We start from the raw sequence: 57,671 nt of genomic DNA on the forward strand, positions 1-57,671 counted from the left end.
ACAAGTTCCAAATCAGACATTTTGGGATTCCTGATTTTCTTGCTTGTTTCAATATGTTTGCAGGTTTTTGTCAATTGTTCTAAAATAATTTTGTAGTTTTGAATGAGATTGCTCATATATTTAATGACTTGGTAATCAATTAAATATACGATTTATTAATCAAATGGACAATCTTTTTCTTTTTTAATTCCTAAATGCACAACAGGTAAGAAATTAACATTTTATTATAGAAAATAATAGCGTATAAAACAAAAAAGCACCTCCAAATGAAGTGTTTTTTATTATCGGGTTACAAACATATAATACCGCATCAAAAGATCTAATTTCTTCCCTATCCAAAACCTGCCTTTATGGTTTTAAAGTTTGCTCGCCAAACCCTTTTTCCGCTTCATCTTCATGCTTCTGCCGAGAGAGATTCAAACTATCGTGTTTGATTTTCATGTGCACCACATCCTTCGGCAACCGCTCTTCCAAAGCCTGCATCTTATCTCGGGATTGGCAAGCCGTTCCCCCTAACAAAAGCCCTACCGTCCAAACCAATAGTTTCTTCATCCTTGAATTTAAAAATTGTCCTCTCAATAGCAAATTTGAAGCCATCCTTTCGCCACATTACCGAGTTTTTTAATAAATTTGGGTAATGAACCAGCAGATATTCGATTTAGCCGAACATACCAACCGAAGCCTCTTTCTCACGGGAAAAGCCGGAACGGGCAAAACCACCTTCCTCAACCATTTCGTTAAAAACACCCAAAAGAAACATCTGATTGTTGCCCCTACGGGAATTGCCGCCATCAACGCCGGCGGCGTAACCATCCACTCGATGTTCGGATTGCCGCTGCGTCCTTTTTTCCCCACCCTCGAACGTATCGACGGAAGCATGGGGAACAATATTGCCGACCTGATCCAGCATTTCAAATACCGAAAAGACAAGCTCAAACTGCTAAGGGAGGTCGAAATCCTCATCATTGATGAGGTGTCCATGCTCAGAGCCGACGTTTTAGACATGATGGACTTCGCCCTGCGCCACATCCGCCGGATCCCGGCACCGTTCGGTGGCGTACAGATGCTTTTCATTGGCGATCTTTACCAGCTTCCTCCCGTGGTAAGGGACGAAAACCTTCTTTCCAAATACTATGCTTCCCCGTTTTTTTTCAGCGCGAAAGCCCTCGAAAATCTGAGTTTGGTTACCATCGAACTAACCAAGGTTTACCGCCAAAAAGACGAGCATTTTTTAAGCATTCTTAACGCCATAAGGGACGGCGAACGAAACAAAATAGATTTTCAAAGCCTGAATTCCCGCTACATTCCCGACTTCGACCCCAAAGGCGAAGCCTACGTTTATCTGACCTCCCACAACCGCATGGCCGAAGAAATCAATCGGGAAAAACTAAACGAATTAGGCGGAAAGTCCTATTTCTATGAAGCCAAGATTTTCGGCGACTTCAAAGAAAACCAATACCCCAACGAAGCCACGCTGGAGCTAAAAGTCGGCAGCCAAGTCATGTTCATCCGAAACGACGCCAGCGGAGAAAAACGCTACTACAACGGAAAACTGGCCGAAGTCAGTTCTCTGAGTGAAGACCGAATCGGCGTAATCATCGAAGGGGAAGACCAAGAATACCTCCTAAAAACCGAAGCCTGGGAAAATAAAAAATACTCCCTCGCTCAAGACAAAACCGTTCAGGAAGAAGTTTTAGGCAGTTTCGAGCAATACCCTATCCGACTGGCTTGGGCCGTAACCATTCACAAAAGTCAAGGTCTGACTTTTGACCGCGTCATCATTGATGCCGGAAAATCCTTTGCCTCCGGTCAGGTCTACGTCGCCCTCTCCCGATGCCGAACGCTGGAAGGCATCGTCCTGAAATCGCCAATTACCCCCGAGGCAATCTTTAGCGACCGCCGCGTTTCGGGGTTCCAAAATGCCACCAACGCCAACGACCAAATCGACCAAATCCTAAATAGCGAAAAATACGATTACAGTATAGGGAAAGTCCTCAGCCGAACCGACTGCCGCTGGCTAAGCAACGAAATCGAACAATGGCACAAAGCCGCCAACGAAAGCAAGAAAACCGACCCGCTAAAAACCAAAGCCCTCTACTACAGCCTAAAAAGCGAAAGCGAAAACCTCGGTTCAGTTTTTGAAAAATTTGAAAAAGTCCTAAAACAAAAAACCAAAAAATTCGTCGAAGGCAAGGAAGACTGGACCGACATCGAACAAAAGTCCAAAGGCGCCGTCCTTTTCTTTTTCCAACAAGTTCACGAAAAGCTCTTCGACCCGCTGAAACAACACTACGCCGAAACCAAAGGCGTCAGCGGAATGAAAGCCTATAACGAACACGTCAAAACCCTCATCGACGACCTGCAAGACTATCTGAAAGGCCTTCAGGACGTCCGCCTGTTGGAAACCCCACTTTTTGACGAAAAAGAAAAAAAAGAAATCAGCGCCAAAGCCGTAAAAATCCCGACCCACCTCATCACTTGGAATCTTTTTTCCGAAGGAAAAACCCTGCCCGAAATCGCCAAAGAAAGAGGTTTGGTCCCCGCTACAATCATCGGCCATTTTTCAAAGTTCGCCGAAACCAAACAAATGACCGAAGAAGACCTAAAACGGCTGCTCCCCAAAGAAAAAATAAAAACGTTTGAAAACCAATTCCAAATCGAAACCTTCGACAGCCTCAACGACTGGAAAAAACATCTTCCCGACGATTTCGAATACGGCGAAATAAGACTGCTTAAAACCTTTTACGAAAACCGCTGAGTCCGAAGCCTCAACGAAACGCCCGCTCCAACTCCACACTCACGCCACGCATCTCCCCCTCCATCGGCGGAGCCGTCTTGGTGATTTTCACGCGCATATATTCCACCTCGGGAAAACGTTGGGAAACCGAAGCCATAATACGCCCGGCCACATGCTCCAACAGTTTAGAAGGCACACGCATCTGCTCGTGAATAATCGCATTGACCTCCGCATAGTTCACCGTGTCCGAAAGCGAATCACTCTGCGAAGCCTTCCACAAATCCGCATGGAGTTCCACGTCCAACAAATAATACGTCCCCGTCAAAGTCTCCTCCGGCAAAACCCCATGAAAAGCGTAAATCCAAAGCTCTTCCAGTAAAATTCTCGATTTCATTTTTCTCGTCTTTTATGATTTAATTTCTATTCCCTCTCCCAAAAAATCACTTTTCCATCGCCTTAGCCTCCTCCCAAAGTTCATCCATCACCTCCAAAGAAAGCGAAGACAAAGACCAATTTCGCTCCGAAGCCAAAGCCTCCATCCTTTGAAAACGGGAGATAAACTTATGATTGGTTTTCTCCAAAGCCGTATCGGGATTAAGCCCCGACAAACGAGCGTAATTCACCAAAGAAAAAAAGACGTCCCCCAACTCTTTTTCCTTCCGTTCCGCATCCGTCTCTGCCCGAAATTCCGCCAACTCTTCCTCCACCTTCTGCCAAGCGGCCTCAGCATCGGGAAATTCAAACCCAATCCCCCGAACCTTTTCCTGAATGCGAAGCGCCTTCACCAAACTGGGAGCCCCCTTGGAAATCCCAGAAAGCACCGAACGGTTGCCCTCCTTGAGTTTGAGTTTCTCCCAGTTTCGTTTAACCTCTTCCTCGCTGTCCGCTTGGACCTCCCCATAAATATGCGGATGACGAAACACCAGCTTATCATTCAAAGAACGGATCACCTCCGCCATGTCAAACGCCTGTTTTTCTGCCCCGATTTTCGCATAAAACACCAAATGAAGCAAAACATCCCCCAGTTCCTTTTTAATCTCCGGCAAATCCTCCTCCAGCAAAGCGTCCGACAATTCGTAAACCTCCTCCAAAGTAAGATGACGGAGCGATTGCAAAGTCTGCTTCCGATCCCATGGGCACCGCGCCCTCAAATCGTCCATAATATCCAGCAAACGGGAGAATGCCTCCAACGTTTCCGCTCGGTTTTCCATAATGTTCTTATTTTTAATCACACTCTATGCAAATGTAATATTTCTAAAAAAATAAACCCTGCCCCAAGGCAAGGTTTACATTAATTTTTAAATTCCAAAAGCACGCCTTAGCCTTGCTTTCTCTGCGTGGATTTTACCGTACTCTTAGCCGAAGCACTCGCTTTAGCCTTAGGCTGAGCCGGCTTCTCCGCTTTAGGCGCTGCCTTTTTGGTTGTTTTTTCAACCGCAACCTCCGCCTCCTGAGCTTCCGCTTCCGCCTTTACGAAACTCTCCGGGGTAATGTAGCCAGCCTTCTGCAAAATATTATACCACTGAGCCAATTTCTTAATGTCTGAAATGTACACCCGCTCGCGGTCATACGTCGGCAACGCTTTCTCCATAAAAGCCCGAAGCTCCTGCTCCGACGCTTTGTGCGAAATCGCCTCCTCGTACCCGTATTCCTTAGCAATTGCCTCGAAAACCTCGAACAAAGGAACTTCCTTGTCGAAAGTAAACATCGCAATATTGTCCAACAAACTCACTTGGGAAGAATTCCCAATGCTTACCTTCTTTTTGGTCGTCACATCTTCGATGATAAACCCGTTTCTCAGTTGCGAAACCAGTTTGAACAACCCCGGTTTTCCTGAAATCGAAATAATTTTTTCTAACTGCATAACTTGTCTTTTTAACGTCTGCCCCCAAGGCCAGATTTTGTTTTATCTATCTTATCAAATCTAATTCCAAAAAAGCGCTAACCCTATTTGGGAAATCTCATTTTATAATTCACATCCACCTCGCCCTTGGCAATCTTCTGAAGTTTTCCTTTTACCAATTTCTTCTTCAACGCCGAAAGATGATCCGTAAAAAGAATCCCCTCGATATGATCGTACTCGTGTTGGATAACGCGGGCACGAATATCGGAAAAAGTTTCGGTATGATGCACAAAATTTTCATCCCAATAATCCACCACGATGGTTTCCTTGCGCTTAACGTCCTCCCGAACCTCAGGAATCGAAAGACACCCCTCGTTAAATTTCCACTCCTCACCGCTCTGCTCCAAAATCCGAGCATTAATGAATACTTTTTTAAAGTCCTTCAACTCCTCCGCAACAGCCTCGTAGTCTTCGTCCTCCGCCAACGGACGGATGTCCACCACGAACAAACGGATGTCCAGCCCAATCTGAGGCGCCGCCAAACCTATCCCGTTCGCCCCGTACATGGTCTCGAACATATTATCTATCAACTCTTTCAAGCCCGGATAATCGGCATCGATCTCCCGGCCTACTTTTCGGAGAACAGGGTCCCCGAATGCCCGAATCGGTAATATCATCTATCGTATTTTATAATCCACCAGCCGCCCGCTAAAGCAAGCCCCGCTGTTTTTGTTCCAAATAACTCTGCAATATCAGTGTCGCACTAACCTTATCAATCAAGCCCTTGTCCTGCCTCGCCTTCTTTCCCTTTCCGCTCTGGCTGATAAAAAAAGAAGCCATCTTGGAGGTAAACCGCTCATCGTAACGGTGAACCGGCACCAAAGGAAAAACCGAACGAAAACGCTCGATAAACGTCAAAATAGACGCCTCCACCTCGGAAGCCTTCCCGCGCAAATCCACCGGAAGCCCCACAACCACTTCGTCCACCACATTCTGCGAAAAATACCGCTCCAAAAAAGGCATCAAACGCTCCGTCTCCACCGTATCGAGACCACTGGCCACAATCTGAAAATCGTCGGTAACAGCTAGCCCCGTCCGCTTTTTTCCGTAATCAATCGCCATGATTTGTCCCATAGGCTGCAAATTTAAGAATTTTAAACCATACCCAAAGGAAAACGGCCATCCCGAATGACCGAATGACCGCAAAATATTATTTTTCCCCGAAAAAAATTAAATTCTAACGCACCAAAGCCTTAAGGTAGGCCCCATAACCACTCTTTCCGTATTTCTCTGCCGATTTCAGAAGTTGTTCTTTATTGATGAAATCTTTTTTATAGGCAATTTCTTCAATGCAAGAAATTTTGAACCCTTGACGCTTTTCTAAAACCTTCACAAACTCCGAAGCCTCATGTAGAGAGTCAAATGTGCCTGTATCTAACCACGCGGTTCCTCGGCTCATTACCCCAACTTCCAACTCGCCTCTTTCTAAGTAAATTTTGTTGATGTCGGTAATTTCTAACTCGCCTCTCGGCGAAGGTTTTAGATTTTTAGCAAACTCTACCACCTGATTATCGTAGAAGTACAATCCCGGCACCGCATAATTCGATTTTGGATTTTCAGGTTTCTCCTCAATGGAAATCGCTTTGTTATCAGAGTCAAACTCTACCACTCCATATCTTTCTGGGTCAGAAACTTGATAAGCAAACACACAACCTCCTTTGATGCTAGTTTTACTTTCTAATAGTTGTGGCAAACCCGTACCATAAAAAATATTATCGCCTAATACCAACGCCACCGAATCGTCACCAATGAATTCCTCTCCTAAAATAAAGGCTTGTGCCAATCCGTCTGGACTGGGCTGTACTTTGTACTCTATTCGACAACCAATTTGCGAACCATCGCCCAAAAGTTTTTTAAACCCCTCTTGGTCGTGAGGCGTCGTAATAATCAAAATTTCCCGAATGCCCGCCAACAACAACGTGGAAAGCGGATAGTAAATCATCGGTTTATCATAAACAGGCATCAGCTGTTTGCTCACCGCAATAGTTAACGGGTAAAGCCTTGTACCTGAGCCTCCTGCAAGTATAATTCCTTTCATGGTTTTAATTTTTATACTGTGCTTTGTAATATTCTTGATAAGCGCCACTGGTGACATTCTCCAACCAGTCTTGATTATTCAAAAACCAGTCGATGGTCTTAGCCAGACCTTCTTCAAAAGTAACGCTTGGTTTCCAGCCTAAATCTTTATTGAGTTTCGTAGCATCTATCGCATAGCGTTTATCATGCCCAGGACGATCTTTCACAAAAGTGATTAACTTTTCGGAATATCCCTCTGGACGACCTAACTTGGCATCCATCTGTTTGATAAGTTCTTTGATTAAATCAATATTTTGCCACTCGTTCCAACCGCCAATATTGTAAGTTTCGCCTGTTTTAGCTTCGTGGAAAATTTGGAAAATCGCCTTTGCATGATCTATGACAAACAGCCAATCTCTTGTATATTTACCATCACCATAAATAGGTAGCGGTTTCTCGTTGATAATATTAGATATACAAAGTGGAATTAATTTTTCAGGAAAATGATTTGGACCGTAATTGTTAGAACAATTAGACACAATAAAAGGCATTCCGTAAGTGTTCCCATACGCTCTTACCAAATGGTCGGAAGCTGCTTTACTCGCCGAGTAAGGTGATTTCGGATCATAAGGTGTTTCTTCGGTGAAGAACCCCGTTTCGCCTAAAGCTCCATAGACCTCATCAGTAGAAACATGATAAAATAGGTTTTGCCTAGGCTCATCTGGGAAATTCCCGTGCGTATGCTCTGGATTAAGCGTCCAAAATTCACGGCAAAGATTTAATAAATTAGCCGTACCCATCACATTGGTATTGATGAAAGCGTTAGGGTCGGTAATACTTCTATCCACATGGCTCTCCGCCGCCAAATGCACCACCGCATCAGGCTGATGTTTTTCAAATACCTTTCTTAACTCTTCTACTTTGGTAATATCTGCCCTTTCAAAAGTGTAGTTGGGTTCGTTTTCAATATCTTTTAAATTCTCTAAATTCCCCGCATAAGTTAGGGCATCTAAATTGATTATTTTGGTATTAGGCAAGTTTTTTACAAACTCTCTTACCACATGAGAGCCAATAAAACCTGCTCCGCCTGTTATTATAATTGATTTCATCATTTATTTTTTAAAAATTCTTTTTAGAAAATGGCAACTGTACTTTATCTTTTTCGGAAAGAATAACATCTGTCTCATCCAACTTCCAATCTATCGCTAAATCCGCATCGTTCCAAAGGATTCCGCCTTCAGACTCCTTATTGTAAAAATTATCACATTTATAGGCAAAAACTGCCATTTCACTCAACACCGCAAAGCCGTGAGCAAAGCCTCTCGGCACATAAAACTGTAACTTATTTTCTGCCGTTAATTCCACTCCATACCATTTCCCAAACGAAGGCGAATCTTCCCTTAAATCCACCGCCACATCCCAAACTTTTCCTTCTAAGCAAGACACGAGTTTCGCTTGAGCATGCTCCCCTTTCTGCAGGTGCAACCCTCTAAGAACCCCATACGACGATTTAGAGATATTATCTTGAACGAAATGCCCGTTCATGCCTGTAAGTTCCTCAAATTTTTTCTCGTTAAATTTTTCGTAAAAGTAGCCTCTTTCATCTTCAAAAATGGCAGGCTCAATAATGTAACAGTCTTTTAATGGAGTTTCTCTAATTTTCATAGTTTATAATACCATACAAAAATAAAGTTTTTTACTTATTAAAAAAAATACCACAAGTTTTTAGTAATATTCTTATATCTTCCTTAAAAGATACTCTTTCTAAATACTCTAAATTTAGTTTGATTTTGTGCGGAAAAATAACCTCGTCGTTATATTTCAATGGATTCTCTTTTTGATTTAAAAGATACTCTTCGTTTCGGTATTCTAAACTGGCTTCCGATAAAAGCCCCGGTTTTAAAATCAATACTTTTCTATCCTCTCCCTTAAGACCATCATAATACCCCGGTACATCTGGACGAGGACCGATGAAACTCATCTCACCTTTCAAAATATTAAACAATTGGGGAAGCTCATCTAATTTGGTTTTTCTTAAAAAAGCACCAACCTTTGATATTTTACGAGAAATGGGATGAATGGTTTTAAACTTATATATCCTAAATAGCTTGCCATACTGCCCCACTCTATCCTGCACAAAAATCCCGAAAGAATTAGTATCTACGGATACCAATATTAACAAAAACAAAAGTAAAGGAAATATAACAACAATAATAACACCCGCTAAAATTATAGCGAGTGTATATTTTATTTTCAGATAGGTGTATGGTTCCCCTTTCATATACTCATTTTTATTTACCCACCGCACCCGCGTAAGGGATCGAGTGGATACCCCGAAGGGAAGATGCCGCGGAGCGAAGCGGAGCGGCAATGACCGAGGCGTATAAACGATAGCCCGACCCTAGCGGCTGGCAATAGCGTTGGAGAGGGATACGCCCTAACCTTTCAGTTTAGAAACCATTTCTGATATTCTCTGCCTATCCGCATCGGTTAAATTAGACCCCGAAGGCAAACATAGTCCGTTTTCAAACAACTGCTCCGCCACCCGACCACCGTAATATGGAGCCTCAGCAAAAACAGGTTGCAAATGCATTGGCTTCCATAATGGACGAGATTCGATATTATCTTCCAAAAATTTCAAGCGTAAATCCTCTCTGGAAAAACCAGCCTTTTGAGCATCAATCACCACTGCTGACAGCCAATGGTTGGAAAAACAATCTTCCGATGGCTCAGTGAGCACCTCTACACCTTCCATATTTTTGAACAAATCGATATAAAACTGATGATTGGCTCTTCGTTGAGAAATCCTTTCATCTAAAACTTCCATTTGTCCACACCCTATTCCTGCACAAATGTTGCTCATTCTATAGTTATAACCAATCTCCGAATGCTGGTAATGTGGCGCGTTATCTCTCGCCTGAGTAGATAAAAACACCGCTTTTTCTTTCTGTGCAGAGGTCTGACAGAGCAAGGCTCCACCTCCTGAAGTCGTAATAATTTTATTACCATTGAAACTCAAAATACTCATTTCCCCGAAAGTACCGCATTTCTGTCCTTTATAGCTGCTTCCTAAAGCCTCTGCCGCATCTTCAATGATGGGAATTTCATATTTAGAAGCAACTGCCATCAGTTCATTCATTTTTGCCGGCATTCCGTAAAGGTGGACCACAATAATGGCTTTCGGCTTTTTACCTTTAGACAGTCTATCTTTGATGGCTTCTTCCAAAGCCACAGGACACATATTCCAAGTTTCTTTTTCGCTATCCACAAACACAGGTGTTGCCCCTTGATAAGCAATCGGATTCGCCGATGCCGAAAAAGTCATGCTCTGACAAATGACCTCATCTCCCATTTTAACTCCTAAAATAATCAAAGCCAAATGCAAAGCAGCGGTGCCTGTATTTAATGCAACAGGAAAAATGTTTTCCCCAAGCCATACCCTCAATTTATCCTCAAACAGCTCTATATTTTGCCCCAAAGTAGAGACATAATTTTCCTGAAATGCCTTTTCTACATAAAGCACTTCTGCCCCCGACATATGTGGTGAAGATAAAGAAAGTTTGGTTTTCATTTTATTTCACTCTATCCCCTTGACCTTTTCCTCCAACCGTAGCAAATATATAATAAAAATACCTACTCAATGTTAAAGTTTGATACATCTGAGCATCTAACTCTGCCAATTTTTTCGGAGTGGACATATCCACTTCGTTAATTTGAGCCAACCCCGTAATCCCAGGCAAAAAATCATACACACCTAATTTTTCGCGTTCTTCAATCAGTTCCGTTTGGTTAAATAAATTAGGTCTCGCTCCTACCAAACTCATATCGCCCTTAAGAACATTAAGCAGTTGTGGAAGCTCGTCCAGTTTGGTTTTCCTCAAAAACGCACCAAATTTCGTAATCGAAGCCTGACTGGCCAAATGCGAAGCCACTGACTTAGTATCCTTATGCATCGTACGAAATTTGTATAAATTAAAGGGCTTTTTATTTTTACCCACCCGCTCCTGCACAAATACAGGAGAACCCGTATCAAACAAACCAATCACATATAATAGCAAACCAATAGGCCACAAAAACAACAGCCCAAAAAACGATGCTAAAAAATCTATCAGCCTTATCATAAAATTCTATTTTTTATTTTGAAAACTCTTTATGGTTTTTATTAAGCCTTCTTCAGCCGTATAGGGCAGTTTTTCTATTCCCAAAGCCGATTTTATTTTTTGGTTGGAGACGATATAGCTTTCTGTAAGTTTTTTCAATCGTTCCGAGTTAAGGGGAAGTAATAACTTATCACCCATTTTAGCCACTTTTGTGATCACATTTGCTGACCAGTGCCATAATTTAGGCTTTTTCCCCAGTGTGTTAGAAATAATCGAAATCAATGCATTGGTTGATAAACTTTCATCATCCGAAACATTATAAATTCCTGAAGGTATTTCTTTGTTTTTAAGAAGCTCAAAAATCACAAAATTCAAATTATCAATCGATAAAAACGAGCGTTGATTTTCAAACGACGCCAAAAACCAAGGCACCCCTTTTTCTACAATTTTGTATAGCAAATTAAGGTTTCCCTTATTGCCCTCGCCGTGAATCATGCATGGACGAATGATAAACACTCGTTTTCCTTCGGGCAACTCTTTAGCTAACAGATATTCCTCTGCTAATAATTTTGACTTTCCGTAAGGCGTATACGGCCGGGGCACTTGTTTTTCCTCTAAAACGCCTTCAACTGTATCAGCCACAGCCTTCACGCTACTGAAATAAACAAAATCCTGAATATCCGATTTTAAAAACGCCTCAAACAAACGCTTGGTAAGCTCGGTATTAACCTCAAAGTATGCTTTTTCATCCGAAGTATTGTCCGTATCATGAGCTTTACCCGCAAGATGAACAACCGCATTAGCCGAGTGGTCCAACTTCCATTGAGGAGTCCGTAAAGATAATTTTATCACCTCTGTTCCGTTCGACTCAAAATATTTCGAGAGGTTTTGCCCTACAAATCCCGAAGCTCCTGTAATAATGGTTTTCATGCAACTAATAATTTAACTCCTTATGAATGATGTCCCAAAATTTTTTCTGTTCAAAATGCTCTCTTACAAAACGACGCCCTGCCTCCCCATGCTCTTTCCTTAAAGCCTCATTTTGAAAATAAATCTCGATTTTAGACCGAATATCCTCCGAATCGTTCTCCACATACATCCCCGTTACGCCTTCTTTTATAGATTCCAAACATCCCGTTGCTTTAGTCGTTATAATCGGTAATCCCATAGAAGACGCTTCCAATGTGACCGTCGGAAACCCCTCCCTATAAGAGGCCAAAACAAAAATATCCATTAATTTAAAGTATGGAGAGGCATCCAACACAAATCCCGTATTAACGATTTGAGGATGGTTCAATACCGCCGCTTTGGTATCTTCGGAAACCGAATCCTTCTCTTCAAAAGGCCCTACCAAGAGTAACTTGACCGAAGGATATTGCTTATACAAAGAAACAAACGCCTTTACCAATTCATTAATTCCCTTATCCCTAACCAATCTCCCTACATAACCAATAACAAAATCCCCCTCACAAAACCCATGTTTAGACCGCAAATTGTCCAAAAAAGACGGTTCAAAATGATTCGGATTAAATTTATTCTCCGTATCGATTCCATTACAAGTTCCCAGCCCCAAAATACGGTTTTTGGTCTCCGCATTCAACCCGTCTCTTTCGCTTATTTTTTTCACGCTCGGACTCACACAAATAACTTTGGTCGCCAACCGACCAGAAAGTCTGTCCAAGTTTTTCAACAAAACCCGCTTTAACCCCTTACTGGTTTCATAAATAATGCCATGACGAAAATAAACCCGATCTTTAACTCCCGCCAAAGACGCCGCAATCATCGAAACCAAACCTCCCTTAGGAGTGTGGCCTACCACTACCTCTATACCATGACGTTTTATAAAACGATAAATTTTAAAAACCGCCAATAAATCTTTTAACGGCGTTATGCTCCTTGTTACTTCCACTGCAAAAGGCGTATATTGAAGTTCCGAAGCCAATTCATAAAAATGCCGATCCGGAGAACATCCCAAATAATATTTATTGCCAGTCACAGAGCGTAAATATTTGAATTGGTCACCAAAAAAATGATTAATAACAAACGAAATTGTTACTATATGCAAAACTTTTTTATTCATCTTCTTTATACTTAACTTTATCTATTGACAACAATTTTTCCCTTACCAAAAGTATCTCCCACCATTCTTCACTCTCAAATTAAGTCTAAAACACCTTCAAAATAGATAGGCAAATTTACCAATAAAACTACAGAAAGTAAACTCTTCCTTTTGAAAGATAAAATGTACTATTTGTATTTTTTCTTTTCTAAACTTAACCATAGAAATAACATATTTAAAATGGGATTTTTTTGTATTACGGACATGGCATACATCTTAATTTCTCCTCTTAAAGGCCTCACCTCCCTCTCCAAAAGTAGAGGTAACATCAAAATTCTGACTAAGTGCCACTGTCCTTTCAATAATGCTACGATAGTGTTCTCCTTTAATCATTAATAAGAATTCTTATATTTTGACTACAAAAATACACTATAATTGTCATTGCAAATATGTAACTCAATAATTTGTAGTGTTCGTTCATTTTTTTAATAATATTCACATACATTAATATTGAGAAAAAAGCTAACCCATTAGTGATTCTATACAATACTGGATGATGATAAAACAAAATGCCAGTAAACAATCCTATCAAAACTATCTTATTCATATATTCTAACCTTGGATCATTCTCAACAAAAAAATAAGATATCACCGTCATAAGCATTAAAAGTAAGATAGTTCCACTCCCTCCTCCTTCTATTTTATTATACTTAGCTAATTGTTCCGGTAGATAATCATTTAGTATAGTCATTATTTCACTAGTAATATCCCAAAATAAAAATGGAACAGACAACAATAATAATTTATAATATACATTCTGTTCATTTACGTAGACCAAGCATAGAAAAATGGGTATAAACATCAAGCTTACCAAATGAAATAAGCTCCCTAGCACTAAAAAAAAACAACTCCACAAATATTTTTTATAAAAAACTGAAAATAAAGAAAATAAAACAAAAGAAATAGCAACAGCATCTCTAATCTGAGTAAAATCCCTCAGCAGATAAAAAAAACTCATATACATTAATAGTGCAAAAAATGGATATGCTGCATAACGATATAATAAATATGCCTTGGGAAGAATACTTAAAACCGCTATCACCAAGAGAAGTTCTCTAAAACCTATACCACAAAAAAGCTTATTTATCAATAAATAACCTACTTCTACTATTCTATGTGGACTACCTACTATGATTTGGATATAAGTATATTCACATATACCTTCATAATATTCATTATACATCAGTCCGTCCCTATCTATTCCTATCGGACGAAAACCTGTTAGAAGCACAATCAATATAACAACTGCAGAATAACACAAAAACGTTCCATGATTTTCTTTTTTTAAACCATCTAAAAAAATCTCTATGATAGACAACCCTACTAAAAATAAAATAATATGTATAAATATTTCCTTTATCATTTATATTACACTTGTAAATACGTATGGTATAAACTATCTATCATGTTACAAATATCATATTTTCTCGCTTTTATTTTTCCTTTATTAGAAATTTCAACATAGTAGTCAGGATTTTCCAAAGAAAGAATTTTTTCTTTTAAATCTTCTACATCTCCTTTTTCAAAAAGAAGTCCTCCATCTTCCACAACCTTGTTCAGCCCCTTTACATTAGAGGCTACTGTAGAAATACCACAAGCCATCGCCTCTGCAGCTGCTAATCCAAACCCTTCCCAATGAGAAGATAAAACCGCTATATCACACATTTTTATCAAAGAAATCACATCATTTCTTATCCCAAGCAAAAATACTCTTTTTTCTAACTGCTTATCCCTTATCAATTGTTCTATCTCTTGCCTTCTCTCTCCATCACCTACTAGTATTAGTTTATAATTTTCAGGAAGTTTTTTCAAACATTTTATCACCGTATCCTGGTCTTTTTCTCTACGGAATCCCGCTACTTTTATTAAAATTTTATCATACTGAGAAAAACCCAAATCTGTTTTTTTATAACTTTTTTCCTTTCCTATTTTATCAATATTAATTCCATTCTGAATTACTTTCAATTTACGATTTGGTATATTCAAACATCTTTTCAATTCACTTCTCACTCCCTCAGTAATACAAATAATCTTAGAATACTTATGATAAATGAACTGCTCTATCCATTTATATTTAGGATTTTGGAGCCTTCTATTACTTGTACTATGTTCTGTAAATATAAGTTTTGCTTTCGAAAATGAAATAAACTTTGCTAATACTACAAAGTATTGAGCTGGAAATAAATGTACATGAATAATGTCATATCTATTCACAAATGGAATTAGTTTGAAAATAAGCAATGGATTATACACACTTCCCTTTGATAAGAAATGTATTTTAATCGCAGGATTAGAAGCTAGTTCCTTATAAAAAGGAGTCTCACTACCATTTAACAATAATAATTCGACTTCCAAGTCTTTATTTTCACCTAGCAGAGGTAGTGTTTCTACTATCAGTTTTTCGGCTCCACCTGTGCTTAAACTATTAATAACATGCAGGATTTTCATTTACTTTTTAATTTTCACTCTTATATAGAAATTCAATAGTATCCCAAATGGAATAGCCAAAAGTACTAAAAGTGTGTGGTTAGACTTAAATATCCATTTAAAATCTTTCGCAAATATTGCTGAAGATACCAAGTGTATAGCATTTTTAAATCTTTCTCTGAAAGTATTTTCATAATTAATTCTACTAACTCTAGAAAACGCAAAACCATTAGGACTCTTCTGATACTGCCTCAAAATATTCATTGTAGAGCCATCCTGCTGATATTCCACAATGCAAAACACTTCATTAACAGGCATAAAATCGTAGTCTCTATTTATCATCAAATACAAGTAATCTAGAGGAACAAAACGCTCATTGGAGTAAAGCGGATATTTAGGATATCGCCTCACTATATCAGTTTTTAAAACCAATTTCTTATCTCCTCTTACCTCATAACTAGAATACAATTCATTAAGTTTCACACGAGTAAGCTCTCTAGGAATTTCAGTTCCTATCACACGAAGTGTATTTTTATCTGCATCTAATCCTACAATCCCCGCCAAATCACTTGGCATATGCCCTATATGAAACAAAATCCTTTCGATTGCATCATCTGGCATATAATCATCTGAATCAATGCATACATTATACTCCGTATAACAATTTTCATAGGCTGTATTATGAGCTCCATGCATACCTTGATTTTCTTGATATATATATACAATGTCAACCAATGAGTCTTCTTGCCACTTCCACACAAGATCTTTCGTATTATCGGTAGAACCATCGTCTACTATAAGCCAAATAAACGCTGTACATGTTTGTCTACATAAGCTTTCGTACAAACGAGGAAGTAAATACGCTCTATTATAGGTAGGCGTAAAAACAGTAATAACAGGTTTTTTCATCTCTCTTTTATGGGTCTTAAAATCATTTTTGCCACTAAATACATCCTAGAATTCCCTAATTTAAATCTATTCTTCAACACCAAGAAAATACGCTTTAACAAACTCTCTGAATGATAAATTTTCATATACTCTCCAAAAATATACTTTTGATGAGAGGTTAGTTTATCGTTATATTTTTCTACAAAAGATACAAAGGATTTATGATGTTTAGTATCTATTACAGGAAATTTTCTTTTCACTTTATTGGCAATCCCCGTATCTACATTAGCCGTAACCTTCCCCTCATGTTGTTGTCTATAAAGCATCAATTTATCTTGTAGGTATATTAACTTCCCAAAAGATAACACACCTAATGTTACCAAATAATCATGCATTACCATATAGTCATCGTAGTCTTGAATTAAATTACATAACGGTCTATTAAACATCATAGAACAACCTTGTAGCCCACCAGCAATAAAAAATAAATCTTTAAAATCTCTCAATATCGGAGAGGGAATGCTTCCTGTAACTCCCTTATCTGAAGTGTACAAATATCCTCCTGCAAATATTCCGCAAGGTTCTTTTTCCTCTTTCAATCTTTCATACATTACCTCTAACTTATTTTCCAACCAAATATCGTCTTGATCACAAAAAATCACATAATCTGCCGTAGCATATTTTAGTAAATGTAAAAAATTAGCCCCTGCTCCGCCACATTTTACACCATCTTCTATCAAGACAATCCTATTGTCTATCTTCTGAAACTCTTTAACAAGTTCAACAGTTTTATCTTGAGAGCCATCATCGTGAACAAGCAAACGCCAATCTGTATAGGTTTGTGCTAACAAAGAATAGAGCTGTTGTCTTATATATCTTTCCCCATTATAGGTTGCTAAAAGAATATCTATCATCTTCCTGTTTTTAAGAAATAAGGTGCTAATAAAAATATCATGTATTGTAAATATGTAGAAAAATTTTGATATATATACTCTCCAAAAAACTGTAACATCAAACTAGGTAATATTAAAGCATACAGTATTACTCCTATTGGATTTATTTTCAGTTTATATATCCCCACGAATATTACACCATAAGTAAATCCAAAAATACCCACTCCAATATTTCCAAAATCTTTAAAAAATGGATACATTACGGTATAAACATTAGTAGGCATAGGAACATACGCATAAGATAGAATCGTTTTTTCTACCCCATAATCCGCTCCCAAAGCATTAGCTACTGCATAGAAAAATCGGAAAGTATAGTTTCCTACATCTTCTGTCGGATAATATACTAGAGTATCAAAAGCAGGCATCCCTGCTAAAAGGTAAATTGCCAAAGTATCGGCTATCTCTATTGAACTTTCCTCGTGAAAACTTCTAAACATCGTAATCATGAGCATAATAGCAGCAAACGCTCCGACAAAATAAAAATAATGCTTCTTTTTTAAAACTTTTTTAAAATATAAAATCACAAAAATGCCTATGATAAGAGCTACTAAACTTGTTCGTGCCAATGTAATTATACCTAACAAAAATGCCAAAAACAATACTACATAATACTTAAATTTAGAAAGTTTTTCATAATAAAAAGTAAATAGCAGACATACTACATTAGTAAAATTAAACACATACCCTAACGCTCCCAACGAAAAAGAATCATCTTCATCTAACCCTGTATTTATTAGCCTTAGTCTCAAAAAAAACATCTCTGGTCCTACTTTAATAGCCTCCATTACCAATGTTATCAATGCCATAGGAGCAAATACCAATACTACATAATAGTACATATTAAATACCTTCTTATTATATAAATCTCCACTACCAAACTTCTTTTTATTCACAAATAGCAAGCCCCCCATAAAGAAAGAAAAAACCCAAATCAGTATTGCATATAAAAATTGCTCTTGCAAGGCATATAAAGGATGAGGTATTGCCCAGTATAAAAACAATAACCCCCCCCATAAAAAAGGGGTAATAAACAAAGGATTCAAAATTTTTCTGTCTAAAGCATACCCTAAAATAGATAGCAATAAAAAAACTATTGATAAAGCTATAACCTCCATTCTAAACAATTACTTTTTTAGCAAAAAACATCATCCCAAAAAATATCACCACTTCCACAGTCATCATTATCCCCACCGTACCCCATAGTTCATAATACTTTATACAAAATAAAGACACCGGAAGACTTAGCACGCCTACAATGATATAAATTCTAGAAAAAATCTTTTTTTCCCTCTCTCCACCTAAACCCAAAAGCCCAAGCTGCCCCACTATTCCCCCCAATGCAATAGGGAAAATCATCAACATAAATACCCTCAGCATTACGTCAATCCCTTTGTATTCGGCTAAAAAACAATCTATAATCTCCTCCTCCATAAGCAAAAACACACCATAAGCTACTGATAGTAAAATAAATGCTACTCCAAATATCAGCTTAAACAAACGCTTCGCTCGCTCCATATCCACCTTCTTCATCTGAGCTATTACAGGAAAACAAACTTGATTAATAGGAGCAAATATCCCAAAACATATTACTCTCGTAAGCTTCTCCATAGCCCCAAAAAGCCCAACATTATAGTTTGTAGAGAAAAAACCTAACATTATCGTAAGGCTATTCGTATAAAGACTGATAGTAGAGTTTGATAAAAAAATAGGAAATGCCTCCTGCATCTCTCTTCGATACACTTGTATCTCTCTGTTTATTTTCACACGAGAAAAATAATGTGGGTAATACTTATAGAGATACCCTAATGTTAAAAGACTTGCTAATACAAAAGATGATGATTGTATAAGAATAGCACTCTCATAATCGGTCTTCTCTTTTACAAATATGAAAATAAGAGGGTAAGTCAATAGCTTAGACAGAGCCGTTATCAACCCTAAATGCTTCATTTTATTCATCCCCTGAAACCACCACAAAGGAAAAAAAACATTCCCCAAAACCATTATATAAGACAAAATAATTCCCTCCGTATATATCCCTATTTTAGGGACAAGCACAATCAAAAAACTTACAGGTAATACAGAAATAAATGACAGAATCAACTTGATAAAAATAATATTCCAGTAAGTTTCTTTTACTAAAATATCATTATCAACATTTTCTGCAATTTTTTTAGTCACCGAAATATTAAACCCAAAATCAACAAACAAGATTATAAATTGAGAAAAAGCAAATACAAAACTATATACTCCAAAACTCTCTACCGACAAAGTTTTTAACAAATATGGAAGTATCAATATGGGCAAAAGCATATTAAACCCTTGTGCCATATACATATACATAGTATTTATAGCAATTCCTTTCAATTCTTTTTGCATAAACATCATTATAACTACTTAAAAAGTGTAATAAGAGCCCCGCCCGTACTTCTCGTATTTTTTACTTCTAAACCACATTCAACGAATTCCACCACCTCAGTACATCAAACACTAAGAATATTCCCGCTCATTTTTTATTTTAAAATTTAGTTTTTTGTCTATTTTTTAAGCCAATTCAAAAAACGTTCACACTTTAAGGAATACACTCTAAAGTTTACACGTTCGCATCCCTTCTCCACTTATTATTTATTATCTACTGAACTACTTTTACTTTGATAAATGAGAGCTTATTTTCATACAAGAGGCACTCATTTATATAAATCATAAAACCTATAATCCCCTAAAGAGTCTTATCAAGACTATATCAAAATAATATTCATAACTTATATTCTGTTTCTTTCAGTACTCCTTTAACATCGTAAACAATGGCTTTATCTTTCTTCAATCCTTCAATAGGCAAGTCCGAAAATGCTTTATGAGCCACCCCTAAAACAACCGCATCAAATGTTTTTTGGGGCATCTCTTTTGTACTTTCAATGCCGTATTCGCGTCTTACTTCCTGCGGATTTGCCCAAGGGTCATAAGTCGTTACTTTCACTCCGAAATCTTCAAGAGCTGCAATCACATCTACAATCTTGGTATTACGGACATCAGGACAATTTTCCTTAAAAGTAATGCCCAACATGAGTACTTCTGCATTATTTACGGGAATATCCTTTTTAATCATGGCCTTTACCACTTGCTCTGCCACATATTTTCCCATCGAGTCGTTTAAACGACGACCTGCCAAAATAATCTCTGGATGATAACCATATTCTTGGGCTTTTTGAGCTAAATAATACGGATCTACACCTATACAATGTCCACCTACTAAGCCTGGTTTAAATGGCAAGAAATTCCATTTTGTTCCAGCTGCTTCTAGAACAGCATGGGTATCAATATCCATAAGATTAAATATCTTTGCTAGTTCATTCACAAAAGCGATGTTGATATCTCTTTGAGAATTTTCAATCACTTTAGCCGCTTCCGCCACTTTGATTGTCGGAGCCAAATGCGTTCCGGCTGTGATTACCGATTTATAGAGCTCATCCACCATTTTCCCAATTTCCGGCGTAGAGCCCGACGTCACCTTTAAGACTTTCTCGATGGTATGTTCTTTATCGCCGGGATTTATTCTTTCCGGAGAATAGCCCACAAAAAAATCTTCATTGAATTTCAATCCTGAAACCCGTTCCAATACGGGAACACAATCTTCTTCCGTCGCCCCCGGATAAACCGTAGATTCATAAATCACAATATCCCCCTTCTTCAGAACCCGCCCCGCTGTTTCACTGGCTTTCAACAACAAATCGAGTACCGGTTTTTTACTTCGATCAATCGGCGTGGGCGTTGTGATGATATACACATTCGACGCTGCAATATCCTTTGGGTTGGAAGAACAATACAGCCCTTTTTCCTTTTGAAAAAAAGGATTCTTCTCGACTAAAACAGCCTTCAAAACCTCCTCTTGGACCTCCAGTGTATCGTCACAGCCTCGGTTTAATTTTTCAATTCTTCCAGGATTGATGTCATAGCCTACCACCGGATATTTGGTGGCAAATAATCGAGCCAGAGGCAACCCCACATAACCGAGTCCGATGACTGAAATCCTACAATCCATTCTGGTACTGAACCATTTTTAGCCTCTAAAACCTCTCTTTTAGCTTCTGAAACCACGTTTTTTCTTCCGCATGATAACCGTAACCGTATTTATTTCCATAGCCGAAGTAATTTTTACTCACGTCATTGAGGACAAATCCTACGTTTAGAATTTTGCCGGCATCGATATTTTTCTGCGCAAATTCCATCAGTGCTTTTTCCGTATATTTCGAACGGGCCACATAAACCGTTGCCTCTGCCAAATCCGAGATAAGGAAAGTATCGGTTACCAAAAGTAATGGCGCGGTATCAATAATGATATAATCGTAAATTGGTTTTAACTGGTCCAAAAGTTGCTCGTAGCGACCATTGGTCAGCAGTTCGGTAGGATTAGGCGGAATACTTCCCGAATATATCACATCCAAATGAGGGTTAAACGAACTCTGATGAACCACCTCTTTCGCTTCCATGGTGGCATCGTACAAAAATTCGGTAAGGCCCTTGAGTCCTTTCCGTGCGGTATTATACCGTTGCAACTGGGGATTACGAATATCCGACCCGATGATGATAACTTTCTTGCTCGGCGTAGCCAGCGTAAGTGCTAAGTTCACCGAAGTAAACGTTTTCCCTTCCCCTTTGACCGTAGAGGTTACAAAAACCACCTTTCCTTTCTCTTTCTTGGAAAGTATGAAATTCAAATTGGTAATCAGAATTCTAAAAGCTTCCGCCATAGGGGACAAATCATTGGGAAGGACAATATCGGACTGGCCTTTCTCAATTCGAGGCAACTCCGCCAATACGGGAACTTTAACCAATTTTTCCAAATCGTGCTTGGAGTTTATCTTGTTATTAAGCAGATCGGCCAAATAAATCAGGACGAAAGGAATCAAAAGCCCTAGAACCAACCCTGCCAAAAGAATAACCAGCCGCTTCGGAGCCACCGGATTTTTTCCCGAAAAAGCATAATCCACAACCCTGGCCTTATCCCCCGAAAGAGCTAGGGAAATTGCTGTTTCCTCCCTTTTCTGAAGCAACAAAAGATAAAGCTGTTCCTTAATCTGTTGCTGCCTTTCTATACCGCGGAAGAGTTTTTCCAAAGAGGGCAATTTGGCTATTTTACCGGAAACCTGATTCTGTTCTAACTGAAACTGTTGGCGCGCAAAGGAAAGCCCTTCCCTATTCTTGCGCAAACTCTGTAAAACCGAATTTCTAAGGTTGTTGATTTGGTTGGTAATGTCCACCACGGCAGGATGTTCTTTGGTAGCGGATTCCAAAAGGCGGTTACGCTCCATAACAAGACCGTTATAAGCCGTAATGTTCGCTAGTGCCTGAGGATTGGAAAGCCCCACATTGGAAGGTAACGCCTGATAAGAATCCGTCCTGGAAACGTGTCCTATAAGCGCATCGTTCAGTTCGATTTGGGCATCGATTTCAAGCTGCTTCGCGCGGGCATCGGCCGAACTTTCCAAACCAATCTTGGCTTCCGTCTGTATGTCTGCAATATTATTCTGAGCCTTGAAGTTTTCCTTCTTCGTTTCCACATCCCCCAATTCCTGTGAAACCACCGCAATCCTTTCGTCAATAAATTTAAGCGTTTGTTCCGACTGGGTGTTTTTATCCTTCACAGCATCCGCATTGTAAGCAACCACCAAAGCATTCAAAACGTCTTTCGCTTTATCCACCTGAGGATAGTTCATCGAAAGCCCGATGATAGTGGCATCCTTGTTCACCAAAGAAACCTCCACAAGTTTCTGAAACTCCTCCACCCTTGAGGCATGATTCGCCACTTGCAGTTGAAGATCGCTCAATTCTCCGGCTTTTACCGCATCAAACGCCTCGTTTTTACGGATGAGAATATTGGCATACGGCAGGCTAATGGTTTTATTAAAAAAGCCTTCAACCGGACGGGGAAGCTCCTTGGAAGACAAGGTGATCTTATCGCCTTTAACACTAATCGCCAAAGGTTCCTTAGGAAACTTTTGGTTTTTCTTTTCATTAATCAGGCTTACTTTAAAGGGAGACGTATCTCCATAAAGCTCGCGGGAAGAAAAACGATCTTTGGAAAAAACCGCCACCTCCAACTGCTTGGAAGCCACCACTTCGGACATCAACTTTTTTGATTTGAAAATCTCGATTTCATTGTCCACGCTATTGGTGTTCATCCCGCCAAGCGACGTAAGGTCCTTAAGGGCACCCAACTCTCCGGCAACACCCCCGGAACTTTTGGCGTCCTTAATCAAAACCGTAGTTTGGGTTTTATAAACCGGCGTAGAAAATTTCAAATAAAGATAGGCTGCAAACAGCATAACCAAACCCGAAAGCACAAACCAATACCACTTTAAAAGATAAGGCTTCAGGATTTCACGAATGTTGAGTTCCCCTGCGTTTTCCGGGTTTATTTTACCAAATTCTTCCCCCATAAATATTATTTAAATGTAGTTACAAAAATAGTAATAAGACCTAAAGCCACAGAGGCGATGGATATGTAAATCCCCGCATTAGGATCCAACCGCGCCGCACGCTCTCTGGTAAGATTAGCCGACACGTAAATCACATCCCCTTGCTGCAAATGATAATACGGCGAGGCAATGAAAGCCGCATCCTTTAGGTTAATCCGGGCCTTTTCCACCGTCTCTCCATTACTTCTAATGATTAAAACATCGTTACGGTTACCGTACATCGTCAAATCGCCCGCCATACTAAGCGCTCTTAGAAGCGTTGCGTTACCGTCACTGATCACGTATTCCCCGGGACGCTGAACTTCCCCCAAAACAGACACCCGAAAGTTGGTGTGTTTTACCGTTACCAAAGGATTAATGATATAGCGTCTCAAACGACTCTGCAAATCAGCCTTGATTTCCTCCGTATTCTTTCCTTCCACTTCGATTCTCCCCAAAACCGGAAAGTCAAAACCCCCTTCGGAATCCACCACATAAGTCGGCCCCACATTCGTCACCTGCCCCTGCATGGGCTTATTGCCCGACACCTGAGACGTTTGTATGATTTCGCCCGAAGAATAATTCTGATTGAAGGGTTTAACAACATCCAAATCCTTCGCCAACACATTAATAACCAACTGGTCCCCAGGTTTTAACCTCCCCAAAGCGTAATCTTTGGCCACCGTGGTGGCAATTTCTTCAACGTTTTGCATATAGTTCAGCTCGCTGGGTTTGTTTTTGCCCCATCCCGCACAAGAGTAGCACAGAACCGATACCCCAACCAGCAACGCTATTTTTTTTAACTTCCTTATCATGTTAACTTTTTCCGTTTAGCTTATTTTTTATTTTTATTAATCCAAGGCTTCATAGACCGAATTATTGCTCTTAAACTCCGGCACAATGGTCTTTAACTTGCGCACCACTTCAATTTTCCCTTTATCCTGCCCTACGGCAATGAGTTCTTCCGTCAAACGATTGATTTGCTCGTAAGACATCGGCATATCCTTGGAAACCATAATTTTTTCGTGAGGCGTAGGAAGCGTTTTTGTGTTGTCGCTCAATAATTCTTCGTAGAGTTTTTCCCCAGGTCGAAGCCCCGTATAAACAATTTTAATATCCGTATCGGGGGTCAATCCCGAAAGTTTAATCATACGCCTAGCCAAATCCACAATTTTAACCGGCTGCCCCATGTCGAACACGTAAATCTCGCCACCTTTGCCCATCGTTCCGGCTTGCAACACTAACTCGCAGGCTTCGGGAATCGTCATAAAATACCTCACGATTTCCGGATGGGTGACCGTAACCGGCCCTCCACTTTCAATTTGTTTTTTAAAATGCGGAATTACCGACCCGTTGGAGCCCAAAACATTCCCAAATCGCGTCGTGATGAATTTGGTTGTATTCCCCTCCAAAGTTTGAAGAGATTGCACAAAAAGTTCCGCAGTCCGCTTGGTGGCTCCCATCACGTTGGTCGGATTCACCGCCTTGTCCGTCGATACCATCACAAAACGGTTGACCTTAAACCTACTGGAAAGCAATGCCACATTCTTACTTCCCAAAACATTAACGCAAACCCCTTCGTAAGGATTATCCTCCACCAAAGGCACATGCTTGTAAGCGGCCGCATGGTAAACCATGGAAAACCGGTATTTTTCAAATAAAACTTCCAAACGGTCGTAGTTGACCACATCCTGCATCACAAACTTAAATCCGACGTTCGGAAATTTTTCCCGAACCTCCAATTCCAATTCGTAAAGAGGCGTTTCCGCCTGATCCAAAACCACCACCAAAGAAGGCTCAAACTGAGCCACCTGACGCACGATTTCACTTCCGATCGAACCGGCTCCACCCGTTACCAAAACCGCCTTCCCTTCATGGCGTTTTCTCACTTCCTCATTCTCGATTTTGATTGGTTTACGATTCAGTAAATCCTCAATTTGTAAAGTTTTAATTGCAGAAGCCTCCAAATCCTTATCCCGAAGTTTCTGAACCGAAGGAGCTTTAAAAACCTGAAGCTCTTTTTCTAAAAAAAGCCCTACCCACTGATTCATCTCCTCTCTCGACAAAACCTCCTTAATCAGCAAAACCCCGTCAATCCCCAAGTCCTCTTTAGAAAATTTTTCAATCTTCTTTTTGGTAAACACCGACTTCCCCAAAATCCTCAGCCGCCCAGGGTCTGCACCGGAAGTCAAAAACCCCACCACCTGGTAAGGCAAATGCGGGTTATCCAAAATCGCCCGCCCCATCGCCACAGATTGCTCGCTAACCCCCATCACCAAAATCCGCTTTCTCAACGTACTTCTCCGAATCTCCCGAGCCATATGAAAAACCTCTTTCACCAAAAGACGAAAAAGGAACAAAAACATAAAAGACAACGCAAAATAGATGACCAAAACCGAATTGTGAAAAAGCATCCGCTCCCAAACTCTTTCGAATAAAAAATTGGTCATCACTAAGAGCATCACCGTACAAAAGCTGGCCAAAAGCAACTTAAACAAATCGATAAACGTCGAATGCCTTATAATCCCCGCATACGTCCGGAACAAAAACATAAACCCAACGTTAACCGTAACAATCAAAAGACTTTTCTGTAAAATCGGCAGACTGGTGGTTACATCCACCCCTAATTTCATTACCGTATAAAAAGCAATAAAAAGCGATACTCCCAACAGAAAAACATCCAAAAAAAGTATAACCCAGCGGGGAAGATACCTCACATCCGAGAGGTTAACCAAATTGTCTCCTCCGTAAATTTTCTGTCGCAGCTTTTCAAACGAAAATTTTGCCATTTTTTGGTAATTATATCCGAGAACTAAAGCACATCAAATGCCAATCTCTCATAAAATGCAAATTTACTAAAATCGGCGGGCATTACCATCTTGTTTCCGAAAATATTTCATGATAAATCCCTTTCCCCCGACGTTTATTGCTTATTTTTTAAAAATCCGCCGAACTTAAAATTTAAACCTTAAAATCCTATCCATTTCTCTTCTTCCACCAAACCTGCCTTCCCAGAAATACGCCAATCCATGCTTAATCCTCACTGCTCGCAATCGTTTCCAATGCCTCAAGCACGCCTTCGTATTCAAAGCCCCGACCTAGCATATACCGAATGGTTTTTTGCTTCTTAAGAAAGTCTTTCCCACCGCCCTGCTGGCCATAATGCCGCCGAGCCAAATCTTGCATTGCGATTCTATAATCCTCCTCCTCAATCTCTTCAAACGATTTAAGAATAAGCTTGTCGTTTATTCCTTTTTGTTTGAGATGTTGGCGGATTTTAACTCTCCCCCAACGCTTAACATAAAATTTACCCCGGGCATAGCTTCGGGCAAATCGCTCTTCGTTAAGGTAGTTTTCCCTCAAAAGAAACAACAAAATCTCCTCTTTCGCCTCAGGAATCAACAAATACGCCTTCATCTTGGCTTCCACCTCCTGATGACAGCGGTCCTGGTAAACGCAATAAGCCACCAGCTTCTGTTTGATTTCTTCAAAAGTATACGATTTCTTTCCTTCCATAATGCAAAGCACGCCTTAAGGCGTGCCTTCCCGTTTTTATTTACCGAACAACTTAAAATGAAAATAAAGGCAGTCCGTCCATCATGGCATTCACCTTCCGACGAACATCCGCAATCACCTGATCGTCCGAAATCGAATGAACCACCGTCGAAATAAGCTCCGCCACGGTTTCCATATCGTTTTCTTTCAGCCCCCTGGTGGTCACCGCCGCCGTTCCCAAGCGAATCCCCGAGGTCGTAAACGCCGACTTGTCATCAAAAGGCACCATGTTCTTGTTGCAAGTGATATCGGCCTTCACCAAAGCCTTTTCGGTTTCTTTCCCGTTGACTTTTTTGTTGCGTAAATCCACAAGCATCAAATGATTATCCGTCCCACCGCTCACAATTTCAAAACCGCGATCCATCATGGCCTTAGCCAACGCCCTGGCATTGGAAACCACTTGTTTGGCATAAACCTCAAACTTCGGATCCAAAGCCTCACCAAACGCCACCGCTTTTGCCGCTATCACATGCTCCAAAGGCCCTCCCTGAATCCCGGGAAATACACATCCGTCAAGAACCTGACTCATCATTTTCAATTCGCCTTTAGGCGTTTTGTGCCCATACGGATTCTCGTAATCTTTCCCCATCATGATAAGCCCTCCTCTCGGCCCGCGAAGCGTCTTGTGCGTAGTAGTGGTAACCACATGACAATGCTCAAAAGGGGAAGAAAGCAATCCCTTAGCAATAAGCCCCGCAGGATGAGCAATATCCGCCCATAACGTCGCCCCCACTTCATCGGCAATCGCACGGAATTTTGCAAAATCCAAATCCCTGGAATAAGCCGAATACCCCGCAATAATCATCTTGGGTTTTACTTCCAAAGCCTTTTGACGAACATTCTCGTAATCAATCCTTCCGGTCTCCTTCTCCACGCCGTAAAAGTGCGCATTGTACTGTATCCCCGAAAAATTAACAAATGAACCATGCGTGAGATGCCCACCCATCGACAAATCCAATCCCAAAATGGAATCTCCCGGCTTCAAAACCGCAAGATAAACCGCCGCATTAGCCTGAGACCCCGAATGCGGCTGCACATTGGCATACTCCACCCCGAAAAGCGCCTTAGCCCTTTCAATGGCAAGCGTTTCGATTTCGTCAACCACCTCGCAGCCTCCATAGTACCTGCGACCAGGATAACCTTCCGCATATTTATTGGTCAAGACACTGCCCATGGCCCGCATCACTTCCTCCGAAACAAAATTTTCCGAAGCAATGAGTTCGATGCCGTGCGTCTGTCTCTGTCTTTCTTTTTCAATAAGGTCAAAAATAATATTGCTCATGTTTTAGATAATAATAAAGCTTAGATTCTTTCTTTTTTAACGTCTTCAAATTTAGCATTTTGTTTGAGAATCTCCGAAAAAATCCAACCTAAAAGCAAAAACATTGATTATCAGAAATTTAAACACCTTCCGTCCTAATCCCCGCAAAAATCATCAAAACAAAACAGGTTGTTCCACAGCCATAACCGGCACTTTCAAATCCGTTTTCCAACGCTCGTTCATCATCTTGATAAGATGCGCCGAAAGCAACGGAGAAGCCTGCTCCACATTTTGATGCACAAAAAAGTAAAGTCCCTTCAATCCTTTATCTTTCCAAGAGGACAAACGCTCCATCCAATCCTCCAAACGAGCATAGTCGCTAGCCGCATTAGCCCCAACATAGCGAATAAATGCATACGGCGTCGTTAAACGCATATGAAGCATATCGCGCCTTCCCGCCGTATCCACAATCATATTGGTAACCCCGCATCGCTCGAAAAGAGCGCAAACTTTATCGAAAACAACCGAATCATCAAACCACTCCCGATTACGCAATTCCACCGCCAAAGGCAATTCCCGAGGCCATTCTTCAACAAATTTTTCCAAGCGATCGTAATCCTTCGGTTTGAAATTATCATGCAACTGAAGAAAAACCATCCCCAACTTCTCCCCAAAATGCATCACCGCCATCGCATACTGCGTAACGGCATCCGCCACGTTAATCAAACGACGGTAATGGGACACCGTATTGGTAATCTTAGGAAAAAATAAAAACCCCTCCGGCGTCTTGTTTTTCCAAGTGGTCACCTGCTTGGCACTAGGCATCCCATAAAACGTAGCATTAAGCTCGATCGAATTAAACTGCGTCGCATAATAGGACAACTCGTCTTTCGTCCCCCTAGGGTAAAACCCCTTTAGGTCGTTCCGATTCCATTTCGCACATCCTACCGCTATAGACTGAAGCGCTCCGCCTTGTTTCTCCAAAACCAACGAAGTCCCGCCATGATCCGAAGGTAAGGTAAAATCCACCAAACTAGGATCCTCCACTTTTCCAAATTTCATAAAGACACAATCAAATTTAAACCGCTGCAATAATAGCACAATCCCACAAAAAAACCACAGAGAATTCTGTGGTTTTTTCATTTATCCAATAACCCTAGGCCTCGCAAGAGGAACACGTCACAAAATTGACCATCAACTCCTTCGATACCGACGAACTCCTCTGATAATAAAGGGTCTTAACGCCTTTTTTCCATGCTTCGATCATCAGATAATTCACATCTTTCACCGGCATGGTCGAAGGAATCTGAAGGTTGAGCGATTGCGCCTGATCAATATACTGCTGACGCTGCGCCGCCTGAGAAATAATCTCCATAGGCGAAATTTCTTTAAACGTCTTAAACACCGCTTTCTCTTCCTCCGTCAAAGCTTCCAAATGCTGAACCGAACCATGGTTCAGCATAATACTACGCCAAGTATCCTCGTTGTCCAAATCTTTCTCCTGAAGAACCTGAGCCAAATACTTATTCTTACGCATAAAGTTACCCTTCGCCAAGCCTGCCTTATAATAGTTGGAAGCAAAAGGTTCGATTCCGGGGGACGTCTGCCCCAAAATAGCCGAACTGGACGTGGTAGGTGCTACCGCCATCAATGTCGTATTACGCATACCGTACCCCTTCAAAAGCTCCGGCTCGCCGTAAATATTCGCCAATTCGCGGGACGCCGCCTCCGCCTGCTCCTTAATGTGACGGAAAGCCCGGGCATTAAACTGGGTGGCCTCAAAACTCTCAAAAGGAATCCTGTTTTTCTGAAGGTAAGAATGATACCCCAAAACCCCCAAGCCAAGCGCACGGTGACGCATCGCAAAATTACGCGCTCCGCTGAGATAATAATTCCCCTCGGTTTTTTCGATAAATTCCGAAAGCACCGCATCCAAAAAATAGATCGCCAACTTCACCGCATTAGTGTCCTTCCACTCGTCAAAAAGCTCCAAATTCATGGAAGAAAGACAGCAAATGAAAGACTCCTGCTCCGAAGAAGGCAGCATAATCTCCGAGCAAAGGTTACTCGCATTAATCGAAAGCCCCAAATCCTTATAAACCTGAGGTTTATTACGATTCACGTTATCCGTAAACAAAATATATGGCAGCCCTTTCTGCTGACGACTCTCCAAAATACGCGCCCATATCTTGCGCTTCTCCATATCGCCGTCAATCATGTCCTGCATCCAATAATCCGGAACACAAACCCCCATAAAGAGATTCTGAATCGGACTTCCAATATCTTTGATGGACAAAAACTCCTCAATATCGCCATGGTCAATATCCAAATACGCCGCAAACGCCCCCCGGCGCACCCCGCCTTGGGAAACCACATCCATCGCCGTATCAAAAAGCTTCATAAAAGAAACCGCTCCAGAAGACTTTCCGTTATCGGTGACCGCCGTCCCTCTATGGCGAAGCTCGCCAAAATATCCCGACGTCCCGCCACCAATCTTAGTCTGCATAATCACCTCTCCCAATTTATGCGTAATCCCTTCGATATTGTCCGGAACATGCACATTAAAACAAGAAATCGGAAGCCCCCGCTGGGTCCCCATATTCGCCCAAACCGGTGAAGAAAAACTGATCCATCCCTTCACGATCATTTCCTTGAATGCCGGCTGCAATTCGGGCTTATACAGACGCTTTGCCGCCGCCGTGGTGATCCGATCTATCGCACCCTCCACCGTCTCTCCCTTCAACAAATACCCCCGATTGAGCATCTGCTCACTTTCTTCATTCAACCACCAGATGTCCAGTTTATTTTCTTCCATAATTTTTTCTTATCCTTTGTATTTTATAACGCTTATCTCTCTGTTCTCTGCTTTTCGTTTTCCTAAAACAAATCGTTTTCGGTAATAGACTTGTCATGCTTGGTATAATCCACAGGACGCTTTGCAAAAAAGTCATCCAGCGAGTTGGCAAAAACCTCCTCCTCAAACCAAACCATCGGACGATACTGCTCCGCCGAAACATTGTAACGCGGTTTCATGCCTATCTTTTTCAAAGAATCGTCCACACGGTATTTCATAAAATTAAGCAAATCTTCCTTGGTAAAGCTGTCAATCTCGCCCAACTCAAAAATCCAGTCCAAAATCTCCTCCTCCACACGGATGGAATAATCCACCAATTCATAAATGGCTTCAAGATCGCTTTCGGTAAGAAGTTCCGGCTGCTCCTCCCGGATTTTATTGATAAGATAAATCCCTGCATTGGCATGGATTTGCTCGTCCACCGAAGTCCAAGCAATAATGTTGCTAACATTCTTCATATACCCCTTAAAGCGGGTGAACGAAAGAATAATAGCAAATTGGGAAAACAAAGAAACATTCTCAATCAGAATACTGAACAAAAGCAAGGACGACACATACTCCTTAGGCGTAGTGGAATTCGCATGCCGCAAAGCCTCCGTAAGGAAATCAATACGTTTCTTAATGGCCGGAATCTCCACCACGTGCAAAAACTCTTCATTATACCCCAACACCTCCAAAAGACGGGAATACGCCTCCGAATGACGAAACTCGCATTCCGCAAAAGTCGCCCCCAAACCATTAAGCTCGGGCTTAGGAAGATGCTGGTAAAGATTCCCCCAAAACGTCTTCACCGCCACTTCTATCTGAGCAATCGCCAACAGCGCATGCTTTACCGCGTTTTTTTCGTGCGGCTCCAACTGAGAGTGAAAATCCTGAACGTCGGCAGTAAAATCCACCTCGGAATGAACCCAAAAGGCTTTATTGATCGCCTCCGTAAATTGCAAAACCTCCGGATACTCAAACGGCTTGTAGCTAACTCTCTTGTCAAATATTCCCATGATCGTTCTTTATTGTGTTGGTACTAAAATCAAAAACAGCAACCTAAAAACCTCATAACCATCCGATTGAGCAAATAAAATCCCAATCAAAAAAAGTAAAAAAGCAATGATTTTCGGCTCGGTCAATCTGAAAACAAAAATAAAAAATAGCCCCATATATCAAAAGTCAGCTTCATTAAATCTCTGGTTTTAAGAAGCAAAAGTTTTCCACAAAAACACAGAACTCGCATTATCAGGCGGTTCAGTCTTACATTGGCCGTCAAAATCCCATTTAACCAAAACAAAAATCAAACAAAACAAAATAAAACATTGATTAACAAAAAATTAAAATCAAACACTCTTCAAAAAAATAAGTCCCCAAAACCACCGTGCCAATCTGTAACATTCTCCCCTCCCCGTCTACCTATTATAAAAAAAAACATGCTAATCCTACGCGACCTGCATAAATCCTACGACACAGGAAAGTCCCACCTGCACGTCCTTAAAGGCATCAACTTGGAAATTGCCAAAGGCGAATTCGTTTCCATCATGGGAAGTTCGGGTTCCGGAAAATCCACCCTGTTGAACATCATCGGCATTCTCGACGAAAAAGACAGCGGCGTCTACGAACTCGGAGGCCTACCCATCGAAGACCTTTCCGAAATCAAAGCCGCCGAGTACCGTTCCCGTTTCTTGGGATTCATCTTTCAGTCGTTCAATCTCATCGGTTACAAAACCGCTCTGGAAAACGTGGCCCTTCCCCTCTACTACCAAAACGTCCCCCGAAACGAGAGAAACCAAAAAGCCATGGCTTATCTGGAAAAAGTAGGTTTGGCTCCCTGGGCCAACCATCTCCCCAATGAGCTTTCGGGAGGGCAAAAACAAAGGGTAGCCATTGCCCGCGCCCTGATTACCGATCCCAAAATCGTCTTGGCCGATGAACCCACCGGCGCACTCGACTCCAAGACCACTCACGACATCATGAAACTCCTTCAACAAATCAACGAAGAAGGAAAAACCATCATTATCGTCACCCACGAACCCGATGTAGCAACCCAAACCAAACGCAACGTGGTATTGAAAGACGGACGCATCGAAAGCGATGAATTCATAACCCAAAAAGTACTTTACTGATTTAAAAATATTTTTTATGTTCGACGCAGACCGTTGGCGAGAAATCGGCTCCTCCCTTAAAAGCAATCTCCTTAGAACCATCCTCTCCGGATTTACCGTGGCGTTAGGACTCTACATCTTCATTGTGCTCTTCGGGATTGGCTCCGGCCTTCGCAACGCTTTCTCCGAAAACTTCACCAGAGATGCCCAAAACCTCATCACCATCTTTACCGGCAAAACCTCCATCGCCTACGGAGGCCTCCAGGCTTCTCGCGACATCGTCCTGAAAAACGAGGATTACGAACAAACCATCCTTTTAGCTCCCGAAAAAGTGGAGTACGCCACCCCCCGTTACCAAACGTCCATGCTCGTCAAATACGGCAAGGAAAGCGGCACTTATCAAATCTCCGGCGCCCAAACCGACGAACTGAAGGTGGAAAACCGAATCCTGACCGAAGGAAGATACCTAAATACAGGCGACCAAGAACAAAAAAGACCTGTAGCCGTTATCGGACGTATGGTTCAACGCGACCTGATTAAAGACGGAAATGCCATCGGAAAAGAACTGAACATCAACGGTACCTTGTTCAAAATCATCGGCGTTTTTTCCGATGAAGGCGGTGGCGATTGGGAAGAACGCGCCATTTCGATTCCCATCAGCACGCTGCAACAAATGAAAAAAAATTCCGATACCGTAAACAGCATCCAACTAACCTACAACCCCGAACTCTCCCCCGAGCAAGCCATTGCCTTTGGCGAACAAATCGGCGAAGCCCTAAAATCCAAACACCGCGTGTCTCCCGAGGACGAAAACGCCATCATTGTCCGAAACAATGCCGAAAACACCAAAGATTCGGTTCAGTTTCTGTTCATCCTAACCCTCATCGTAGGCTTCATCGGACTAGGCACCTTGCTAGCGGGCATCATCGGTATCAGCAACATCATGGTCTACATCGTGAAAGAACGCACCAAAGAAATCGGCGTAAGAAAAGCCATCGGTGCAAAACCTTCCAGCATCGTAGCCTTAATACTACAGGAAAGCATCGTTATCACCGTAGCTTCGGGACTTACAGGCGTAGCCTTCGGCGCACTGACCTTAAAACTCATCGGAAACCGCCTTGCCTCCTATTTTATTTTGGATCCCGGCGTTGGCTGGGGCACCGTATTTGCCGCTTTTTGCTGTCTGATTCTTTCGGGGCTCATTGCAGGGTTCATCCCCGCCTACCGAGCCAGTAGAATAAAACCCATCGAGGCTTTACGAGCCGAATAACCTCAAAAAAAATTCTCATGATGATGATTTTCAAAAGAGATACTTGGCAGGAAATTTACCATTCCTTGAAAAACAACAAGCTAAGAACCTTTCTCACCATGATTGGCGTCGCTTGGGGAATGTTCCTGTACGTTTCCCTCCTCGGTGCGGCAAAAGGCATGGAAAACGGCTTCGACAAACTCTTCTCCGGCTTTGCCACCAATTCGATTTTCATGTGGGCGCAAAGCACCAGCATCCCTTACGACGGTTTCCCGAAAGGAAGAATAATGCAACTTAACCTAAGCGACATCGAACGGCTAAAAAAACGAATCCCCGAAATCGACTACATCTCCCCCCAAAGCTCCCGAGGCGGTTTCGGTACTTCAGGAGAACAAATGGCACGGGGAGGAAAAACCGAAAAATACACTCTTAACGGCGACCTCCCCGTCGGCAACAAAATTTCAGAAAAAAAACTCGTTTTCGGGCGCTACCTCAACGATGCCGACGTCAGCGGAAACAAGAACGTCATTGTCATCGGAGAAGACCTTTACAAACATTTTTTCGACCATAAAAACAACGAAAACCCCATCGGGCAAACCCTTACCGTGAAAGGTCTATTTTTTCGCGTCATCGGAGTTTTCACCGTCAAAAGAGGCAGCCCCATGGAAAGCAACAGCGCCGCTTTCATCCCGCTTTCCACCTACATGAAACTCTACAACGAGGGCGAGAAAGTGGATGTTTTTTCCATCGTCAGCAAACCCGATGCCGACCTGAGTATCGTGGAAGAAAAGGTAAAAACCGATATGAAACTCCACTACAATGTATCCCCCGAAGACACCAATGCCTTTGGCAGTTTCAACCTTGGAAAAGAATTTGCCAAACTAACGGGATTCCTCAACGGCATGCAATTGCTCACCATCATCGTGGGCTCCCTAACCATCCTTGCCGGCGTCATTGCCATCTCCAACATCCTTCTCATCACCGTAAAAGAAAGAACCAAGGAAATCGGCATCCGACGAGCCCTGGGAGCCAAACCCAGCGACGTACGCAACCAAATCTTACTCGAAAGCGTGGTTATCACCCTGACGTCCGGTCTATTGGGCTTCATGGCCGGCATCCTTCTACTCATGCTGTTAGGAGCCATAACCCAAAACCAAGAAGAATTCCCTTTTTACAATCCCACGGTCAACTACACCAACGTCTTCAGCGCCATGGCCATCATGGTGGTTTTAGGCCTTCTCATCGGAATGATTCCCGCACAGCGAGCCGTCCGGATAAAACCCATCGAAGCCCTGCGCAGCGAATAAATCAACTCTAATAAAAAATCTTAAATGATCATGAATAAAAAACCTTTTTGGAAAAAAGCTCTCTATTTGTTTTTAGGACTAGTCGCCTTAGCCATTTTGGCGTCTGTCATCAGCTATCTCGTTCGGTCCAACGCCTCAGAAAGCGAGGAATTTCTCACTCGAAAACCCTCCATTCAAAACATGGAAGACAAAGTCATGGCAACCGGAAAAATCGTCCCTCGAGAAGAAATCGAAATCAAACCCAATATGCCGGGCATCATCGAAAAAATCCTAGTCAAGGAAGGCGATAAAGTAACCGTAGGCCAACTCATCGCCACCCTGCGCATCGTCCCAAGCGTGCAAAGCGTAAATAATGCCCAGCAGGAAGTTAACAACGCAAGCCTGCAAATCAGCAACGCCAAACTCAATCTAAACAACCAGCAGCAGCAATTTGCTATGCAGCAACAGCTCTACACCCAAGGCGTCATCTCCAAACAGGAATTCCTAACCGCCCAGCAACAATTGCAGTCTGCCCAAATCCAACTCAGAAACGCCAACCTGCAACTTCAAACAGCACAAAAGAACCTTCAAATCGCCAAAACCGGAGCCACCCCCGAACTTCAAAACCTGGCCACCACCCAAATCCGATCCAAAGCCAATGGTACCGTTTTGGAAGTCCCCGTAAAAGAAGGCAGCCAAGTGATTGAGGCCAACTCGTTCAACGCAGGAACCACCATTGCCTCCGTAGCCAACCTCAATGCTTTGATTTTTGAAGGTAAAATTGACGAAGCCCAAGCCGGAAGACTAAAAGAAGGCATGCCCATGAACATCATTATCGGCGCCCTCCAAAACAAGAATTTCGAAGGAAAACTCACCATGATTGCCCCCAAAGGCAAAGACGAAAGCGGAACCATCAAATTCCCCGTGGAAGGCGATGTCTACAACCCTTCCGGAGAGTACATTCGTGCCGGTTTTTCCGCCAACGGAGAAATTGTGCTCAGCTCACAAAAAAATGCCCTTCTACTGGACGAATCCCTTATTCAATACGAAAAAATTAACGGAAAAGACCAACCCTATGTCGAAGTAAAGCAACCGGATGGAAAATTTAAAAAAGTGAAAGTAAAACTGGGCGCAAGCAACGGCATTAATGTTCAAATCCTTTCAGGCCTTCACAAAGACGCCGAAGTCAAAGTATGGAACCCCAGCAACAAAGACAAAGAAGAACTGAAAGCCAAATCGAAATCCTGAAACCACAAAAACAAAAAACCGCTTCCCTATTGAAGCGGTTTTTTATTAACTTTTTCTTCATTGCTCCATCCAAAACATCAAAAGCCTCTCGTAAAACGAGAGGCTTTTGAACACCAAATCACAAAATATTAATATGAAAAAAATTTACTTTTCAGCAAATTTGTGACTTGGCTGGGATTCGAACCCAGGACCCATACATTAAAAGTGTATTGCTCTACCAGCTGAGCTACCAAGTCATAGGATTAAAAAAATCCTTTTGTTTTTCTGTGCCTGCGACTGGACTCGAACCAGCACATCCGTAAGGATACCACCCCCTCAAGATGGCGTGTCTACCAATTTCACCACACAGGCTAAAAGCGGCATTTATACAGCCTTTTTAGTCTTGTGACCTGGCTGGGATTCGAACCCAGGACCCATACATTAAAAGTGTATTGCTCTACCAGCTGAGCTACCAGGTCGGCCACTTTCCCACGGCGGTTAACCGTTTCAAAAGTGGTGCAAAGATAAGGCTTTTTTTATAATCTCAAAATTTTTTTGGAAATTTGTCTAAAATATTCGTCATGATCCTTTCTCTTCTCGGCTACATGGGATGCGGCAAATCCCACATAGCCAAAATATTAAGCCAAAAAACCAACCTCAAATGCGTTGACTTGGACAAAGAAATTATTTTTCAGCAAAACCGTCCGATCAGCGAAATTTTCGCCCAAAAAGGAGAACTCTACTTCAGAAAAATCGAAAGAAAAACCTTAGAAAACCTCCTAAACCAAGAAGAAAATTTCATCCTAAGCCTCGGAGGCGGAACCCCCGCATACTACGACAACATGGCACTAATCACAAGGCATTCGGTTTCCGTCTACCTTCAGGCCTCCGTGCCCACGTTAGTCTCAAGACTGGAAAAACAAAAAGCCAAACGCCCGCTCATCGCCCAAATCCCTACCGAAGACCTGCCCGAATTCATCGCCAAACACCTCTTCGAAAGAGCCCCCTACTACAATCAAGCCCTCTATAAAATCGCAACAGACGGAAAAACACCCGAAACCGTTGCCGAAGAAATTATTCGTCTTCTCCCCCCCCATTAAAAAAAGCATCCCAATCCTCTTCTTCCCAATCGGAATCCTGCTCCAACGCCACATACCCGTCGATCTCCCGACGGTCTTTCTTCGTGGGACGCCCTTCCCCTTTTGCCCGATAGTAATCCTGCTGCATTCGCCGCATTTTCAAAAGTTCGTACTGCTCCTTATCCGTCATATCCAGTACATAATCTGCCACCAATTTCGCCCCCACTCTACTTTTGGGAATCCCCAAAACCTTCAGCTTATAATCGATTTGATTTTTCCTGATTTTCAACACGTCGCCCTCCTTAACTTCCTTGGAGGATTTAACCGCTTGAGCCCCCACAAAAACCCGGTTTTTCTTAATCTCTTCCGCCGCAATGCTCCGGGTCTTATAAAGCCGGACACTCCACAAAAATTTATCTATTCTCATTATATTTTTATACTTTTGCGTATCAAAAATAATGAAATAAATGAAAAAAGCACTGTTTTGTGCCGCTTTAGCCCTAATAAGCCTTTCGGCCTGTAGAAACGACACCACATCTGCCACCACCATTCAGGAGGTTGGGGATTTGGCCACCCAAAACACAAACGATGATCTCGCCATTAAAAAATACATGGACGAACATTATTTGGACAGCCAAGGCAACATCCGTGCTTTCAGCAGTACCAGCACCGAAGACGACCAGTACGCTAAACTTTCCGACCTGAACCCGCAAACCCTCCCCTCAGGAGTAGTGGTCATCGTAAGGGAAGGCGCCCAGCCCAATCCCGGAAAGGAAATCGGAAGCACCGACGTCCTCAGGCTGATGCATTACACCAACACCTTCCTTAGCCAAAACGACAGCGACGGCGTAAAATACACCTCCGAATTTACTTTCGCCAATACCATGACCTCTACCGGTTCCCCCGTCGTAGACCCTGCCTTCTATTACGTAAAAAACACCGTGATGGCCACCAGCGGTTATGGCAGAAGCTACTACGAAATCGAAGGTTTTCAGGAAGGTCTAAAGTATTTTAAAAGCTTTGAACAAGACGACCAAACCAATTACAACCTCCAAGGCGTCATCATTGTTCCTTCAAGAGCGGCCTTCGCAAGAGATTCCCACTACCTCTACGCCGGCTACAGCTGGAGAAACCGAACCTTCGTCTTCAACTTCCAAGTGTACAAATCCACCACGAGAAGTGCTGAAGAACAATAAAAACGAAAAAAGCGGCTCGATATCGAGCCGCTTTTTTATCTATTTTTAGTTTATTCCATTTGAAGATCGAGATTCCCCCATCAAGACTTCAATAATCCGTCAGACGTGGGAGACCGAAAAAAATCAAACCCTCGAAAGAAAATCCTCAAATAAAAGACTCACCGACACCGTTCCATCCGGCTCAATCCTTTCCAACCTTACCTCTTCAACCGCATTAACCGAACCCGCCTCAAAAGGCTTCTGAACCCGAACGTAATTCGCCGTAAAACCATACATCATCCCGTTCTTGTTCTCATGCTCCCAAAGCACAGGCAACACTTTGCCCAACTGCGACCGATAAAACTCCATCTTCTTCTTTTCGGAAAGAATCCGAAGCATTTTATTGCGTTTTTTACGCTCCGAAACCTCTACCACTCCCTCCATCGACACCGCCTCGGTATTTTCCCTCTCGGAATACGTAAAGACATGAAGATAAGACACCGGAAGCTCGCTGAGATAACGGTACGTCTCCATAAACCGCTCCTGCGTTTCCCCCGGAAAACCCACAATCACATCCACCCCAATCGCCGAATCGGGCATTACCTCTCGAATCTTAGCAATCCTATCGCTGTACAGCCCCGTTAAATAACGACGTTTCATCTTCTTCAACAAATCGTCGCTACCACTCTGCAACGGAATATGAAAATGAGGAACAAAACGCTTGGAGCCGGAAACCAATTCAATACTCTCATCTTTCAGCAAATTGGGCTCTATGGAAGAAATCCGAATCCGCTCGATCCCTTCCACCTGATCCAAAGCCGAAATAAGATCAAGAAACGTATGCTCGTGCTTCTTATTGCCAAATTCCCCTTTACCGTAATCCCCAATATTCACCCCCGTCAAAACAATCTCCTTAATCCCCTTGGCCGAAATTGCACGGGCGTTTTCTAAAATATTTTCAATCGTATCAGAACGAGAAATCCCACGAGCCAAAGGAATCGTACAATACGTACACTTATAGTCGCAACCGTCCTGAACTTTCAAAAAAGCCCTCGTCCGATCCCCAATGGAATAACTGCCTATGAAAAAATCCGCCTCCCCAATCTCGCAAGAATGAACCTGCCCGCTACTCTGAGCCTTCTTAAGGTCGTCGATATAACTAAGAATATTGAATTTCTCTTTCGCTCCCAAAACCAAATCCACTCCCTCGATTTGGGAAATCTCTTCGGGTTTGAGTTGGGCGTAACACCCTACCACAACCACCAATCCTTCCGGATTAGCCTTCATCGCCCGCTTGACATGAAGTTTGCACTCCCTATCCGCATTTTCGGTTACGGAACAAGTATTAATGACATAGACATCCGCCGCCTCATCAAACCCCACTTTACCATACCCCGCTTCCGTAAGCTGACGGGCAATCGTAGAGGTTTCCGCAAAATTCAATTTGCAACCAAGTGTATGATAAGCAGCGGTTTTAGTATAGTTTTTCTGTTCCATAATCAAAGGCGCGAAGTTACGACTTTTTCCATACAAGAAAAATCCTTTTCCCTTTTCCCCCTCGATAGTCCCACCTTCAACACTCCAAAAAAAATTAATACCTTAGCCGCCACGCTCCAAAAAAGAAAAAAAAACACTTGAAAACACTTTATTTAACACGCCACGCCGAAAGCCTCCCGATTATTAAAACAACGGACTTTGACCGTCCGCTAAGCGAAAAAGGACATCAAGAAGCCCGAGCCATGGCCAAATACCTTCTAGACCAAAAAGCCGCCATTGAGCAATTCATTACCAGCCCCGCCAAAAGGGCACTAACCACCTGCCGCTATTTCGCCGAAACCTATAACCATTCCGAAATACAAAAAAAGGAAAACCTCTACGAACCTCTTACGGAAGACTTTGACCGCCTCATTCTACGGTTGGACGACCAATGGCGTTCCGTGGCTTTATTTTCCCACAACCCAAGCCTTTCAGACTACGCCTCCCTTCTCATTGGAAGCCCCTTACATCTGCCCCCCTGCGGCATAGCCATCATCGAAATAGATACCGAAGAATGGTCCCTACTGCACGCCGCCCCAAAAAGATTAAAACAATTCTTAACCCCAGAAAATTTCCAATAAAAAATACCCCTTAGCAGGGGCATTAAAAAAAAGTACAATCAATCCTTTCGCCTCAAGTCTAAATCTTCAAAATCAAAGCTGAAATCGGTAATATCCGAAATCGGTTTCATCTTAGCGGAAACCGCCTTGCCATTCTCGTCAAAAGCAAACACCATGAACGCATCGGCATCGTAACTTCTATCCTCCCACTTCGCAATAAACGTATTGGAAGAATACGGCACCAGCACCCCTTTCAGCCGAGGTGAAGTCTTACAGAAAATCGTGTACTGTTTCCCATCATAAGCCACTTCCACCTCACCGAACCAAGCATCACTATAAGTCCCAACCACCTCCGAAGCCTTAGGGTGAAGCATTTTGTTTTTCGCAAACGCAGCCGCCTTAGCATAAACCGCCGCTTTCTCCTTTTCCTTCTCCGAAAAATATTTCTTCATACGCTCGCCATAGGTTTTCAGCCACTGTCGGTCTTCAAGACCCAGATAAGCATCCTTCACCGTGTTGGTAATCGTATTAAACGCCGCCCCACTCTGCTGGTTGGTCAGCACCACAATACCCAATTTAAGATCAGGAATCAAGGTAAACTGCGTTACCGTACCTATCAACCCACCCGTATGCTGCACTTGTTTATACCCCTTCACATCACTGATAAACCATCCCAAACCATATCCGTAATTCTGCGTGTCATAAGGATTTTTAAGCGCCACCGTAGAGGGCATCTGTATTTGCCACAACTGCTGTATCTGCTTGTCCGAAACCAGCTTTTTCCCGTCTTTGGTGGTAAAGCCATTCAAAAGACAGTCCGCCCAAACCAACATATCGTCAATGGTACTCATAATGCCTCCTGCCGCATTTGCCGTTTCATTCCAATCGTGAGGAACCGGTACCGCTTTGCCGTTAACCGGAGCATGAGCGTCGATTTTATTCGCCACGTGTTTGGCGCGGTTATAACTGCCGAAACTATGCGACATCCCTACCGGTTTCATGATTTTCGACTCCACAAATTCCGCCCAACTCATTCCCGAAACTCTGGAAATCACCTCCCCAGCTACAATATACATAATGTTATTATAGTCCATCTTGTTTCGGAAAGAATGATGAGGCTTCAAAAAACGCACATTATAAACAATATCCTTAATGCTTTGCGTCCCACCCTCCGGAAAAAACATCAAATCGCCCTGACCAAGCCCCAATCCTGCACGATGGGTAATCAGGTCCTTTATGGTCAATTCTTGGGTAACGTAAGGATCGTACATCCTAAACTCCGGAAGATACTTGGTCACCTTATCGTCCCAATCCAACTTCCCCTCATCTGCCAATAAAGCCAGCGCAACCGCCGTAAATCCTTTGGAATTGGAGGCAATCCCCACCAACGTCTCGGGAGTCATCGCCCGCCCCGTGGTTAACGACGCCACGCCATGCCCCTTAGCATAAACCACCTTTCCGTCCTTCACAATCCCTACGGACATCCCCGGAACATCAAAGGTCGTCAGCGTTTCTCCAATCAGTTGATCCAACTTTTTTTCGTCCACTTGGGCTTTCAAAACAAAGGCAGCCACCAAAAGCCCTAAAGATACTATACGTTTCATCCGAAATTTTAGATTTTTCCAAAGATAACTAATTTCTTCCACGAAAAACAACCGTTCAGAACCAAGTTCTTTTTTACCAACCGTTTAAAAGCCTAAAAAACACCCGCCTCCAACCGTGTTTTCTGCCTTAGAATCTCGAAATAAAAGCAGAATCTCTCCTTATCCATTCTTCTACCCTCCCCACTTTATCCTCCTGCTCTAAAATAAATTCGTTATTTTTGCTTCGTTATGAATCAAAAATGGATTTACAAGCCCGAACCTGATGAAGAAGTGGTGGACGGTATCAGTACATCACTCGGTTTTGGAACATTAGAATCCAAAATCCTCGTTCTACGCCATATAGACAACTACCAAAAAGCAAGAGAATTCTTCAAGCCCAAACTCGAAGACATCCATAATCCGTTCCTGATGGCCGACATGCAAAAAGCCGTCGAACGCATTGCCAACGCCATCGAAAACGGCGAGAAAATTTTGGTCTACGGCGATTACGACGTTGACGGCACCACCGCTGTATCCCTGATGTACCTCTATCTGAGTAAAATCGTAGAGAAAAAATACCTCGATTACTACATCCCCGATCGCAACAGCGAAGGCTACGGCATTTCTACCGAAGGAATCGATTTCGCCAAAGAAAACGATTTCCGCCTGATTATCGCTTTGGACTGCGGAATAAAAGCCTTGGACAAGATCGAATACGCCAAAGCATTAGGCATCGACTTTATCATCTGCGACCACCATCTTCCCGGAGAAGAAATTCCCAAAGCAGTGGCCGTACTTGACCCCAAAAGGAGCGACTGCCGCTACCCTTTCAAAGAACTTTCAGGCTGCGGGGTAGGCTTCAAACTCTGCCAAGGGCTAAACACCATCTACAAAATCCCCGACGGAGAACTCTACGAGCTAACCGACCTTTTAGCCATCTCCATCGCGGCAGACATCGTCTCCATGACGGGCGAAAACCGCGTACTGGCCAAAATGGGGCTCAAAACATTGAGAAAAACAAGAAATTTGGGACTTCGGCTGCTAATCCCCGAAGATAAACTGGCTACTTTCGAAATTTCGAATATCGTGTTCGAAATCGCCCCGAAAATCAATGCTGCCGGACGAATTTCACACGGTAAAGCCGCCGTAGAACTCATGGTTTCAGACAACTTAAAGCACGCCACGCAAATCGTCAACGAAATCATCGATCTAAACGGTTCCCGAAGGGAAATGGACCTAAGCAGCACCGCAGAAGCCCTGGAGCAAATCGTCCAAACCCACCAAACCCAAAATTACACCACCGTTGTCTACGGACCGGATTGGAACAAAGGCGTTATCGGCATCGTGGCATCCCGCCTAACCGAAACATACTACAAACCCACTCTCGTTTTTACCAACGGAAATAACGACGAACTGGTTGCCTCCGCCCGATCGGTATCCGATTTCGACGTCCACGAAGCGTTGGAACTCTGCTCGGAATTCTTCACCAAATTCGGAGGACACCCAGCAGCAGCCGGTCTTTCCATGAAAAAAGACCGCTTCGAAGATTTCAAAAAGAAATTTGAACAAGTAGTGGCCGCCCGCATCCAAGAACACCAAAGGGAACCTTCGGTAACCATCGACGCCGAAGTCCAAATCGAGGAGCTGAACAAAGATTTCTTCAACTTCCACCGCAAGCTGGCGCCTTTCGGTCCCCACAACATGAAACCGATTTTGGTACTGAAAAACCAAAAAGTTTCCGGGCATGTCAAACAAATGGGAAAAGACGGAAACCACATCAAATTCTATCTTCATAACCCCGTCAACAACCGAAACATCGAATGCGTGGGATTCAAATTGGGGAAACACCTCGACGACTTCCGAAACAAAACGTTCGACATTGCTTTCACCGCCGAAGAAAACCACTGGAAAGGCAATATCACTTATTACCTCAACATCAGGGACGTAAAGTTTTCCGAATCGGAAGAACAACTTACTAACCTTTAAATTCAAAAAAAATGAAAAAAATAGGGCTGTTTTTCGGCAGTTTCAACCCCATCCATATCGGCCACCTTATCTTGGCCAACTACATCTTGGAGTACTCCGACATGGACGAACTTTGGTTTGTCGTCAGCCCTCAGAATCCTTTTAAGGACAAAAAAACGCTACTAAACGACCACAACCGCTTGGATATGGTAGAACTCGCCCTGAAGCCCTACCCGAAAATGAGAGCCTCCAACATCGAGTTTTCGCTGCCCAAACCCAGCTATACCATCGACACGCTGACCTACCTTCGCGAAAAACACCCCGATCACGCGTTTGCCCTGATTATGGGAGAAGACAACCTGAAAAACCTTCACAAGTGGAAAAATGCAGAAACCTTGATCGCCCAACACCAAATCATTGTTTATCCGAGACTTACCTCCGCCGAAACCACGGAAAACAGCTTTCGCAACCATCCCAATGTTACTTTGGTAAAAGCCCCCATCATCGAACTTTCCGCCACCGAAATACGCGCCATGATTAAGGAAGGAAAAAACACCCGCCCCATGCTTCCTTCGGAAGTCTTCGACTATTTGGACGGCAGTCATTTTTATAAATAAACGATCGCATTATCTATGAATTTCATCGACCGATTCTTCTCGAAATACCCTCAGGAAACACTCATCAAATGGTTCCGCCAGGCCTGCATCATTGAAGCGTGGACCTGCTTTCTTCTTTACTTGGTCGCCATGCCGCTCAAACGCTATTACCCCGAAGCCGACTTTGCTTTAATTTTCATTATCGTAGCCGGCAATCTCCATGGCTTATTTTTTACGCTTTACCTCCTACTCTGCCTTCCCGCCAGAAAGATTTTCCACTGGGACGACGAAGATTTCGTCTTTGCCCTGCTTTCCGCCTTCTTTCCTTTCGCAACGATTTGGGTGGACAAAAAACTCGCACGCCATGATCGGGATTAACCCCCTTTTATCCGCGTTGGCTTATCCCAAACCAAATATTTGCCTTTAGCCCCCAAAATACCCTTGTGAAAAAAGCCTTTCAAAAAAGCCTCAACAGCCAAAAAACAGTCTACCGCTACATTCGCCGAAAAGGTTGGAAGCGCTTTTTAAAAGAGAATATTTTGGAAAGCGAAGGCAGTATTGAAACCAAAGCCAAGTCCATCGCTTTGGGAACGTTCATCGGACTCTCTCCCTTTTGGGGCCTGCACACCCTGCTAGCCCTCTGGTTATCCGTTAGCTTCCGTCTAAATAAAATGCTCACGTTCTTGTTTGCTCAACTCTCCATCGCTCCTTTAATTCCATTTTTCGTTTATCTCGCTCTGCTTATCGGCTCTCCCTTCGTGAAAAACACCACTTCTCCAACCCGCCAAGAGAATTTCGATTTCCAAAGCCTCCAAAACAACCTCCTCCAATACCTTATCGGAAGTACCCTCATGGCCATTTCAGGCGCAGTTTTGTTCGGTGTTTGCTCCTACCTTTTGATGAAAAAATTCCAAAAGAAAACACCTCCCGTAAAAAAGACTTCATAACCCCAAAAAATACATCAAAAATTCTTATATTCGCATTCTTAAATTCACTATCTGAATAGATTGAAAATGAAGAAGTTTAACGAATATAAAAACTTAAACCTCACTGCAGTGGCAGAAGAGGTGGCCGCACTTTGGAAAGAACAAGAAACCTTTAAAAAATCCGTCGAAATCCGTGAAGGCAAAGACGAATTCGTCTTCTACGAAGGACCACCTTCTGCCAACGGAATGCCCGGAATCCATCACGTAATGGCCCGAACCATCAAAGATATTTTCTGCCGTTTCCAAACCCAAAACGGAAAAAAAGTCTTTAGAAAAGCCGGATGGGACACCCATGGACTACCGATAGAACTCGGCGTGGAAAAAGAATTAGGCATCACCAAAGAAGACATCGGCACCAAAATTTCCGTTGAAGATTACAATAAAGCCTGCCGCGAAGCCGTCATGCGCTACACCGACGTGTGGAACGACCTGACCGAAAAGATCGGCTACTGGGTAGATCTCAATCACCCTTACATCACCTACGAACCCAAATACATGGAAACCGTATGGTGGCTGCTGAAACAACTGTACGATAAAAAATTACTTTATAAAGGCTATACCATCCAGCCCTACTCGCCCAAAGCGGGCACAGGGCTCTCATCCCACGAGCTAAACCAGCCCGGAACCTACCGTGATGTTTCGGATACAACCGTCGTTGCTCAATTCAAGGTCACCCGTCCCAGCGAAGCTCTAAAAAGCCTATTCGAAGGACGAGAGGTTTCGGTTTTGGCATGGACGACTACGCCTTGGACTTTGCCTTCCAATACCGCACTGGCCGTAGGAAGCGCCATCGATTACGTACTGGTCAAAACCTTCAACCAATACACTTTTGAACCGGTTCACGTCGTATTGGCCAAAGTCCTTTTAGAAAAAACTTTCGGCAAAAAATACACTCCGGCTACCGAGGAAGAGTTGGCAGCCTACACCAGCGAAAGCAAAACCATCCCTTACCAAATCTTAGCTGAATTCTCCGGAAAAGACCTCGAAGGAACACGTTACGAGCAACTTATCCCTTGGTTTCTTCCCGCTGAAAATGCAGACCAGGCTTTCCGGGTCATCTTAGGCGATTTCGTTACCACGGAAGACGGTACCGGTATCGTCCACATTGCTCCAACTTTCGGTGCAGACGACGCCCGCGTAGCAAAAGAAAATAGCATTCCTCCAATGCTCGTAAGAGATCAAAACGATAATTTGGTGCCTTTGGTTGACCTTCAGGGTAAATTCTTAAAAGGCGACCGCGTTCCCGAACTTTTCGGTGGAAAATACATCAAAAACGACTATTACGACGAAGGAAGCGCCCCCGAAAAATCATGGGATGTGGAACTGGCCATCCTATTGAAAACCGAAAACAAAGCCTTCAAGGTTGAAAAATACGTTCACTCTTATCCTCACTGCTGGAGAACAGACAAACCGGTTTTGTACTACCCGCTGGATTCTTGGTTCGTAAAAATGACCGAAAAAAGAGCCCGTTTGACCGAGCTAAACGAAGGCATCAACTGGAAACCCAAGTCGACCGGCGAAGGAAGATTTGCCAACTGGCTGGAGAATGTCAACGACTGGAATCTCTCGCGTTCAAGATATTGGGGCATCCCTCTTCCTATCTGGAGATCCGAAGACTTAAAAGAAGAAAAATGCATCGGTTCCGTAGAAGAACTCTTCAACGAAATCGAAAAAGCCGTCAACGCAGGCGTCATGACGGAAAATCCGTTCAAGGATTTTGAAATCGGCAACATGACGGAAGAAAACTACGCCAAAATCGACCTTCACAAAAACATCGTGGACCGCATCATTTTGGTCTCCGACAGTGGTAAAGCCATGAAACGGGAATCCGATCTCATCGATGTTTGGTTCGACTCTGGATCCATGCCTTACGCCCAACTTCATTACCCTTTCGAAAACAAGGAGCTAATCGATAGCGGAAAAGCATTCCCTGCCGACTTCATCGCGGAAGGCGTTGACCAAACCCGAGGCTGGTTTTACACTCTTCATGCCATTGCCACGACCGTATTTGACTCCGTAGCTTACAAAAACGTTGTATCCAACGGCTTAGTCCTCGACAAAAACGGCCAAAAAATGTCCAAACGATTAGGCAACGCCGTGGATCCTTTCGAAACCCTGAAAACCTACGGTCCCGATGCCACCCGCTGGTACATGATAGCCAATGCCAACCCTTGGGAAAATCTAAAATTCGATGTCGAAGGGATCGACGAAGTCCGACGGAAGTTTTTCGGAACCCTTTACAATACGTACTCGTTCTTTGCATTGTATGCCAACGTAGACGGCTTTAAATACGAAGAAAAAGACATCGAAAACCGACCGGAGATTGACCGTTGGATTCTCTCCGAACTCAATCTACTGGTAAAAGAAGTAACCGAAAATTATCAGGATTACGAACCGACGAAGGTCGCCAGAGCCATCAACACCTTCGTTAACGACAACCTGAGCAATTGGTACGTCCGTCTCTGCCGTCGCCGATTCTGGAAAGGAGATTACACCGAGGATAAAATATCCGCCTACCAAACCCTCTACACTTGTTTGGAAACCGTGGCCAAAATTTCGGCTCCCATCGCTCCGTTTTTCATGGATCGTCTCTACAGAGACCTCAATGGCGTAACCGGTAAAGACACTGCCGAATCCGTCCACCTCACCGATTTCCCTGTGGCCCAGGAAAACAAAATCGACCAAGATCTGGTGGAGAAAACCCATTTGGCCCAAACCATTACCTCCATGGTCTTTTCCTTAAGGAAAAAAGAAAACATCAAGGTAAGACAGCCTCTCCAAAAAGTAATGATTCCCGTGTTGGATAAAAAAACGCAGGAGCAAATCGCTGCTGTTTCAGCCCTGATTAAACAAGAGGTCAACGTCAAAGAATTGGAGCTCATCGACGCCGAACAAGCCGCTCACCTCATCGTCAAACAAATCAAACCGAATTTTAAGACACTCGGCCCGAAATTAGGTAAAGACATGAAGAGCGTGGCTGCCGAAATTCAAAGTTTTTCTGGTGAACAAATCGCCCAACTAGAAAAAGAAGGAAGCATCGAAGTTTCAGGCTACACCATCACAACCGACGACGTGGAAATCCTAACCAAAGACATCCCCGGATGGACCGTCGCAAGCGAAGGAAAAATCACCGTGGCATTAGATTTGACGCTAACCGATGAACTCAAAGCAGAAGGAGTGGCCAGAGAATTTATCAATCGGGTGCAAAACCTCAGAAAAGACAAGGCTTTCGATCTAACCGACCGTATCGTCATCGCCTTGGAAAGCGGTTCGCCATTCGAAAAAGAAATTAAGGAAAACAACGATTATATCGCCTCCGAAGTTTTGTCAAACGAAATAAAATTCGTAAATTCACTAACCCACTTCGATGAGATCGAAATAGACGATATTCCGTTTAAAGTGGCCATTGAAAAACAGTAAAAAACGGCAGGAGAAAAGGCTCTCCTGCCCCTAGTAAACCAATAAAAAACACAAAATAAGATGACCGAAGAAAGACAACGTTACAGCGATGCGGATTTACAGGAGTTTAAGGAAATCATCCTGGACAAGATCGACAAGGCCGAAAAAGACCTTGCTTTGATTAACCAAAATTTCATTAACGACCAAAACAATGGTACGGACGACACCTCCCCGACCTTTAAAGCCTTTGAAGAAGGTGCCGAAACCCTGAGCAAAGAGCAAAATGCCATCTTGGCCGGTCGTCAGGAGAAATTCATCCGCGATTTAAAACACGCCCTCATCCGTATCGAAAACAAAACCTACGGTGTATGCCGGGTTACCGGAAAACTCATTCCCAAAGAACGTCTAAGAGCCGTGCCTCATGCCACACTGAGCATCGAAGCCAAAAATATGCAAAGATAAAACCCATCAGAAAATACAACCCTACAAAATGTAATGCGTCCGCCGCATTACGTTTTGCATTATACCCCCGTGGATCCCAATGAAGAAAATAGCCATTGTTACCCTGATCATCCTACTCATCGACCAATGGTCGAAATTTTACATCAAAACCCATTTCCACCTCGGTGAAAGCATCCCCGTCATGGGACAGGATTGGTTTCGGCTAACCTTTGTCGAAAACCCGGGCATGGCCTACGGTCTTCACTTCGGAGGACTGATTGGCAAGTACTTTCTAGTGCTCATGCGTATTGCCCTGATCGGAGGAATGGTCTACCTCTTCAGCCAATGGATTAAACAAGGGCGAACCACCAACTACCTGCTCATCCCCATGGCCATGATTTTTGCAGGAGCCATCGGCAACCTGATTGACGGGATGTTCTACGGCATGATCTTCGACAGCGGAACGGTGTACGACGAAAGTATCGGACGGTGGATCGATTACGGAGGCATCTCCGAAGTAAGCTGGGGCAACGGCTACTCGCACTTTATGAAAGGCTGTGTGGTCGACATGCTGCATTTTCCGCTAGTGGATTGGCACGTTCCCGAAAGCTGGCCGCTGATCGGAGGAAAACACATCGAATTCTTCAAATACATTTTTAACGTGGCCGATTCCGCCATCACCATAGGCGCAGCCCTCTTGATTCTTTTTAAGAAGAAAGCCTTCCCTAACGGATTGGATTTTTAAATCCGAAAATATTTAGACTAATTCTAAATAATTATTTTTTTTCTTGGCTCAACCATTTCCGCAAATTATATTTGCGGAAATTTTTTATATGGCCAAGGTCAATCACTCGCAAAAACTATGGTCTTTTCTTTCCTCCGAAAAAAAGGATATCGCCAACATTTATTTCTATGCCATCCTCAGCGGACTGGTAAGCCTTTCGGTACCTTTGGGCATCCAAGCCATCATTAATTATACTTTCGGAGCCACCATGGTAACCTCCATCTACATCCTGATTGCTTTGGTAACCTTCGGGACGTTTCTCTATGGTTATTTCCAGGTGCGGGTTATGGAAATCATCGAAAAAATCCAACAAAAAATTTTCGTCCACTACGCCATGGCCTTTGCCGAAAAATTACCCAAAATCAATCTGACCTACGCCAACCAGTACTACCTCCCCGAACTGGTTAACCGTTTTTTTGACACGCAAAACCTTCAGAAAGGTCTATCCAAACTCCTATTGGACCTGCCCGTAGCCCTCATCCAAATCGTATTCGGATTAATATTACTTTCCTTTTATCATCCTTACTTCATCTTTTTTTCGATCTTCATTCTGATCGTGGTGGCTCTTATTTTTTACTTCACAAAAGATCAAGGCATCGAAACCAGCCTGGAAGAAAGCCACCACAAATACGACATTGCCTCGTGGCTGGAAGAAGTTTCCAGAGATTTAAAAACTTTCAAAAATAACGCCTTCCTGCAAGCCCATACCGAAGAAACCAACAAAAAACTAATCCGATACCTCGACTACCGCACCTCTCATTTCAAGGTACTATTATTTCAGTATAAAACCATTATTTTTTTCAAAGTTCTCATCACCTTGGCCATGCTGCTCTTGGGAACCTACCTGCTCCTGAATCAAAAACTAAACATTGGCGCTTTCATCGCTACGGAAATTGTGGTGCTTACCATTATGACCGCCGTCGAAAAACTCATCAAAAGCCTTGAAAAATATTACGACATTGTCACTTCATTCACCAAACTCTCCAAAATTCTGGACCTAAAAGAAGAAACCTCAGGCCTCTTCCTCCCAGAAGAAAAACAAGACGGCTTTGAAGTGCAAGCGCAAGAATTAACCTTTGGCTTCGACCAAAACGCCCCTTTAATCCGAAACCTAAATTTCTCCTTCCCCAAAAACACCATCACCCTGATTACCGGAAGACAAGGCTCCGGAAAATCTCTTTTAATCCATCTGATTTCCGGACTGTACGAACCTTTTTCCGGCCGTGTTTTTTTGGATAAAATTCCGATTCAAAATTTCCAATCTTCCCAACTCAGAAAACACATCGGTCTTTACAGTAACGATTTGGAAGTCTTTAAAGGCAACATCCTGGAAAACATCAACCTAGGAAATCCCACCGTAAGCAATCAAAACATCATCGAAATCGCCGAAAGAATAGGCCTTGAAAATTTCGCTGGCCTCTTCAAAGAAGGTCTTTTAACCGAGATTCAAACCGCCGACCGGCGACTAGCTTATAGTACAAAAAAACTCATCCTCCTGCTTCGGTCCTTTGTCGGCACCAAAAGACTTCTCCTCTTAGAAGATCCATTGGAAGGCTTCAGCCCCGAAATTAAAGCAAAAATGAAAACCTTCCTAAAAGAACTCGCACAACACCGAACCATCATCATCATAGGGGCAGAAGAAGACTACCAAGCCCTGTCCCACCAAGCCTACCGAATCCAAGAAGGCCAATTGCACCAATTATAAAAACGAAAAGCATGCACAGCAACTATTCCTCCTACCAAAAAATATACAAAATCAACCAAAAATCTTCGATTAAGCGATGGTTTTGGTTCGCCTTGGGCGCCCTGCTTCTCATCCTATTTTTACCTTGGACGCAAAACATCAAAACCAAAGGACAAATCACCACCTTGCATCAGGATCAACGTCCCCAAGCCCTCAATTCGCCCATCCCCGGAAAAATAACGCGCTGGTACGTAAAGAACGGCGATCAAGTGAAAAAAGGAGACACTCTGCTGCAAATCTCCGAAATCAAAGAGGATTACATGGATCCCCTGCTCGTGGAACGCACCGAACAACAAGTGGAAGCCAAAAAACACATGAGAGAATACTATTCCTCCAAGATTTCCACAGCCGACCACCAAGTTCAAGCCTTAAACGAAGCCAAAAAACTGAAACTAAGCCAACTGGAAAATAAACTAACCCAGCTTCAAAGTAAACTCAAGGCCGAACAATCCGAGCTGGAAGCCGCCAGTAACGAACTAAAACTCGCCAAAGACCAATACGACAGGCAAAACAAAATGTATGAAGAAGGGCTGGTCTCTCTTACCCAACTCCAACAGAGAAGCGTGGCCTACCAAAACGCCAATGCCAAAAAGACCCATGCCGAAAACAAAATCACCGTCACACGACAAGACCTTCTGAATACCCGTTTGGAACAAAATACAGTACTGCAAGAGTACGCCGAAAAGGTAAGCAAAATCGAGGGCGAAAAATTCGCCAGCCTATCCTCTGTCGCCGGCAGTGAAGGCGAAATTGCCAAACTTCAAAACCAAGTGGCCAATTACAAAGTCAGACAAGGGCTGTACCACCTCATTGCTTCGCAAGACGGGCAAATCGTCAATATCAGTAAATCAGGGCTCGGAGAAATCGTGAAAGAAGGCGAAAATATTGCCACCATCGTCCCTGACAAAGCTCAATATGTTTCCGAAATCTATATCAAACCCGTGGATCTGCCTCTTGTAAAACCCGGACAGAAAGTAGTTTTCACCTTTGACGGTTACCCTGCCATCGTATTCTCCGGATGGCCCAGCGCCAGCCACGGAACTTTCGCAGGAAAAGTATTGGCCGTTGAAAACAACATTAGCGCCAATGGTCTTTTCAAAGCCATCGTCGTGGAAGAACCAACCCATAAACCCTGGCCTAAATCCATTAAAATAGGCACAGCAACCCAAGGCATTGCTCTGCTCAACGACGTACCGATATGGTACGAAATCTGGCGTAATATCAACGGCTTCCCTCCCAATTATTACGACGTTCAACCCGATAAAAATCAAGAGAATGCCAAAAAATAAAATCCAAAAATTCGTTCTCCTCGTTTTATCATTGGTGAGTCTTGAAATACAGGGGCAAGAATCGCTTACTCTGAATCAATTCATGACCATCGTAAAAACCTTTCACCCCACCGTAAGGCAAAGCCGGTTGCAAAATCAAATAACCCAAAACCAAATCCTAGCCGCCAAAGGCCAACTCGACCCTAAACTTTCTGCCAAAGCCGGAGAAAAAAACATTGGCGGTGTAGGCTATTACCGCCAACAGAGCCTGAACATCGAACTCCCGACTTGGTATGGCCTCAACCTCATCGGAGAAGTAAAAAACCTCGAAGGGCAAAAGTTAGACCTCAGCGATACCAAGGGAACCCTCCAACAAATCGGCGTGGAAATCCCCTTAGCCAAAGGCTTGCTGTTCGACCAAAGAAGAGCCTCCATCCAACAAGCCCGCCTTTTCGCCCAAATGACCGAAAACGAACAGAATCTTCTCATCAACGACCTTTTGCTAAAAGCCAGCCAGGCCTACATTGAGTGGTGGAAAAGTCATCAAATTCTCACCATTAACCGCAACGGCTATCAAAACAACAAACAACGGCTTAAAATGATTCAAAAAACCTACGAACTGGGCGAAAGACCAGCCATTGACACCGTTGAAGCCGCCGCCCAAATGCAACTTTTTGAGCTGAAAGTCAATGAAGCCGAAACCCATTTCAAAAATGCCACACTCCAACTTTCGGTATTTCTTTGGGACGACCACACCCGCATGGTTATGCTCCCTTCCCACATAGTGCCGGAAGACTTATCCGAAACCCCAAGCCCGGAATCCGAACACTCCCTTCCAATCCTCGCAAACCATAACGCTCTCTTATACTATCGGAACAAGCAAGATTTTCTTCAGGTGGAAAAAAAACTAAAATTCCAAAGCCTTCTGCCCAAACTGGATTTAGTCTATCATTTCATCCGAAAAGACCAATGGCAGTTTTTTCCGGTTTTCCGAGAGAACTTCCAATACGGAATCAAACTGGAAATTCCCATTTTTTTGCGCACCGAAAGAGCCCATTATGAAAACGCAAAGCTAAAACTCCTCCAAAACGAATTGGATCTCGCCCTAAAGCAAAACGAACTGGACGCCAAACTTCAACAATACCGAAACGAACAAGAAAACTATCACCGTCAGGAAGGTTTGGCTCAAAAAAACATTCTCCTCTACGAACAACTTCTCCGAGGGGAACATTTACGTTTCCTCAATGGAGACGGCTCGGTTTTCCTGATTAATGCCAGAGAAACCAAACTCTTAGAAACAAAAGAAAAACTCACCGAAATTCAAGCTAAGCAGTGGGAAAACCATTACAAATTGCAATGGATAAGAAACGAGTTAATTTCCACGTTATAGAAAAAAATAAATGTTGCGCTTAAAAAAATCCATCCTTTTATTGCCTGCAGGCCTTGTCGCCCTTGTTTCTCTTTTCGTTTGGTGGAGCCACCATACCATCCAATCCGAGACTCAAGACCGCATCACCGAAGACCTAACCTCGCTTCCCGCCCAAAAAGTCGGTTTGGTCTTGGGCACAAGCAAAACACTGGCCAACGGCTATAAAAATTATTACTTCTACTACCGCATTGATGCCGCCGAACGTCTTTACAAATCGGGAAAAGTCCGCTACCTGATCGTCAGCGGAGACCATTCGCTAAAACACTACAACGAACCTGAAGACATGACCAACGAACTCGTGGCTCGCGGCATCCCGAGAGAACATATTTTCCAAGATTTTGCCGGACTCCGTACCTTAGACTCCGTTCTCAGGGCTCAAACCATTTTTGGGCAAAAAGCGTTTATCATTATTTCTCAAAAATTCCATAACGAAAGAGCCGTTTTCATTGCCCGAAAACACGGCATCGAAGCCTACGGCTACAATGCGGAAGACGTTAACCGCTATGCCGGATTCAAAACCCAAATCCGCGAATATTTCGCCCGAGCCAAAGTCTTTTTGGATTTTCTCTTTGGCGTAACTCCGAAATTTGGAGGCGAAAAAATCACCATCCCTTAGAAAACGGCCCTTTTCATGTCTTTCAGATTCCTTATTTTTGCACTCTGTAAAAATGGGAGCGCGGCTCCCTTAACCTAAAAGTTAATCTAAAAATTGATTTCAAACCATAATTAAAACCATGTCCAGAATACTCACGGGGATACAAGCCACCGGAACCCCTCATCTCGGCAATTTGCTCGGAGCCATCATTCCAGCCATCGAATTATCCAAAAAACCGGAAAACGAATCGTTCTTGTTCATTGCCAATATGCATTCGCTCACCCAAATCAAAAATGCGGAGGAACTGAAACGAAACACCTACCAAATCGCTGCTGCGTGGCTGGCTTTCGGATTGGACACAGAAAAAACGTACTTCTACCGCCAAAGCGACGTTCCCGAAGTCTGCGAACTGGCTTGGTATCTATCCTGCTTCTTTCCTTACTCTCGGATGCAATTGGCGCACTCCTTCAAGGATAAAGCCGACCGTTTGGAAGACGTCAACGTAGGCTTGTTTACTTACCCTGTCCTAATGGCGGCTGACATTCTACTCTACGGAGCCGAAATCGTTCCCGTGGGAAAAGACCAACTGCAGCATTTAGAAATGGCAAGGGATATGGGTGCAAGATTCAACCACCAAATGGGCGAAGTATTCACCCTGCCTCAAGCCAAATTACAGGAAGAAACCAAATACGTCCCCGGTACCGACGGTGAAAAAATGTCCAAATCCAGAGGCAATATCATCAACATCTTTCTGCCTCAAAAGCAACTAAAAAAACAAATCATGGCCATTGAGACGGATTCCACCCCCTTGGAAGCCCCCAAAGACCCGGAAACCTGCAAAGTCTTTGCTCTCTACGCCCTGATTGCCTCCGCCGAACAAACCGAAAAAATGCGGCAGAACTATTTGGGCGGAAACTACGGCTACGGCCACGCCAAAACCGAACTTCTCCAATTAATTTTAGAACAATACGCCCCCCAAAGGGAAACCTTCGATTACTATATGACCCATCTCGAAGAATTAGACGCCAAGCTGATGGAAGGGGCAAAAAAAACCAGAGCCATCGCCGCCCAAACCCTGAAAAAAGTTCGCGAAAGCCTCGGTATGTAACCGAAGTAAAAAACATTACCCTCCAACAGCATCGTTTTTCTAAAGAAAAGTCCGGTGCTGTTTTTTTTTTATTCCCCGCTCCTAAGGTTTTTCCAAAAAACACTTTCCGATCGACAAGCTTCTTTCTTCCGACAAATAGCCTTAACTTTGTGCAAAGTGAAAAGTAAAAATGGAAAATAAAAAAGCGTTCTTTCTGGAGTGCTACAAGCACGGCATCATCAAGTTCGGAAAATTCACCCTCAAAAGCGGTATCGAAAGCCCTTTCTATGTTGATCTCCGCCCACTGGCCTCCGATCCCAAAATTCT

The 57,671-nt window shown here is 42.9% G+C and carries 53 protein-coding genes, 3 tRNA genes and 1 pseudogene (1 of these 57 running past the window's edge); 21 read left to right on the forward strand and 36 right to left on the reverse strand.

Features of this window, described 5'->3' with window-relative positions; all coding sequences use genetic code 11:
* Together VQ048_RS12940 and VQ048_RS05590 are read right to left on the reverse strand one after the other, a co-directional pair.
* A pseudogene (locus tag VQ048_RS12940) lies at positions 1 to 116 on the reverse strand (IS982 family transposase); the annotation flags it as partial.
* A gap of 232 nt (positions 117 to 348) precedes the next feature.
* A complete protein-coding gene (locus VQ048_RS05590; RefSeq protein ID WP_327610709.1) occupies positions 349 to 552 on the reverse strand; it encodes a hypothetical protein in 204 nt (67 codons plus the stop codon).
* A gap of 85 nt (positions 553 to 637) precedes the next feature.
* Between VQ048_RS05590 and VQ048_RS05595 the strand changes: the two genes are divergently transcribed.
* Positions 638 to 2,758, forward strand: a complete 2,121-nt coding sequence (locus tag VQ048_RS05595) for a helix-turn-helix domain-containing protein (protein ID WP_327610710.1) — start codon at positions 638 to 640, stop codon at positions 2,756 to 2,758.
* A 10-nt stretch (positions 2,759 to 2,768) separates the two neighbouring features.
* Here the strand turns inward: VQ048_RS05595 and folB are convergent, their stop codons facing one another.
* From folB to VQ048_RS05735, 28 genes are all read right to left on the reverse strand, one after another.
* The gene (folB, locus tag VQ048_RS05600; RefSeq protein ID WP_327610711.1) at positions 2,769 to 3,131 is read right to left on the reverse strand and encodes a dihydroneopterin aldolase; all 363 of its coding nucleotides are present in this window, start codon (positions 3,129 to 3,131) and stop codon (positions 2,769 to 2,771) included.
* A gap of 46 nt (positions 3,132 to 3,177) precedes the next feature.
* Positions 3,178 to 3,948: a nucleoside triphosphate pyrophosphohydrolase gene (gene mazG / locus VQ048_RS05605; RefSeq protein ID WP_327610712.1), complete on the reverse strand. Its 771-nt coding sequence runs from the start codon at positions 3,946 to 3,948 to the stop codon at positions 3,178 to 3,180.
* Between the two features lie 107 nt (positions 3,949 to 4,055).
* Positions 4,056 to 4,601 (reverse strand): DUF5606 family protein, encoded by a 546-nt coding sequence (locus tag VQ048_RS05610; protein WP_327610713.1) that lies wholly within the window; start codon positions 4,599 to 4,601, stop codon positions 4,056 to 4,058.
* Positions 4,602 to 4,684: 83 nt separating this feature from the next.
* Positions 4,685 to 5,257: a peptide deformylase gene (gene def / locus VQ048_RS05615; RefSeq protein ID WP_327610714.1), complete on the reverse strand. Its 573-nt coding sequence runs from the start codon at positions 5,255 to 5,257 to the stop codon at positions 4,685 to 4,687.
* Positions 5,258 to 5,288: 31 nt separating this feature from the next.
* A complete protein-coding gene (ruvX, locus tag VQ048_RS05620; protein ID WP_327610715.1) occupies positions 5,289 to 5,714 on the reverse strand; it encodes a Holliday junction resolvase RuvX in 426 nt (141 codons plus the stop codon).
* A 103-nt stretch (positions 5,715 to 5,817) separates the two neighbouring features.
* Positions 5,818 to 6,678: a glucose-1-phosphate thymidylyltransferase RfbA gene (gene rfbA, locus VQ048_RS05625; RefSeq protein WP_327610716.1), complete on the reverse strand. Its 861-nt coding sequence runs from the start codon at positions 6,676 to 6,678 to the stop codon at positions 5,818 to 5,820.
* A gap of 4 nt (positions 6,679 to 6,682) precedes the next feature.
* Entirely contained in the window at positions 6,683 to 7,765 is a 1,083-nt protein-coding gene (rfbB, locus tag VQ048_RS05630; protein ID WP_327610832.1) for a dTDP-glucose 4,6-dehydratase, read from the reverse strand.
* A gap of 10 nt (positions 7,766 to 7,775) precedes the next feature.
* Positions 7,776 to 8,321, reverse strand: coding sequence for a dTDP-4-dehydrorhamnose 3,5-epimerase (rfbC, locus tag VQ048_RS05635; protein WP_327610717.1), 546 nt, complete (start codon positions 8,319 to 8,321; stop codon positions 7,776 to 7,778).
* 31 nt (positions 8,322 to 8,352) lie between these two features.
* The gene (locus tag VQ048_RS05640; RefSeq protein WP_327610718.1) at positions 8,353 to 8,937 is read right to left on the reverse strand and encodes a sugar transferase; all 585 of its coding nucleotides are present in this window, start codon (positions 8,935 to 8,937) and stop codon (positions 8,353 to 8,355) included.
* A 156-nt stretch (positions 8,938 to 9,093) separates the two neighbouring features.
* Positions 9,094 to 10,227 (reverse strand): aminotransferase class I/II-fold pyridoxal phosphate-dependent enzyme, encoded by a 1,134-nt coding sequence (locus VQ048_RS05645; protein ID WP_327610719.1) that lies wholly within the window; start codon positions 10,225 to 10,227, stop codon positions 9,094 to 9,096.
* A 1-nt stretch (position 10,228) separates the two neighbouring features.
* Positions 10,229 to 10,777, reverse strand: coding sequence for a sugar transferase (locus VQ048_RS05650; RefSeq protein ID WP_327610720.1), 549 nt, complete (start codon positions 10,775 to 10,777; stop codon positions 10,229 to 10,231).
* Positions 10,778 to 10,783: 6 nt separating this feature from the next.
* Entirely contained in the window at positions 10,784 to 11,686 is a 903-nt protein-coding gene (locus VQ048_RS05655) for an NAD-dependent epimerase/dehydratase family protein (protein ID WP_274126132.1), read from the reverse strand.
* A gap of 4 nt (positions 11,687 to 11,690) precedes the next feature.
* Positions 11,691 to 12,752, reverse strand: a complete 1,062-nt coding sequence (locus VQ048_RS05660; RefSeq protein WP_327610721.1) for a glycosyltransferase family 4 protein — start codon at positions 12,750 to 12,752, stop codon at positions 11,691 to 11,693.
* A gap of 448 nt (positions 12,753 to 13,200) precedes the next feature.
* Positions 13,201 to 14,238, reverse strand: coding sequence for an EpsG family protein (locus VQ048_RS05665; RefSeq protein ID WP_274126130.1), 1,038 nt, complete (start codon positions 14,236 to 14,238; stop codon positions 13,201 to 13,203).
* 5 nt (positions 14,239 to 14,243) lie between these two features.
* Positions 14,244 to 15,323: a glycosyltransferase gene (locus VQ048_RS05670; protein ID WP_327610722.1), complete on the reverse strand. Its 1,080-nt coding sequence runs from the start codon at positions 15,321 to 15,323 to the stop codon at positions 14,244 to 14,246.
* The gene (locus VQ048_RS05675; RefSeq protein ID WP_327610723.1) at positions 15,324 to 16,211 is read right to left on the reverse strand and encodes a glycosyltransferase family 2 protein; all 888 of its coding nucleotides are present in this window, start codon (positions 16,209 to 16,211) and stop codon (positions 15,324 to 15,326) included. It abuts the gene before it with no gap.
* Complete coding sequence (locus tag VQ048_RS05680; protein ID WP_327610724.1) at positions 16,208 to 17,104, reverse strand: glycosyltransferase family 2 protein; 897 nt, start codon at positions 17,102 to 17,104, stop codon at positions 16,208 to 16,210. Before VQ048_RS05680 ends, VQ048_RS05675 begins: the two co-directional genes overlap by 4 nt.
* On the reverse strand, positions 17,101 to 18,258 hold the full coding sequence (locus tag VQ048_RS05685; protein ID WP_327610725.1) for an O-antigen polymerase: 1,158 nt from the start codon (positions 18,256 to 18,258) through the stop codon (positions 17,101 to 17,103). Before VQ048_RS05685 ends, VQ048_RS05680 begins: the two co-directional genes overlap by 4 nt.
* 1 nt (position 18,259) lies before the next feature.
* On the reverse strand, positions 18,260 to 19,519 hold the full coding sequence (locus tag VQ048_RS05690) for an oligosaccharide flippase family protein (protein ID WP_327610726.1): 1,260 nt from the start codon (positions 19,517 to 19,519) through the stop codon (positions 18,260 to 18,262).
* 376 nt (positions 19,520 to 19,895) lie between these two features.
* Positions 19,896 to 21,179 (reverse strand): nucleotide sugar dehydrogenase, encoded by a 1,284-nt coding sequence (locus tag VQ048_RS05695; RefSeq protein ID WP_327610727.1) that lies wholly within the window; start codon positions 21,177 to 21,179, stop codon positions 19,896 to 19,898.
* A 25-nt stretch (positions 21,180 to 21,204) separates the two neighbouring features.
* The gene (locus VQ048_RS05700) at positions 21,205 to 23,577 is read right to left on the reverse strand and encodes a GumC family protein (protein ID WP_327610728.1); all 2,373 of its coding nucleotides are present in this window, start codon (positions 23,575 to 23,577) and stop codon (positions 21,205 to 21,207) included.
* Positions 23,578 to 23,582: 5 nt separating this feature from the next.
* A complete protein-coding gene (locus VQ048_RS05705) occupies positions 23,583 to 24,410 on the reverse strand; it encodes a polysaccharide biosynthesis/export family protein (protein WP_327610729.1) in 828 nt (275 codons plus the stop codon).
* A gap of 36 nt (positions 24,411 to 24,446) precedes the next feature.
* A complete protein-coding gene (locus VQ048_RS05710) occupies positions 24,447 to 26,384 on the reverse strand; it encodes a polysaccharide biosynthesis protein (protein ID WP_327610730.1) in 1,938 nt (645 codons plus the stop codon).
* 244 nt (positions 26,385 to 26,628) lie between these two features.
* Positions 26,629 to 27,111 carry a regulatory protein RecX gene (locus VQ048_RS05715; RefSeq protein WP_327610731.1) on the reverse strand — a complete coding sequence of 161 codons (483 nt, stop codon included), beginning with the start codon at positions 27,109 to 27,111 and terminating at the stop codon, positions 26,629 to 26,631.
* Positions 27,112 to 27,163: 52 nt separating this feature from the next.
* Positions 27,164 to 28,432, reverse strand: coding sequence for a serine hydroxymethyltransferase (glyA, locus tag VQ048_RS05720; protein ID WP_327610732.1), 1,269 nt, complete (start codon positions 28,430 to 28,432; stop codon positions 27,164 to 27,166).
* A gap of 153 nt (positions 28,433 to 28,585) precedes the next feature.
* Positions 28,586 to 29,473 (reverse strand): DUF72 domain-containing protein, encoded by an 888-nt coding sequence (locus VQ048_RS05725; RefSeq protein ID WP_327610733.1) that lies wholly within the window; start codon positions 29,471 to 29,473, stop codon positions 28,586 to 28,588.
* 94 nt (positions 29,474 to 29,567) lie between these two features.
* On the reverse strand, positions 29,568 to 31,226 hold the full coding sequence (locus VQ048_RS05730; protein WP_327610734.1) for a ribonucleoside-diphosphate reductase subunit alpha: 1,659 nt from the start codon (positions 31,224 to 31,226) through the stop codon (positions 29,568 to 29,570).
* Between the two features lie 62 nt (positions 31,227 to 31,288).
* Positions 31,289 to 32,263 carry a ribonucleotide-diphosphate reductase subunit beta gene (locus VQ048_RS05735; protein WP_327610735.1) on the reverse strand — a complete coding sequence of 325 codons (975 nt, stop codon included), beginning with the start codon at positions 32,261 to 32,263 and terminating at the stop codon, positions 31,289 to 31,291.
* A 420-nt stretch (positions 32,264 to 32,683) separates the two neighbouring features.
* Here VQ048_RS05735 and VQ048_RS05740 point away from each other — a divergent pair, with 420 nt between their 5' ends.
* From VQ048_RS05740 to VQ048_RS05755, 4 genes are read left to right on the forward strand one after another with little or no spacing between them, the layout of a single operon-like run.
* A complete protein-coding gene (locus VQ048_RS05740; RefSeq protein WP_327610736.1) occupies positions 32,684 to 33,376 on the forward strand; it encodes an ABC transporter ATP-binding protein in 693 nt (230 codons plus the stop codon).
* Positions 33,377 to 33,392: 16 nt separating this feature from the next.
* Positions 33,393 to 34,625, forward strand: coding sequence for an ABC transporter permease (locus tag VQ048_RS05745; protein WP_327610737.1), 1,233 nt, complete (start codon positions 33,393 to 33,395; stop codon positions 34,623 to 34,625).
* 17 nt (positions 34,626 to 34,642) lie between these two features.
* Complete coding sequence (locus VQ048_RS05750; RefSeq protein WP_327610738.1) at positions 34,643 to 35,911, forward strand: ABC transporter permease; 1,269 nt, start codon at positions 34,643 to 34,645, stop codon at positions 35,909 to 35,911.
* Between the two features lie 30 nt (positions 35,912 to 35,941).
* A complete protein-coding gene (locus VQ048_RS05755) occupies positions 35,942 to 37,138 on the forward strand; it encodes an efflux RND transporter periplasmic adaptor subunit (RefSeq protein WP_327610739.1) in 1,197 nt (398 codons plus the stop codon).
* 163 nt (positions 37,139 to 37,301) lie between these two features.
* Here VQ048_RS05755 and VQ048_RS05760 read toward each other — a convergent pair.
* The 3 genes from VQ048_RS05760 to VQ048_RS05770 form a co-directional block, all read right to left on the reverse strand.
* Positions 37,302 to 37,374 (reverse strand) — tRNA-Lys (locus VQ048_RS05760).
* 31 nt (positions 37,375 to 37,405) lie between these two features.
* Positions 37,406 to 37,489, reverse strand: a tRNA-Leu gene (locus VQ048_RS05765).
* A gap of 34 nt (positions 37,490 to 37,523) precedes the next feature.
* A tRNA-Lys gene (locus VQ048_RS05770) sits at positions 37,524 to 37,596 on the reverse strand.
* 102 nt (positions 37,597 to 37,698) lie between these two features.
* Between VQ048_RS05770 and VQ048_RS05775 the strand changes: the two genes are divergently transcribed.
* Positions 37,699 to 38,217, forward strand: coding sequence for a shikimate kinase (locus tag VQ048_RS05775; protein ID WP_327610740.1), 519 nt, complete (start codon positions 37,699 to 37,701; stop codon positions 38,215 to 38,217).
* Here VQ048_RS05775 and VQ048_RS05780 read toward each other — a convergent pair.
* Positions 38,192 to 38,623 (reverse strand): RNA-binding S4 domain-containing protein, encoded by a 432-nt coding sequence (locus tag VQ048_RS05780; RefSeq protein ID WP_327610741.1) that lies wholly within the window; start codon positions 38,621 to 38,623, stop codon positions 38,192 to 38,194. The two genes, VQ048_RS05775 and VQ048_RS05780, sit on opposite strands and share 26 nt — an antisense overlap.
* A gap of 40 nt (positions 38,624 to 38,663) precedes the next feature.
* Between VQ048_RS05780 and VQ048_RS05785 the strand changes: the two genes are divergently transcribed.
* On the forward strand, positions 38,664 to 39,392 hold the full coding sequence (locus tag VQ048_RS05785; protein WP_327610742.1) for a hypothetical protein: 729 nt from the start codon (positions 38,664 to 38,666) through the stop codon (positions 39,390 to 39,392).
* Positions 39,393 to 39,515: 123 nt separating this feature from the next.
* Here VQ048_RS05785 and mtaB read toward each other — a convergent pair whose 3' ends face one another.
* Positions 39,516 to 40,868, reverse strand: coding sequence for a tRNA (N(6)-L-threonylcarbamoyladenosine(37)-C(2))-methylthiotransferase MtaB (mtaB, locus tag VQ048_RS05790; protein ID WP_327610743.1), 1,353 nt, complete (start codon positions 40,866 to 40,868; stop codon positions 39,516 to 39,518).
* 137 nt (positions 40,869 to 41,005) lie between these two features.
* Here mtaB and VQ048_RS05795 point away from each other — a divergent pair, with 137 nt between their 5' ends.
* Positions 41,006 to 41,488 carry a SixA phosphatase family protein gene (locus tag VQ048_RS05795; protein ID WP_327610744.1) on the forward strand — a complete coding sequence of 161 codons (483 nt, stop codon included), beginning with the start codon at positions 41,006 to 41,008 and terminating at the stop codon, positions 41,486 to 41,488.
* 38 nt (positions 41,489 to 41,526) lie between these two features.
* Here the strand turns inward: VQ048_RS05795 and VQ048_RS05800 are convergent, their stop codons facing one another.
* Positions 41,527 to 43,071 (reverse strand): serine hydrolase, encoded by a 1,545-nt coding sequence (locus VQ048_RS05800; RefSeq protein ID WP_327610745.1) that lies wholly within the window; start codon positions 43,069 to 43,071, stop codon positions 41,527 to 41,529.
* 228 nt (positions 43,072 to 43,299) lie between these two features.
* Between VQ048_RS05800 and recJ the strand changes: the two genes are divergently transcribed.
* From recJ to pyrF, 13 genes are all read left to right on the forward strand, one after another.
* Positions 43,300 to 45,036 carry a single-stranded-DNA-specific exonuclease RecJ gene (gene recJ, locus VQ048_RS05805; RefSeq protein ID WP_327610746.1) on the forward strand — a complete coding sequence of 579 codons (1,737 nt, stop codon included), beginning with the start codon at positions 43,300 to 43,302 and terminating at the stop codon, positions 45,034 to 45,036.
* Positions 45,037 to 45,047: 11 nt separating this feature from the next.
* Positions 45,048 to 45,632: a nicotinate (nicotinamide) nucleotide adenylyltransferase gene (gene nadD / locus VQ048_RS05810; RefSeq protein ID WP_327610747.1), complete on the forward strand. Its 585-nt coding sequence runs from the start codon at positions 45,048 to 45,050 to the stop codon at positions 45,630 to 45,632.
* Between the two features lie 15 nt (positions 45,633 to 45,647).
* Positions 45,648 to 45,989, forward strand: a complete 342-nt coding sequence (locus tag VQ048_RS05815) for a DUF3817 domain-containing protein (protein WP_327610748.1) — start codon at positions 45,648 to 45,650, stop codon at positions 45,987 to 45,989.
* Between the two features lie 65 nt (positions 45,990 to 46,054).
* Positions 46,055 to 46,558 (forward strand): DUF2062 domain-containing protein, encoded by a 504-nt coding sequence (locus tag VQ048_RS05820; protein ID WP_327610749.1) that lies wholly within the window; start codon positions 46,055 to 46,057, stop codon positions 46,556 to 46,558.
* A 66-nt stretch (positions 46,559 to 46,624) separates the two neighbouring features.
* The gene (gene ileS, locus VQ048_RS05825; RefSeq protein ID WP_327610750.1) at positions 46,625 to 50,017 is read left to right on the forward strand and encodes an isoleucine--tRNA ligase; all 3,393 of its coding nucleotides are present in this window, start codon (positions 46,625 to 46,627) and stop codon (positions 50,015 to 50,017) included.
* A gap of 60 nt (positions 50,018 to 50,077) precedes the next feature.
* Positions 50,078 to 50,458: a TraR/DksA family transcriptional regulator gene (locus tag VQ048_RS05830; RefSeq protein WP_327610751.1), complete on the forward strand. Its 381-nt coding sequence runs from the start codon at positions 50,078 to 50,080 to the stop codon at positions 50,456 to 50,458.
* 79 nt (positions 50,459 to 50,537) lie between these two features.
* Positions 50,538 to 51,182 (forward strand): lipoprotein signal peptidase, encoded by a 645-nt coding sequence (locus VQ048_RS05835; RefSeq protein ID WP_327610752.1) that lies wholly within the window; start codon positions 50,538 to 50,540, stop codon positions 51,180 to 51,182.
* 88 nt (positions 51,183 to 51,270) lie between these two features.
* Complete coding sequence (locus tag VQ048_RS05840) at positions 51,271 to 52,926, forward strand: ATP-binding cassette domain-containing protein (protein ID WP_327610753.1); 1,656 nt, start codon at positions 51,271 to 51,273, stop codon at positions 52,924 to 52,926.
* 11 nt (positions 52,927 to 52,937) lie between these two features.
* Positions 52,938 to 54,254 (forward strand): HlyD family secretion protein, encoded by a 1,317-nt coding sequence (locus VQ048_RS05845; protein WP_327610754.1) that lies wholly within the window; start codon positions 52,938 to 52,940, stop codon positions 54,252 to 54,254.
* Positions 54,241 to 55,623: a TolC family protein gene (locus VQ048_RS05850; protein WP_327610755.1), complete on the forward strand. Its 1,383-nt coding sequence runs from the start codon at positions 54,241 to 54,243 to the stop codon at positions 55,621 to 55,623. Before VQ048_RS05845 ends, VQ048_RS05850 begins: the two co-directional genes overlap by 14 nt.
* Before the next feature lie 10 nt (positions 55,624 to 55,633).
* Positions 55,634 to 56,278: a SanA/YdcF family protein gene (locus VQ048_RS05855; RefSeq protein WP_327610756.1), complete on the forward strand. Its 645-nt coding sequence runs from the start codon at positions 55,634 to 55,636 to the stop codon at positions 56,276 to 56,278.
* A 118-nt stretch (positions 56,279 to 56,396) separates the two neighbouring features.
* Positions 56,397 to 57,365, forward strand: coding sequence for a tryptophan--tRNA ligase (gene trpS, locus VQ048_RS05860; protein WP_327610757.1), 969 nt, complete (start codon positions 56,397 to 56,399; stop codon positions 57,363 to 57,365).
* A gap of 169 nt (positions 57,366 to 57,534) precedes the next feature.
* A protein-coding gene (gene pyrF / locus VQ048_RS05865) for an orotidine-5'-phosphate decarboxylase (protein ID WP_327610758.1) crosses the window boundary here: on the forward strand, positions 57,535 to 57,671 show its 5' end (the start). 1,231 nt of this gene lie beyond the right edge of the window; only the first 137 of its 1,368 coding nucleotides appear in the window; the start codon lies at positions 57,535 to 57,537; the stop codon falls past the right edge of the window.

Origin of the sequence: Bergeyella anatis (assembly GCF_036016955.1) — a bacterium.
GTDB lineage: Bacteria > Bacteroidota > Bacteroidia > Flavobacteriales > Weeksellaceae > JAYWXI01.

Bases quoted from the DNA above. Each gene is read 5' to 3' on its own strand.
- VQ048_RS05590 (WP_327610709.1), bottom strand. From the start codon at position 552: ATGAAGAAACTATTGGTTTGGACGGTAGGGCTTTTGTTAGGGGGAACG.
- VQ048_RS05595 (WP_327610710.1), top strand. From the start codon at position 638: ATGAACCAGCAGATATTCGATTTAGCCGAACATACCAACCGAAGCCTC.
- folB (WP_327610711.1), bottom strand. From the start codon at position 3,131: ATGAAATCGAGAATTTTACTGGAAGAGCTTTGGATTTACGCTTTTCAT.
- mazG (WP_327610712.1), bottom strand. From the start codon at position 3,948: ATGGAAAACCGAGCGGAAACGTTGGAGGCATTCTCCCGTTTGCTGGAT.
- VQ048_RS05610 (WP_327610713.1), bottom strand. From the start codon at position 4,601: ATGCAGTTAGAAAAAATTATTTCGATTTCAGGAAAACCGGGGTTGTTC.
- def (WP_327610714.1), bottom strand. From the start codon at position 5,257: ATGATATTACCGATTCGGGCATTCGGGGACCCTGTTCTCCGAAAAGTA.
- ruvX (WP_327610715.1), bottom strand. From the start codon at position 5,714: ATGGGACAAATCATGGCGATTGATTACGGAAAAAAGCGGACGGGGCTA.
- rfbA (WP_327610716.1), bottom strand. From the start codon at position 6,678: ATGAAAGGAATTATACTTGCAGGAGGCTCAGGTACAAGGCTTTACCCG.
- rfbB (WP_327610832.1), bottom strand. From the start codon at position 7,765: ATGAAATCAATTATAATAACAGGCGGAGCAGGTTTTATTGGCTCTCAT.
- rfbC (WP_327610717.1), bottom strand. From the start codon at position 8,321: ATGAAAATTAGAGAAACTCCATTAAAAGACTGTTACATTATTGAGCCT.
- VQ048_RS05640 (WP_327610718.1), bottom strand. From the start codon at position 8,937: ATGAAAGGGGAACCATACACCTATCTGAAAATAAAATATACACTCGCT.
- VQ048_RS05645 (WP_327610719.1), bottom strand. From the start codon at position 10,227: ATGAAAACCAAACTTTCTTTATCTTCACCACATATGTCGGGGGCAGAA.
- VQ048_RS05650 (WP_327610720.1), bottom strand. From the start codon at position 10,777: ATGATAAGGCTGATAGATTTTTTAGCATCGTTTTTTGGGCTGTTGTTT.
- VQ048_RS05655 (WP_274126132.1), bottom strand. From the start codon at position 11,686: ATGAAAACCATTATTACAGGAGCTTCGGGATTTGTAGGGCAAAACCTC.
- VQ048_RS05665 (WP_274126130.1), bottom strand. From the start codon at position 14,238: ATGATAAAGGAAATATTTATACATATTATTTTATTTTTAGTAGGGTTG.
- VQ048_RS05670 (WP_327610722.1), bottom strand. From the start codon at position 15,323: ATGAAAATCCTGCATGTTATTAATAGTTTAAGCACAGGTGGAGCCGAA.
- VQ048_RS05675 (WP_327610723.1), bottom strand. From the start codon at position 16,211: ATGAAAAAACCTGTTATTACTGTTTTTACGCCTACCTATAATAGAGCG.
- VQ048_RS05680 (WP_327610724.1), bottom strand. From the start codon at position 17,104: ATGATAGATATTCTTTTAGCAACCTATAATGGGGAAAGATATATAAGA.
- VQ048_RS05685 (WP_327610725.1), bottom strand. From the start codon at position 18,258: ATGGAGGTTATAGCTTTATCAATAGTTTTTTTATTGCTATCTATTTTA.
- VQ048_RS05690 (WP_327610726.1), bottom strand. From the start codon at position 19,519: ATGCAAAAAGAATTGAAAGGAATTGCTATAAATACTATGTATATGTAT.
- VQ048_RS05695 (WP_327610727.1), bottom strand. From the start codon at position 21,179: ATGGATTGTAGGATTTCAGTCATCGGACTCGGTTATGTGGGGTTGCCT.
- VQ048_RS05700 (WP_327610728.1), bottom strand. From the start codon at position 23,577: ATGGGGGAAGAATTTGGTAAAATAAACCCGGAAAACGCAGGGGAACTC.
- VQ048_RS05705 (WP_327610729.1), bottom strand. From the start codon at position 24,410: ATGATAAGGAAGTTAAAAAAAATAGCGTTGCTGGTTGGGGTATCGGTT.
- VQ048_RS05710 (WP_327610730.1), bottom strand. From the start codon at position 26,384: ATGGCAAAATTTTCGTTTGAAAAGCTGCGACAGAAAATTTACGGAGGA.
- VQ048_RS05715 (WP_327610731.1), bottom strand. From the start codon at position 27,111: ATGGAAGGAAAGAAATCGTATACTTTTGAAGAAATCAAACAGAAGCTG.
- glyA (WP_327610732.1), bottom strand. From the start codon at position 28,432: ATGAGCAATATTATTTTTGACCTTATTGAAAAAGAAAGACAGAGACAG.
- VQ048_RS05725 (WP_327610733.1), bottom strand. From the start codon at position 29,473: ATGAAATTTGGAAAAGTGGAGGATCCTAGTTTGGTGGATTTTACCTTA.
- VQ048_RS05730 (WP_327610734.1), bottom strand. From the start codon at position 31,226: ATGGAAGAAAATAAACTGGACATCTGGTGGTTGAATGAAGAAAGTGAG.
- VQ048_RS05735 (WP_327610735.1), bottom strand. From the start codon at position 32,263: ATGGGAATATTTGACAAGAGAGTTAGCTACAAGCCGTTTGAGTATCCG.
- VQ048_RS05740 (WP_327610736.1), top strand. From the start codon at position 32,684: ATGCTAATCCTACGCGACCTGCATAAATCCTACGACACAGGAAAGTCC.
- VQ048_RS05745 (WP_327610737.1), top strand. From the start codon at position 33,393: ATGTTCGACGCAGACCGTTGGCGAGAAATCGGCTCCTCCCTTAAAAGC.
- VQ048_RS05750 (WP_327610738.1), top strand. From the start codon at position 34,643: ATGATGATGATTTTCAAAAGAGATACTTGGCAGGAAATTTACCATTCC.
- VQ048_RS05755 (WP_327610739.1), top strand. From the start codon at position 35,942: ATGAATAAAAAACCTTTTTGGAAAAAAGCTCTCTATTTGTTTTTAGGA.
- VQ048_RS05775 (WP_327610740.1), top strand. From the start codon at position 37,699: ATGATCCTTTCTCTTCTCGGCTACATGGGATGCGGCAAATCCCACATA.
- VQ048_RS05780 (WP_327610741.1), bottom strand. From the start codon at position 38,623: ATGAGAATAGATAAATTTTTGTGGAGTGTCCGGCTTTATAAGACCCGG.
- VQ048_RS05785 (WP_327610742.1), top strand. From the start codon at position 38,664: ATGAAAAAAGCACTGTTTTGTGCCGCTTTAGCCCTAATAAGCCTTTCG.
- mtaB (WP_327610743.1), bottom strand. From the start codon at position 40,868: ATGGAACAGAAAAACTATACTAAAACCGCTGCTTATCATACACTTGGT.
- VQ048_RS05800 (WP_327610745.1), bottom strand. From the start codon at position 43,071: ATGAAACGTATAGTATCTTTAGGGCTTTTGGTGGCTGCCTTTGTTTTG.
- recJ (WP_327610746.1), top strand. From the start codon at position 43,300: ATGAATCAAAAATGGATTTACAAGCCCGAACCTGATGAAGAAGTGGTG.
- nadD (WP_327610747.1), top strand. From the start codon at position 45,048: ATGAAAAAAATAGGGCTGTTTTTCGGCAGTTTCAACCCCATCCATATC.
- VQ048_RS05815 (WP_327610748.1), top strand. From the start codon at position 45,648: ATGAATTTCATCGACCGATTCTTCTCGAAATACCCTCAGGAAACACTC.
- ileS (WP_327610750.1), top strand. From the start codon at position 46,625: ATGAAGAAGTTTAACGAATATAAAAACTTAAACCTCACTGCAGTGGCA.
- VQ048_RS05830 (WP_327610751.1), top strand. From the start codon at position 50,078: ATGACCGAAGAAAGACAACGTTACAGCGATGCGGATTTACAGGAGTTT.
- VQ048_RS05835 (WP_327610752.1), top strand. From the start codon at position 50,538: ATGAAGAAAATAGCCATTGTTACCCTGATCATCCTACTCATCGACCAA.
- VQ048_RS05840 (WP_327610753.1), top strand. From the start codon at position 51,271: ATGGCCAAGGTCAATCACTCGCAAAAACTATGGTCTTTTCTTTCCTCC.
- VQ048_RS05845 (WP_327610754.1), top strand. From the start codon at position 52,938: ATGCACAGCAACTATTCCTCCTACCAAAAAATATACAAAATCAACCAA.
- VQ048_RS05850 (WP_327610755.1), top strand. From the start codon at position 54,241: ATGCCAAAAAATAAAATCCAAAAATTCGTTCTCCTCGTTTTATCATTG.
- VQ048_RS05855 (WP_327610756.1), top strand. From the start codon at position 55,634: ATGTTGCGCTTAAAAAAATCCATCCTTTTATTGCCTGCAGGCCTTGTC.
- trpS (WP_327610757.1), top strand. From the start codon at position 56,397: ATGTCCAGAATACTCACGGGGATACAAGCCACCGGAACCCCTCATCTC.